Consider the following 57,671-nt stretch of genomic DNA (forward strand, 5'->3'; position numbering starts at 1 on the left):
GAGCAGAAATCATTCATTTTAGAGAGGATGAAAGCTATCGAATGAAGCATCGTTCTTCCATTTTTGAGGAAAAAAGTGTTCAAAATTAATTAGCGAAAAGTGTTCATTTTCACTTGACGGTTACAGTAGTGCCATTTCGTTTACCATGCGCGCAATATGCATCAAATAATGATATCCCTTCATGGCATTCCAATCATAAGAAAAAATATGTTCATACTGATATCCTTGATGTTTCTCTTTTAAAATATTATTCTCATGCAGCCAACGATTTCGCGCATATAAATTACAGCGCTCGTGTACATTTTTTCGGTTTATAGGCGCACATGAGATCCAGGCAAACCGTGAGGTTTTTACCTCGAATTGCCCTTTCTTATTAACCTCCTCCCAACTTTCCTCGCAAATGACAACGTGCATGGTCTGCACTTTGGCGTTATTTGGTCCATAATTATATTCGATGTCATTGACTGGAATCGTTGATCCCGACCTTTCCATGTCTTTTCATACGTATGTTTCTGGCTTGTATCAAGAGATAATAAAATGTTCACTTCCTTCCATACCGCTAGAAGTGATTTATCTTTAAGCACTACCATAAACTGCCATTTGTTTCTACGGCATACCTCTAAAACGGGACCGTTAGCGTACAGCCCATCCAGTAACAGTGTCGTCGGCAGCTTAGGGAAGTGCTTTTTTAATTGCTTCGTCAGACGGTGAAATGCTTTCGTTTCACAATCCTGCTTCCAATCCTCATACGATTGAATGGATTCCAATTCCTTACTGTTTTCCAAAAATACGCTTTCAAGTGGTATAACCATGCCATTGGAAAAAACGAGAACAGCCTCCAACACATATGCGTAATACTGGTATTCATCGTCACTTCCCGTGATTTTCCGACGAAGAAATCGCTCATCCCATTGTTCCTCCATCGTATACTTTTGTGTCCCATCAATCGCGACAAGATAGCGCTTGTTATACAATAAGTTTTGAAAGATCTTGTTACGTATCAACTTCTTAAGTAACGCAATGTATGTCATTTTTATATATTCTACATCGATTTTTTCCAGAAGGCGGCATAACGTATCTTGATGTGGCATGTCAACAAGTTTCGGAAAGGTGGCCTGTAAGTTTTTCAGTAACTGCGGCCCTGTCATATCTCGATTTGTTTCTCGACGTGATGTCATTTGAAACACAAACATGAAAATACCATAAATCATTAGCACCGTTATTTTGTGCTTTGTTTTCTTTGGACTCCTGGGATCAGGGATTTTTCCCAGTTTTTTAAGCAGTCCCGGCAGGAACCGCCCGTATACCTTGAGCTTTTCTTCCGTTGTCTGTTGAATCATCTGTTGTTCTTCTTCCGGTGTTTTGGAGGAGGACTTACGATTAGGCAGGGTCTGAGTTGGTGGATAGTCTTTTCCTTGTTTTTTCTTCTGATCACGCAGTTCCTGTTGTTTTCTTTTTCGTGCAGCGCGGTTAAGAGCGATGTCTGCGTTATTGATGCTCATTGGCTAACACCGCCTTTTGCGCACAAAATATCTTTGAAGTCTTTGTGCAGTGGATACATATAAATACGCTTTGGGCTGGATAGATACTGGGAATACCGATCCATTCTTCCCCGTCCAGCTGTCTGGCCAACTTCAACCCAGTTGGCAGCCCGGTAACACGTACCTTTATAAAGTGCTGTGTCCACAAAGGTTTCAAGCAGAACTGGAGCGTAACCATAACGATGCTGCCAATCCGCAGGAATTTGCTTGGCTGCCAAAGCCAAAACATGGCTCGCTAAATTTTTCACTTTAACCCATGGGAAAATAAGAAATCTTGTATTATTAACGATTAAATTTAGTCGCTGACTTCGGTCAGCCTCCTTCCACCCGATCCATTGATCCCGATCAGTCAGGGCCCACGCAGAGGCAGAAAATAACATCTCGCCCAGATAGCGGGGACCTTCCTGTGTTGCCCCAACAATAAAATAACGCTGGTAAGCACCAAATTGGCGTTTATAGCCTAATGGGTGATAACGCTCCATATATTCATTCCATAATTGTCTGCTTTCCTTTGTCGCTGCACTTTTCAGTTGAATCGGGGCAACGTCAGACACACCCCCGCATAACTCCTCGCCAGGTTCCGTTTGAGGTCCCGGATGGACCTCTTCTGAACGGCGTTCCGGGGGAGATTGTCTCTTTGGCAGAACAATCTGTCCTTCAGTTTCTAATTTCTTTAAAAGCGTTCGACAGGAAGCGATCTTATATTCTCCATTTGCCGTGAACCATTCCAGCCCTTCGCAAATAGTAAAAGCCAATTCTGTATAACTAAGGTGTGGAAAGAGCTCAACTGTTTCTCTTACATCATCAAGTTCACCTTCCGTAAATATACGTCCGGATATTACTCTGGCATCATTATCAGCATTCGTCGACATCGTGTAGCCCCCTTTTAGAGTAACCCACTATATTGTCTCATATCTGATAAATGGAGTCCAGTCTTCATTTGCGAAAAAATAATTTTTTATTGGTTGCTTAACCCTTGCCCCTCATAGAAAAGAAATTTCATGCGTCAGCTCTGATTGTAGTCTGTTAAAAGTATTGTTCGAATTATTCTGACATATTCATAACTCTTTTTGCATCAATCTAATACAGTCATACTTTAGTTAACAGTAAAAAAACAGGAATTGGATATTCATTCCAAATCCCGTTTCTTTCATTGAATTTTTTGCAGATGTATCGCTATTATTTACTAGTTTGAGATCTTATAGATTTTAATCGGCTCATAACCTCATTTTGACCTCGTCCAAAATTGTCGTGTAATCTAGTGTATTCTTTAAAAAGTTCTTCGTATACTTTAACGTTTTCAGGAATTGGTTTAATGGTTTTGTCCTTTATACGCGCCATATTTTCTGCGGCATCAACAATACTATCATATCCTCCATTTGCTTCTCCAGCCGCTACTGCACCAAACATTGAAGCTCCTAAAGCTGGTGTTTGTGCAGAATCTGCTATTTTTATAATACGATTAGTCACATCTGCATAAATTTGCATTAATAACTCATTCTTTTGTGGTAAACCACCACATACATACAGCTCATCCACTTCTACGCCATTCTCATGAAACGCATCAATGATCTTGCGTGTCCCAAATGCCGTTGCTTCTAGTAGTGTACGGTATATTTCCTCTGGTTTTGTTTGAAGAGTGACACCTAATATTAGGCCACTTAACTCAGTATTAACTAAAACAGAACGATTTCCATTCCACCAATCAAGAGCAATGAGCCCTGTTTCACCAGGTCCATATAGGGATGCTTTGCGTTCCAACCATTGGTGTACATCTATCCCCTCTGACTCTGCCATTTTTTCAACATATGAGGGAGCTGCCTGTTTAACATACCACGCAAATATATCCCCCACTGCAGATTGACCAGCCTCATATCCATAATATCCAGGTATGATACCATCTTCTACAACACCACACATACCTTCAACTTCTACTTCTTTTTCACCCAATAACATATGACAAATGGAGGTCCCCATTGCCATAACCATTTTTCCAGGTGTGACAACACCAACTCCTGGGACAGAAGCATGGGCATCAACATTTCCAACCGATACGAATGTTTGGGAATGCAGCCCCAATAATTCTGCCATTTCCTGTGTGATTTGTCCTGCCGATGTACCTAATGGGACGACATCACCACGCAGTTTGGTTTCAGCTAAATCCTCTAACCTTGGATCTAAAGATTTAAAAAAATCGTTACTCGGGTAACCTTCTTCTTTATGCCATACTGCCTTATAACCAGCTGTGCAACTATTACGTAACAAGTTACCAGTTAATTGATAAGTTACCCAGTCAGTTGCCTCTACAAATTGATCTGTTTGAGCATATATCTCGGGCGCTTCATCCAAAATCTGCCAAATCTTAGCCAACATCCACTCTGATGATAGCTTGCCTCCATATCTGACAAGAAACTTTTCTCCTCGTTCTTCGGCAATCTCATTTATCAGATTAGCATGATGTTGTGCAGCATGGTGCTTCCATAATTTCACCCAGCTGTGTGGGTTGTTTTTCCACTTGTTATCAAAACAAAGAGGAGATCCATTTTCGTTAATTGGAAGGATAGTGCAGGCGGTAAAATCAATTCCAAGTCCAATAATATATTCAGAGGGAACTCCAGATTTTTTAATCACTTCTGGGATTGACTTTTTCAATACATCTAAATAATCATTAGGATGTTGCAGAGCCCATTCAAATTCAAGTTCTTGGCCCATTTCCGGTAATGATTCGTCTATAACACCGTGTGAATACTTGGTTACATGGTCAGCAATTTCTTGCCCATCATCCAACGATACCAGAACAGCACGCCCCGATTCTGTACCAAAATCAATTCCAATTGCATACCTGTTTCCCATGACTGAACCTCCATTCTAATTTTGACCATAATATGAATATTTGCCATGTTTTCTAAAATAATGTTTGTCAAGTAACGCTCGATCGATAGATAGAACATCACCTTTTAACTGTTCGGTCCACATCCCCATCTTAGCCACTTCTTCTAAAACAATTGTATGATTAATAGCCTCTTTTGCACTAGAACCCCAGCTAAAGGAAGCATGACCATGTACTAAAACTCCAGGGGTTTCTTTGTAGTGTCTATTTTTAAATGCTTCAACAATTACATGACCGGTTTTCAATTCATAGTTATCTTTTATCTCTGTTTCAGTCATCGGTCTAGTACAAGGAATGCTCCCATAAAAGTAATCGGCATGTGTAGTGCCCAGCACAGGAATATCTCTTCCAGCTTGAGCCCAACTTGTTGCATACGGGGAATGCGTATGTACAATCCCACCTATTTCAGGAAATCGTTTATATAATAATAAATGCGTAGGTGTATCAGATGACGGCTTTTTACCTTCTACCAATTCTCCATCTAAATTTACAACAGATAAGTTTTCCATTGTCAGCTCCTCATAAGGAACTCCACTTGGCTTAATAATGACCAACTCAGACTGTTTATCGATTCCACTTACGTTTCCCCATGTGAGGGTGACCAGACCATTTTCTGACAAACTCTTATTTGCCAAAAGCACTTCTTTTTTTAATTCATCCAACAATTTTCCCCCTCCTTAATAAAGCTTGTTTATAACTTTTCAATTTTATAACTTAAGTAACTCTTCCTCTCTTTCCTTAAAATAAGAAACTGTTTGTTTGACCAAATGATCCAGTCTATTTTTATCAGGTTTGGCATTCATAGCGGGGTATGGATCTCCACCTGGACCCAATGGTTCTGGCGTCAAAAATTTATTACCCTGATTATATTTTATTATATACAGCGCCATTATAATTGTATCAATGTCCATAAACCCTTCCCCTAATGCTCCTCTATTACTATCGGCAAGATGAAGATTAACCAATTGATCTCCGGCATCAATTATTGCTTTCCCAATGTGAGATTCTTCAGATTGCATGTGATAAATATCTCCATTAATATGTTTGATTGCTTGATGGTTGACTGCCTCTATATAATTCTTAACGTCTGAAATTGTATGATTAAAGCTAACCTCAGCTGCACGTACCGGCTCAATAGCTGCTTTAATATCGTATTTCTTAAAAAAATCACCTAGACTTCTTAACGTTTGAGCACTGCGGTCAAATTCTGTTTCATCGTAAGGTTCCGGACGCCCAACAGCTCCCGGAACGACCAGTAAATATTCCCCTCCTACCGCATTTGTGAATTCAAGTTCTCTTTTTATATAATTAATAGCTTCTTGCCGTTTTTGTGGTATATTGCTGGAAAGATCATTTTCACTTGAATACATACCACATACCCCTGATACTCTCATATCATATTTGTTTAATAAATAAAGTGTCTGCTCAATGTTATAACCGAGATCTTTCCCATAATGGTTTCCATGAAGTTCAATATATTGTAATCCTGCTTCCTTTAATCTAAAAATAGAATCTTCTAATGTTTCAAGTCCAAAACCCCAGTTACTCCATGACAGTTTTAATCTTTCCTGAAAATTCTCTGGAGAACTTTCTTTTAACTTCATAAATTGTTCCCGAATTTTTTCATTATATATTTGAAAGTTTTGTTTTTTCATCATAGTCCTCCTCGAAACAATTATGCTTTTATCTGCAATCTGCGGAATCACTGCGAAGGAAAAAGTAGAAAGTTGCCCCAGGCGATAGTCACGGGGCAACAATTTTTTTAGAAATCAAAATCACCTGCGTTTTCTTTTGTATAATCTTGTGGTGGTCCCATAATAACTGTCTTACCATCATCCTTAACGGAAATTTGACCAATGCCCTCGATTTCTTGACCGTCTTCAGGCATCTTTCCTTCAGCTAACATTTTTCCAAGTGCAACAGTCAAATATCCAAGATCCTCTGGGTTCCATAATACCGCAGTGTCAAGAGAACCATCTTCAAGGTATGGTTGAGAATCAGTTGGTAAAGCAGACCCTACAACCGAGACTTCTTCTTGTAATCCTTCTTCCTGCACAGCTTGAGCAGCTCCTAGTGGGGCAGGAGTAGAAACAGCTAAGACACCATCCAAGTCAGGATACGACTTGATTAAATCAAGCGTTTTTTGATAAGCAACCTGCTGTTTTTCATCTGTCGGTATTTTTTCCGTCACAATTTCAACATCAGGATAATTCTCATCAAGTTCCGCCTTCGCAGCGTCAATCCAAGCATTTAGGTTCGCTGCGGCTAATCCTCCTGTCAAAATGGCAATGTTTCCTTCTTCAGTACCCATTGCTTCTACTAGTTTCTTGGCCATATGACGGCCAAATTCTTCATCATCTACCTGTTTGACGGACAAATCAACTTCATTGGCTGGAGTGTCCCAGTCCATAACATGTATACCTTGATCTTTTGCCTTTTTCAAAACGGGATCTACAGATGCAGGATCATTTGGAGCCACTGCAATCGTATCTACTCCCTGAGAAATCAGGTTTTCAATCTTCTGTACCTGTTGAGAAGCATCTGCCTCGGTAGGACCAGTATACTGTACATTAACACCTAATTCTTCTCCTGCCTTCTCAGCTCCAGTTTCAGATGCATTGAAATAAGGAATACCTACAAGTTTCGGTACAACAGCGATGGATAATTCCTCATCACTGGAAGTTTCACTGCTTGCTTCGCCTTCATTATCAGAATTCCCATCGCTCCCACTATCTTCGTTTGAACTACCACCATCTTCGGAAACACATCCTGCTAGAATACCGAGAATCACTATAATCAACAGCAAACTTAAAGTAAATCTTTTCATAAAAATCCCCCTCATCAGCTTAGCGTAAATTTGTTTAACCTGGATAATATTCAAGGTCAAACTTTAGATTGTCCTAAAGAATATGAATTTCACCCCACACTTCATTCTTTAATCAACCACCCCCTTATAATGATAAACAACACGTTACTTAACTATTTTCTATGCGGTAGAAGCTTGTGTTTCCTTTTTCCTTTTAAATTTATCTGAGAAAAAGTTAAATGTTAGAACGAGAATCAAAACTCCCCCTATAAACACATCTGCTATAGCACTATGGGCACCCAGTAAATTTAATCCATTCGAAATCGTTTGGAAAATGATTACGGCGTAAACCGTTCCCATGACTTTTCCATATCCTCCATGTATATTTGCTCCCCCAAGAACGGCGGCAGCAACACTTTGCAACAAATAAGCGGAGCCAAGATCCACTTTTACAGAATTATACCGTGACGTCATGATAATAGCAGAGATAGCTGCCAATAAACCAACATATAAATAAACTTTCATAAGTACTCGGCTGTTTTTTATTCCCGAGAAATGTGTGGCAACGTCATTATTACCAAACATGTAAACACTTCGTCCCCAGCTGGTTTTATTTAATAGAATAGCAGTCAAAACGATAAAAAAGATAAATATTAAAATGGGTAATGGAATTATCCCCATATAGTACCCATTTCCAATCAAACTATAAGTATCACCAAACCCGGAAATAGAATTTCCTTTCGTTATAGCTAAAATCACACCTTCAAACAGCACCATGGTTCCCAGCGTAACAAGAATTGCCGGAACTCCTATCTTAGATATTACAAAACCGTTGAATGCACCGCATGCAACACCAAATAGAATGGCCACTAATATTGCCGGTATAATTGAAAAACCACTGGTTAACATCAGTGCAGCTCCCACACCGGACAAAGCCGCAACATAAGTAATGGAAAGGTCAATCCCACCCGTAAGAATTACTACCATCATGGCAAGTGCCAGTAATCCAAATTCCGGAAGTTGAAATAAAAAGTTAGTTAAATTGTTTGACCCAAGAAAACCTGGAGCGATTAAGCTCATCAACAAAAATGTACCAAGTGCAATCAGACCTAAAATATTTTCCTTTGAAAGCTTCATTTAATTACCTCCTATGCGACTTCAATTTTAGCAAGTTTTTCTTGTTGTCTCTTATAGCTGATGTGGTCATAAGATACCGCAAATACTATAATCGCACCTGTAACTACGTTCTGCCAAAATGTATCAATTCGAGCTAAAATCATTCCATTTTGTATCAAGGCAAGAAGCAATACACCTAAAAGTGTTCCATGAATCGTTCCACGGCCACCATGAATGTTTGTACCACCAAGAACCACAGCAGCAATGACCGTCAACTCCAGACCCAATAAGCCGTTTGGATCAACCGCTTTTGTGTATGCTGTTTGGGCAATTGCAGCTATTCCACATAAAAATCCCATATAAGCAAATACGAACAATTTCACTTTTTGGTAGTTAATGCCCACACGTATTGAAGATTGTTGATTACCTCCAATTGCCATGACTGAACGACCAATGAATGTGTGTTTTAAAATATACCAAGTGAGTATTGCCACAAAGACCAGTATAAAAATTAAAATTGGTATACCGAATATTTCGACATTTGAAAAACTAAGAAATGACTTTGGAAAGTTTGTGCTGTTTAAATATCGACCGTTTGTAAAATAAAGCACTAAACCATTAATAATATTTAAAGTTCCTAATGTTACAACAATTGCTGGGATCTGGATTTTCGAAACCAAAAGACCATTGACTGAACCTATAAGTAAACCTATAACAGGAGCGATTAGGAAAATGATCGCCAATGAAATCCAACTATCTGGGAGATAACTGAATAGAGCTCCAACTGAAACAGCAACGGCGGTTGTTATGGCCGCAACCGAAACATCAATATCACTAGTAATGATTATTAAGGTCATTCCGATAGCCAATATACCCATTACAACATTACCTTCAACCACATCCAACAAATTACCGATTGTAAGAAATGCAGGACTTACAATTGATAATATAATACTAATCACAACAATGATTGCGAAAATACTGAATTCTTTTTGTCTTAAAAGCGATTTCATACTAAACCTCCTGGGTGACCTCATCTGAGTGATTTGCAACTTGATTCGTTTTTACATTCCCCGATCCTTCCAATGAATAATTCATAATTTTTTCTTGCGTCGCCTCTTGAACCCCCAGATCGCCTGAAATGCGCCCTTTGCGCATAACGAGTATTCGATCGCTGACTGCTAATATCTCAGGTAATTCTGAAGAGATTACGATAACTCCTATTCCATCATTAGCTAGTCTTCGTATAAGTTTATGAATCTCTGTTTTGGCGCCAATGTCTATACCATTCGTAGGTTCGTCAAAAATAACAACGCTAGGGTCTGCTGATAACCACTTGGCAATGACAACTTTTTGCTGATTTCCCCCAGAAAATTTTTCAGCATTTAATTCAGGTAAAGGGGGACGTACATCCAGTGTTTTAACATATTCATCTGCTATTTCAACTTCTTTTTTTCTGTTAATAAGTTTAAATTTATTTCGTAACTTCTTAATGACTGGTAATGAAATATTATTAACAATCGATTGTTCCAAAACCAGTCCTTGGGTTTGTCTCGCTTCTGGTATATAAGCGATACCATGTTTGACAGCCTGTTCAGAGTTTTTAATCGATATTTCCTTATCAAAAAGCTTTACAGATCCGGTATCTGGAGAACTTACTCCGAATATGGCTTGGGCCAATTCCGTGCGCCCTGAACCAACTAGTCCAGTAAGTCCCAAAATTTCTCCTTTTCTTAAGTCAAAAGATATATCTTTAAAATTTCCTTTTTTAGAGAAATTGCTCACATTAAGGATTGTTTCACCAACCTCAGTCTTCGATTGATTTTTTTCATAAGTAACACTGCGGCCTACCATCATTTTGATCAATTCCTGCTCAGTCGTTTGATTGGCGACATAGGAACCCACAAACTTACCGTCACGCAATACTGTAAAACGATTTGAAACCTCAAATAGTTCCCTAAGCTTATGACTTATGAAAATGATTGATATACCGCGCTTTTTTAACTTGTTGATCACTTTATAAAGCTTTTCCACTTCATCAGATGATAATGAGGAGGTTGGTTCATCCATTACAATTAATTTGGAATCAAATGCCAGTGCTCGAGCTATTTCAACTAATTGCTGCTGCGCAATACTCAGCTGTTCAACAACAGAATTTGGATTAATATCCGATTCCAATTCATTTAATGCATCCTCAGCTTTGTTTTTTATTTTCTTCCAATTCATTTTGTTCCACGAGCGTTTATGACTGTCCTGCCCGATATAAATATTTTCTGCTACGGATAAATTCGGGAACAGACTCAAGTCCTGATAAATGATAGAAATCCCTTTCATAGTCGCATCATTAGGCTTATTGATTTCAATTTCATTTCCTTCAAAGAAGAACTGCGCCCCTGCGTCCGGTTTGTGTATACCTGCTAATATTTTAATAAGTGTAGACTTACCTGCTCCATTCTCACCAACTAAAGCATGAACCTCCCCATGCTTAACCTCTAATTCAACATCATCCAATGCTTTAACACCAGGAAAAGTTTTACTGATATTTTTCATTTGCAAAATAAATTCACTCAAAATGATCGCCCCCTTATTTACACTGAGCTTTCTTTTAAATAGCAATGTGTTAACCCTTTTTTCTTGCAAAAATCATTCACTTCATCAATTGTCGGAATTCCCATTTGCGCGCCCAGCTTTGTTACTTTCAATGCCCCAACGGCCGTTGCAAAGTGAGCTGCCGATACAAGATCGCATCCATTTGTTATTGCACAGGCTAAGGCACCTGCAAACGCGTCTCCTGCCCCAACGCTATCAACAGCTTCAACAGAGATGGATGGGATGTATTCCCATTCTCCGCTTTGATACACTACAGAACCCTTATCACCCATTTTAATGATGGAATTTTTTATACCCATATTTTCAAAAGTTTCAGCTGCCATTAAAGCGTTATCAATATCAACCACATCAATTCCAAGCATATAATAAGTTTCCTGGCGGTTGGGAGTGACAATGTCTGCATAATCCAGGGCTTTGATTGTAATACCTTCAGCAGGAGCAGGATCCAAAATAACATACATACCTTTTTCCTTTGCTAATTGCATCGCTCTGATAACAGTGTCTTGTGGCACTTCCATTTGTACCAGAAGAACTTCACTATCATGGATTTTATTGAAAGCATTTTCAACATCATTTATATTTAAATCTTCATTAGCACCCTTTAATACCAACATCGTATTTTCAGCCGTTTGGTCAATTGTAATAATCGCTGTTCCCGTAGCCAGTGAATCAGAACGTTTAATAAAATACGTATTCACATTTGATTCTTTTAAACTATCAACTAGTTTATCTCCATATATATCATTACCGATAGCACCAATCATGTTTGCCGACTTCCCTAAACGGGCAACAGCTGTAGCTTGATTTGCGCCTTTGCCACCGGGTAAATACTCAATTTTGTTCCCAAATATGGTTTGACCTCTTTTTGGGTATTTGTCTGTTACTGCAACGGTATCTATGTTGATGCTCCCTACCACTGTTACATTCATTTGTTACCGCCCTTTACTTGAATTTAGGATTCAGCCGTGCTGCAGCGGCTGTTCATAAAATTGTTCAGTTCATCCATTGCTTGTTCCAAAGATTTATCCTTTTTAAATAAAGAGGAAGTTCCACACACCAACATATCCGCACCTTTTTCCAACACCTTTGGAATAGTTTCATAACTTATATTTCCGTCCACTTGGATATCAATCGATAAATTGTTTTCCGCTATTAATTGATTTAAACGCTCAATTTTATTATAAATTAGTGGGATAAACTTTTGACCTGCAAACCCAGGGTTAACAGTCATTAAAACCACATAATCAATCATATCCCATATATAATCCAAATTATAAAGTGGTGTGGAGGGATTTAATGCAACCCCCGCTTTTAGGCCTCGATTACGTATAAGTTGAAGGGTTCTCTGTAAATGAATAGTTGCTTCGGCATGAACCGAAATCATATCTGCGCCTGCCTCAATGAACACGTCTATATATTTTTCCGGCTCTTCAATCATAAGATGTATATCAAATGATGCTTTTGTTAATTGTCGCAACGATTTAACAATTTCAGGCCCCAAAGTAAAATTCGGTACAAAGCGGCCGTCCATGACATCAAAATGAAAAAAATCCACTCTTTTATGATCTAACCTTACAATAGTCTCCTGTAAATTTCCCATATCCGCACACATTAAAGACGGTCCCAATTTCACCATTTAACTCCCCCCTAGACTCGATCAACCAATCAAATTCACATGATTGGCTATGAAATCGTTAACATTAGATTCAAAAAATAAAGATTTAAATAATCACAATCTTCATCTTGTATTATACTATAGCATTTGTATTTTTGTTTTTCAACAAAAAATATTGTTTTATCAGGAGATAATAAACATTTAATTATGTGTTTACCCAACATACAACTTTGAAATAAAATATATTCGCAAATTCATCCCAAAAAAACAGTGATCTAAAATTCTGTCTAAATGAAAAGAATGAGCTATTATAATATAAATATGAATTTCAAAAAGCGTTACTGAATTATCCATCATCACCAAAATGGGATTTAATTCCAAGGTTGTTTAATTCCTTAATCTTCTCAATGGATACTTTATTATCTGATATTAAATAATCTACATCCTCCAATTCGCACAATCCAATCAAAGACTTTACCCCGAACTTACTGTAATCAACTAAAAGGAATAGTGTTTCCGATATATGCAACAGTTGTTTTTTTACAAGTGCTTGCGCTTCATGTATTTCACTTACCCCTCTATTGATATCAATCCCCATACAGGAAAAGAAGAATTTATCAACATGATAATCCTGGATCACCCTTTCTGCGAAATTACCTACAAGTGACATAGATTCCTCCGATGCATATCCGCCAATTAATATAATTTCAATCCCTTCTTCTTTAACTAATTCTAATGTAACTGGGATCGAATTAGTAATAACTGTCAGACTTTTATCTTTCAAATATTTAGTCATTTGTAAGCTTGTTGTACTAGCGTCAATAGCAATGATATCTCCATCTTCAACAAATGAAGCAGCTTTTTTCGCAATCATCTCTTTCTCCTCAATATGAGATTCCTGTCTTTTTAGAACAGGAATCTCCACTCCGTCATCAAGATAATGTTTAACTGCACCTCCATGTATACGATTTATAAATCCATCCCTTTCAAGTCTCTCTAAATCCCTCCTTATCGTTTCCTCACTTACCTCAAACGTTTTACTTAATTCAGAGACCCTTGCTGATCCGTTTTTCTCTACTATATCCGTAATTCTCTGTTGGCGTTCATTTAAGAATATAAATGGGTTTTTATTTGTTACATTCCTCATTTGTCATACCCCTTTTTTATAATAATAATTTATCAAACAGTACAGTATTATCTTATCAGCGGAACTTCAATTTGTATATCAGACAAAAGTATGTGGTTTTTTCTTTTGTTTACTATGGTTAATCGTTTTGTTTTGTGTGCATTCAAGTTAATCAACAATCTTATCATCTGGTGTACTTTAAACATAGTCCAAACCTGAATAAAGGATTACTTTGTAAAATAGTACTGATTTTTCTTTCTATTTGTATAAAAGAAGAAACAGGAACCGGAAATAAACTTTCCGATTACTGTTCCTTTTAGGCATACATTAACGTTTATTTCAATATCTGTACTAATGCTAAGTTCTTTTATGAAACTGCCACATGAAACAAACTAATTGGCTGAATCTTTGTTCGCTTTTTGAATTTTTGATGCATGGGTCAGTTGCCTTACTTGAACTTTTGAGGATATAACAATATAACTTTTGTGCAACGGACAAATAAATGATATAAACTTGGTTATCAGCATGTTTGCGCTTCAAAATGATCCACTTATACAACCGTCAATTCAAATATTTCAACCGAACATTTGCCGACCTCTGTTGGGTAGATTTCGCATATACAGGGGAAAAATAAGGAACCTTTCACTAAATTACCATTCCCATTTATAAAATCATATCATTAATTGACAGTCTCAAGGGCTTTATCTAAACCTTAATTAAATGAAGTGACTTGTCTTTCAGCTGTTTTATAAAGCGACCGTCTACTTTACCATCAGCAATAATATGATTAATCATACCCAAGTTGCTAATATGAGAAAATGTTTGGATACCAAATTTACTGTGATCAATCATTAAATACACATTATCAGCGCTCTGAATCATCTTTTTTTTCATTCGTGCTTGCTGTTCGTTCGATTCGCTTATGCCATGATCTAAATGAAGTCCCTTGCATGAAATAAATGCTTTTTTAACGTGATAATTATCTAATGAGTCTTCAGCTAACGGGCCGACGAATGATAATGACTCGGATAGTAATATGCCACCAGTAGATATAACTGTGATTTGATGTTTTGAGCTCAACTCCATGGCTACCTTAATAGAATTGGTTAATATCGTTAATGAAATATTCGGAAGCGATTTTGCCATATACCAAGCGGTAGTACTCGCATCTAAGATTAACTTATCTCCTTCTGCCACTTGTTTAACTGCTTCGACCGCAATCTCTCTTTTCTCATTAACGTTCATTATCTCTCGTTCGAAATAAGGGACTTCCAATGAATCAGGCGAGGTCACACTGATCGCTCCCCCATGACTGCGTGACAGCTTCCCCTCTTTTTCTAACTTTTCTAAATCCCTTCGTATAGTTTCCTCGGTTACTGAAAAAATTCGACTTAATTCTGTCACACGTATACTTTTTCGTTCATTTACCATTTCCACAATATTTTGCTGTCTCTCAGCTACAAGCATTGACTTAACCTTCCTTTACTACCAGATATCTGTGTTTTGATTAAATATTCAACTCCCTACAAAGACACAGAGAATTTGTGATGTTCACTTACCTAGTGAATGCCGCTGCTACACCACCATCAACAGTTATCATACAGCCTGTTGTTTTAGCCGCTTTAGAAGAAGATAAAAACGCTATCGATTCTGCAATGTCTTCCGGGAGAATATTAACATTTAGAATCGTACGTTTTCTGTAATGCTCTTCTAGCTCATCCGCTTCAATCCCATATGAGGACGCTCGTTCCTCTTTCCAATTTGAGTCCCAAATTTTCGAACCACGGATGACAGCATCAGGCAAAACAGAGTTAACACGGATACCATGTTGGCCGCCATCTGCAGCAACTGTTCTGGCAAGATGTACTTCAGAAGCTTTAGCTGTACTATAAGCGGCTGCGTTTTTACCAGCATAGATGGAGTTTTTCGAACCAACAAAAACCATGCTGCCGCCGATTTCCTGTTCTTTCATAAGCTTAAACGCTTCTCTTGCAACGAGGAAATATCCAGTTACCAGAACATTGATATTCAAATTCCATTTTTCCATGGTCGTGTCTTCAAACTTACTGGAACTTGCCAATCCAGCATTGTTGACAATTATATCTAATCCGCCATATCTCAGAACAGAACTCTTGAAAGCTGCTTCTACCTCTTCCTCTTTCGTAACATCCATTTTCACCGCAAATGCACGGTTTTGACCGTAGCGTTCATTGATTTCGTTCGCCAGGTTTTGAGCCCCTTCTAAATCGATATCAGCAACTACGACATGAGCCCCTTCTGATAGTAGACGTTTACAAGTTGCGCTTCCGATACCACCAGCACCGCCGGTTACAAATGCAACTTGACGGGAAAACTCAGCTTCCGGTGGTGCTAAGCTTAATTTATAAAGCTCCAGCTGCCAATATTCGATAGCGTAGGACTCGGCCTCATTAAGGGATATAAAATTCCCAAGCAGTGTAGCACCACGCATCACGGCTACCGCTCGATGGTACAACGATTCACTTACATTAGCAGCCGACCAGCTCTTGCCTGTATTCACCATACCAATGCCGGGAATTAACATGACACGTGGAGCTGTCTCAGTGATTTTGTCTCCTTCTGATTTATTCCGTTCAAAGTAAGCAATATATTCTTCCTTAAATGCTGCGACACCTGATTTAATAGCTTCAATTAAACTATCAATATCCTTACCTGCCGGTTCCCACTCTACATACAACGGAGCCCGTTTTGTATGAACAAGGTGATCCGGACAAGCAGCACCAATTTGTGACAGCTCTTTAGCATGTTCACTGTTTACAAACTCGAGAACCGCTTTACTATCATCATTTGTAACAATCATTTTTTTATCGGAGCTAACCTGTCCGCGAATAACTGGCAGTACTTGTGCAAGGATAGTTTCTCGCTCTTCTTTGCTCAATGAATTGTATTTTTGTCCACCAAAAAGTGTTTTGCCTTTTGCTTTGGCTTCAAAGTAATTCTCAGCCTCCTGAATAACAGAAATGGTTTTGTCATAGCTTTCTTTAGAAGCTGCCCCCCATGTTACAAGTCCATGCTTTTCCATGATTACCAAGTCAGCGTTTGGATTGTTTTGAACACCTTCAGCAATCATTTTAGAGAGCTTAAATCCCGGACGAATATATGGTATCCAAACAAAACGGTCACCATAAATTTCTTTTGCTATTTCCTCTCCATTATCAGCACACGCAATACTAACGATGGCATCAGGATGGGTATGATCAACATGTTTAAATGGCAAAAATGCATGAAGCAATGTTTCAATGGAAGAGCGCGGATGTTTTGAATCAATCATGCAATGTGACAAATACTCCACCATGTCTTCATCGGACATATCATCTTTTTTCATTAACGGTCTAATATCTTCCATTTTTAAACCGGTGAAGTTTTTTGCCCCCATTGTTGCAAGATCAGAACCACTTCCTTTTACCCACATTACTTCGATTTCATCGCCTTTAAAGTCTGTTTCTGTTGTTTTTGCAGATGTATTTCCGCCGCCCCAGTTAGCGACTGATCGGTCTTGACCTAACAAATTTGAGCGGTATACAAGTTCATCTAATCCTGTTTCAAAATTAGTTTTATTGTTATCCCAACGATTTTGTACCAATAGAACAACCTCCTGTATATAATTCTTACGTAAGTGTATCATTATTTTGTTTATTTTTTAATATTTTTATTTACTTTTGATTTTGCACTAAATCTATTGTTTTCTTTGAGACAAAACAGATTTCTCATATTTATTAACCTCATCCAGCCACGCCTCTTTTACCGGCACACCCATTTGCTCACAATAATAATCCCATATAGCACCAAATGGATATGTTTTTAACTCTTCCATCAATGCCAATCTCTCGGTAAAGTTCCCTTCTTCTTGTAATTGTTTCAAATGTTCATTTGGCGTCAACAAAGCATATAACAATGCCTTTATCATATTCCGCGTTCCGATTGTCCATGCTGCAACACGATTAATGCTAGCGTCAAAGAAATCCAGACCAATCGACACTTTATCCAATGCATCATTGCGGACAAGTTCCAAGCCAATTTCACGCAGTTCGTCATCTAAGATAATAACATGATCACTGTCCCAGCGAACCGGCCGTGACACATGCAATGCAAGTTGATCACTATATAAGAGCATAGCCGAAATTTTATTGGAAACGACCTCGGTCGGATGATAGTGTCCTGTATCCAGCAAGCATAACTTATTGTTCTTCAGGGCGTAACCCATGTAAAACTCATGTGACCCGACAACATAAGCCTCTGAGCCAATACCAAACAGTTTGCTTTCCATCGCGTCAACATTGTATTTTTCATCAGTCTCTACTGAAAATACTTCATCTAAAGAATCTTTTAATCTTTTTCTTGGTGTCAAACGATCACTTGGGATATCCTTATAGCCATCCGGAATCCAAATGTTCGTTAACGCTGGTGTACCCAGCTCCCTGCCGAAATATTCACCAATTCTGCGGCTCGCAATCGCATGACGAATCCAAAAATCTCTAATTTTTTTATCGGGATGTGCCAATGTTAAACCGTCATCTGCTTTTGAATGTGAGAAAAACGTTGGGTTGAAATCCAGTCCTAATTCATGTTTTTTCGCCCAATCAACCCAATTCTTAAAGTGTTCGGGCTTAATTTCATCCCGATCAACTACTTTACCATTTGTTTCGCCATAGATGGCATGCAAATTAATGCGATGCTTGCCGGGAATAAGCGAAAGCGCTTTTTCCAAATCACTTCTTAATTCTTCAGGCGTAGCTGCTTTTCCGGGATAATTCCCGGTTACGTCAATTCCACCCGATAATTCTTGTTGATCGGCTTCAAATCCGCCGATATCATCACCCTGCCAGCAATGAATTGAAATGGGTACCTGCTTTAACTGCTCTAACGCTGCGTCAACATCGATTCCCCATTTTTCATAGTGTTTTTTAGCTTCCTGATAATTTTCTTGAATGGTCATTTTAATCCCTCCGTTTTGTGTTTACTCCTAAATACCTTCATTTCAAAAGAGTTCTTAACGATTTGTCTGGCTTTATTTAAATTTTCTATTTCTCCCAAACCAATCAATTGGGAAACCAGATTACCTATGGCAGTAGCTTCAGATGGTCCTGCAAATACTTCTTTTTCAGTGGTATCGGCTATTAATTGGTTTAACATTTCGTTTTGCGACCCACCACCAATTACATTAATCGTTTTGAATTCCTTTTCATAAATTTCTTCAATTTGATTAATTGCTGTTTGATAACTTTTAGCTAAACTATCAAACACACATTTTGTTACTTGGCCTGGAGTCTTCGGAATAACTTGGTTCGTTTCACTGCAATACTTTTGAACCTCTTCTATCATGTTTTTTGGTTTAAGGAATCTATCGTCATCAACATTAACCGTTGAATGAAAATCGCCCGTCTCTTCAGCCATTTTTGCAAAATCAGCGAAACTATAGCGATCATTATAATTTCTTTTTATTTCCTGGATCATCCAAAGCCCCATAGTATTTTTCAAGAAGCGGAAGCGATAATTAATGCCGCCTTCATTTGTGAAATTATAGTCCAGCGCTTTCGTGACACAAATCGGGAAATTATTTTCCACACCAATTAAAGACCAAGTGCCTGAACTAATAAAAATCGTATCATCCGATTCGAGAACAGATACTACTGCTGAGCCAGTATCATGTGTGGCAGGCAGCAGCACCTGCATATCAAAGCCAAATTCGCTGGATAATTCCGGCTTGAGTTTCCCTAATTCTGATTTAGGCGGGAAAATTTCCATAAACATTTCCTTATTAATTCCTAATTGACCAAGTAATTCTTTATCCCACTTCTTCGTAAATGCATTAACCAATTGTGTAGAAGTTGCATTGGTATATTCATTTGCTTTCTTCCCAGTCAACAGATAATTTAAATAATCCGGTATCATTAAAAATGACTTTGCTTTATTAAGTATTTCCGGATGATGCTTTTTAAGATAATACAATTGATAGATCGTATTAAACTTTTGAAACTGAATTCCTGTTTCCAGGTATAATCGCTCTTTGCTAATAAGCTGAAAGACTTCCTCCATCATACCGTCTGTTCTCGGATCACGATAAGATACAGCATCTGTGAGCAACTCATCTTTTTCATCCAATAGAACAAAATCAACGGCCCAAGTATCAATCCCTATACTTTTTGGCGTGAATCCCTGATCTCGACTTACATGTGTGCCTGTCACAATTTCGGCATACAGTGCTTGTAAATCCCAGCAAAAATGCTCATCCTTTTTGATAATTTTATTTTCGAAACGATGAACTTCCTTTATATTTAATTTCCCATTTTCCATATAGCCTGCAAACATTTTACCACTTGAAGCTCCAATATCCATCGCCAAGCTGCATTTAACCATACTGACCCTCCACCATAGCAGTATTTGAAACTGCTTTTTAAAATTATCTCACCGTTCATGGAAACGTTGTCATATACAACAATAGATTTATTGGATGCAAAAGTCAACAATTATAAACAAAAGTAAACAAAATAGACTTAATCTTTTTTTACTTTCTCTATAACAGGCAGAATCATTTCATAAATATCAGCCGATTTTACTTTTTTACTATAGGATCACAATACCTGTTTTATATAAATCACAATTAAATCTTCCTCGATAGTTAGCTTCATTAATATTCAATTAATAAAATTTTTCCTCAAACGATGCCACTTTTTCACTGCTTCTTTCGATTATAGGGGTGAAAGCAATCTACCCAAATTGCAAAGGAGCTATCATATGGACAATCAATTGACTTTTGACGACGTTTTCGAGCAAAACAAGCGGCGAATTCACTATCAGATTCACAAAATGCACATTCAAGATCCGCATCAGGAATTTTTCCAGGAAGGGTTGATCGCGCTCTGGAATGCCCATGAATCGTACCAGCCGGATAAAGGGCCCATGGCAACGTATTTCAATTATATCATCCGGAACCGCCTGATTGACCGCATGCGCCGCGAGACCCGTTGGGAAGACGTGACCAGGAAAGCTATTCACGAACAAACAACACAGTACACCGATGGCAACTATCACCGGTCTGCGGAAGGTTCGCATGCCATTGCCGCCTATTACTCTCTTCCACTGGACGACACCAGTCACTGGGAAGTGCTCCGTTCTCAATTGACTGACAAACAATGGACATGGGTGGAATGCTTTATCATTCACGACATGTCCTGCAAACAAATCGCTGAACAAGAACATACGACAGTTGAAGCGGTTAAAAACTGGGGGCGGCAAGTGAAGAAAAAATTAAACGATCCGCATAGTTGCGAAGTACTGCTGCACGGTGATACTGAGTTGTAACACCCCCACTCTCATATAAAATATTTAGCAAGGAGAATCGACATGAACTATTTAAAAAAATTGAACGCTTTCTATCAACAGATCATTTTCAATCCCCTGTCAGGATCGGCTGTTGCGCTTTGGAATACTTTGATGCATTTCAACAATCTGTCAGGATGGCAAAAGACATTCGCTGTTCCTGCTTCCCTCATTGAATTGAAATCCGGCATCAAAGGGACTTCCTTCAAACGCGCACGCGATGAGCTCCAGGAAAAAGGATACATCCGCGTCACATCGCGCAGTGGCAATCAAGCAGCCGTCTATCAAATGATTTCACAAATCAGAGCAACGTACCAAGTCAGCAGCTTTACAGAAATAGAGGAGATTCAGCCACATGCGGCAGCTGCCGGCGCGCCATTACAGATACACCCGGCAAACGATACAGAGCCGCCAACTCAAACAGGCCATCCGGATCCACCCATCGATATCATTAACGAGTCCACTAACGAACCCACCGAAAACCAAACAGTCGACCGGGAGTCGGACGGCAATACGGAAAACAACGCGGACCACTGTGCGGACCACAAGGCGGGCGACATTATGGACCACAGTGCGGACCCATTAGTTAAACCATACATAACCGAAAATAAAACAAAAGAGAAACCAAACCCAACCACAACAACCAACGATGCTATCCGATTCTACCAGGATAATTTTGGCGTGGCCGGTTCCTATGTTGCCGAGGATATTTGCCATTGGATCAACGACCTGGGGGAAACGCTGGTACTCGATGCCATGAAGCGTGCTCTGGAACAGCAAAAAACCACATGGCGCTATGTGAAGGGCATTCTGAAAGCCTGGGCCAAAAAAGGTATTACCACCGTCGAACAGGCGGCTGCTGATGAAATGGCCTTCCGAAACCGGCACAATCATCAACAACCGCCCCGGACGCAAAGTGACATCATACCCGCTTGGTTCCATGAACATAAGCGGAAGCAGGAATTAGAGAAACAACAGAAAAGTAAATCGGATGCTCTTGATTCAGCAGAGTGGCAGGAATGCGAGCGGTTATTGGCTAAGTACTCAAGCAAGCGGAATGAGAAACGTAAGCCTGGTTCATGTTAGCACATGATCTAAAAAACTCTCAAAATGCCGTATTACCATCAGAATTCCGCTGCGTAGCCACCCTGCCCAGACCCGCATTTCCAAGAAGCAAACGAGAGAGGATCCACTGAAGCTGGAGGTTTCGAACAGAACGGATCCTCATTCCGCTAAATGGACAAAAATCGCCCTAATGACTGTTGCAATGAATCCTCATTCCGCTATTCGGGTAAAAACAGGGCCAAACTATGGTAAAAAGGGCGAATAGCGGAATCAGGAACCGGCAACGTGCTTGAAAAGCTTGAATTAACACAAATAGCGGAATGGGGAACCGCCAACCTGCCTGACAAGCTTGAATCAACGCGAATAGCGCAAGAAAGGATCCGCCGATAAATACGGCATTCGTCACGTTTTACAGCGAATGTCGAACCTCTTTGTAAGGTCGCCCATCATGTACACTTTCTGACGTTATTAGAAAAACTCGGCATTCGCCTCGTCTTATAGCGAATGCCGTAGCTTATAAGGTCAACCATTTTACACTTTCTGACGTTGTAAAAAAATCGTCCAGCCCTATTCCCGGCTGGACGCGTATTTAAATCTTTACACGGGTAAACCCATGATCGCTCTTGGTTCAAGATATTCATCAATGCCATAGTCGCCCCACTCGCGGCCATTTCCTGATTGTTTAAAGCCGCCAAATGGTGCGGAGAAGTCCGTGTCGCCATCGTTCACGGTAATCTGACCTGCCCGTATACTTGTAGCAACTTTACGAAGAGCATCCTTATCCTCACCAACGACGTATCCGGCTAACCCATATACGGTGTCATTGGCAATGTCGATCGCTTCATCAATATCATCATAGGTGATCACAGACATCACTGGCCCAAAAATTTCGTCCTGGGCAATAACCATGTCGTTCGTGACATTGGTGAATACAGTCAGCTTGACGTAATAGCCTGCTTCCAGTCCATCGGGTTTGCCTTGACCGCCGGTAACAAGTGTTGCTCCTTCTTCTATTCCTTTTTCAATATACGATTGGACACGATCCCACTGTTTTTGAGCAACAAGAGGCCCCATGAAGTTTCCTTCACCATAAGGATCACCCACAGGGAACTGCGGAAGGACTTCTTTTACCGCTTCGATAAAGTCATCATGCATGGATTTTGGAACAAGCGTACGTGTTGCCGCTGTACAAACCTGACCAGTATTCATGACAACGTTCGCCACCGCAGTTTTAGCCGCTTTTTTCACATCGGCATCATCCAGGATAACAAGTGGCGACTTTCCACCAAGTTCCAGCGACACCTTCTTAATGTCTTTTGCTGCATTCTCTGTGATTTTCTGTCCGACACCACCGGATCCGGTAAACGAAACAAAATCAATATCCGGATGGGAGCTAATGCTATTTCCAATGGTTTCCCCTGTTCCGTTGATCAGATTAAAAACGCCTTTAGGCACGCCGGCTTCTTCAAAAATTTCCGCCAGAAGCACTGCTGCATAAGGTGTTAGCTCTGCGGGTTTTAGAACAACTGTACTGCCAGCTGCAAACGCGCTTGCTAATTTTGTTGACGTCTGGTTGGTTGGAAAGTTCCATGGTGTAATGAGACCAGCAACCCCAACCGGCAATTTCTGAATGAGGGTATCCCCACGCTGCTCGGTAAATTCAAAATCCCGCAGTTGCTGTGCCGCTTGTTTAAAGTGCTGCAGCCCCATGTTATAGTGAACGTTTTCAGTAAGAGCAACCGGCGAGCCAAGTTCTTCTGTCATCACCTCGATAAGGTCATCTTTCCGTTTTTCATATTCTTTGGCAATATTTTCAAGCAGTTCAACCCGGTATGCCACTGATGTTGAAGAGAATGAAGGAAAGGCTTCACGTGCAGCCTGAACCGCCTTATTCAGATCCTCTTTGGTTCCGGCACTGATACGACCGGTGACCTCTTCTGTAGCAGGGTTAATCACATCCATTGTTTCGGATCCTGTCGATTCCACCCATTCGCCATTAATATAATGTTTCGTATAGTTACGCATCGTTATTAACTCCTTTGTATGAACTCATATTTGTTATGTACCCATGCAGCAAGTGAGTGAAACATCGAAAAGATTGTGAAAAATGACCACCAACCATTAGCCAAATACCGAAAACAACACGGGATGGAACCGCCTATAAACTCCGGTTCAACACCCCGTCGTGTTAAGATTCATAGATTGATAGTCACTTTTACCCGCGTTACGGAAGCGAAGTCTCACTGCTTGTACGTATGATAAATAGGGCGCAAAGCCGGATACATTTCCATGTAGCACTGATAGATTTCCTGATACTGTTCATAACGGCTCTGGTCGGGTTCGTAGACCGCTGCAGCTGCAGGCATGATAATGTTACGGGCAAAATCCCGGTAATCACTTGCCCAGCCTGACGCAATAAATGCAGCGGCCGCAGCGCCTATAGCCGGCATGTACTCACTATCAGCAGGAACACGTACCGGCCTTCCGATGCAATCAGCCAGCATTTGACACCAAGAAGCACTCCGGGTTCCGCCGCCTATCAGGGTAATGGTCCCTGCTGCACCGGCAGTTAAGGCGTCTATGATTTGCTTAAAAGAGAACGACAGGCCTTCCATCACCGCCCGAGCAAAATCATGTTTCGCGACAGTTGGTCCAATTCCCCAAAAGGCTCCCTTTGCGTCCCTATCATGAACCGGACATCTTTCCCCGTATACATACGGCAAAAAGATCAGACCGTTGCTACCGGGCAGGGAGGTCTGTACCATGTTTTCAAAAGCTTCGTAATGGGCTGCTTCAGCCGTGCCCACAAACGTTTGAACCGCCCAGCGATGGACATTTCCCGCATTTAATAGCGGCGCGATAGCAATAACAGTATTTTCCGGCAAATGTGCCAGATGAAACATACCGTCGAGAGATTCCTTCGACTGCACGTTGTCCCGGACAACAGCTGCCCATCCGGTCGTTCCGATATAGACATAACTGTCACCCTGATGGACAGCGCCCGCTCCGATGGTTGAAGCACCCGCATCACCGCTCCCGCACACAACCGGCGTATGCGCTAAAAAATCGGTTTGCTCAGCAGCTGCTTTTGTGACATAACCCGCTGTTTCCTCTGATGGCACAAGTGCCGGTAGTTTAGCCGGATCAACCCCTGCTATACAGATACTGTCTTTTTCCCATTGACGCGTATCCAAATTCATCATACCGGTTGTGGCACCTGTTGTCGGATCAGTTACCACAGCACCGGTCAGTTTGTAAATGATATAATCTTTCGCGCTGAAAACGAATTGCGACGCATGCTGATACACATCCGGGTGATGGGTTTGCATCCAGCGCAATTTTGCCAGCGGTGTTGATGCACGAATCGAATTCCCAATGGCATCCTGAAGGCTCGGGCATGTTTGCCGGATCCAGTCGGCTTCAGCCCCGGCCCGTGTATCCGAATACAAAATCGCCCGCTCACGTCTATTCCCTATCGGAATCACGTCCTCCATTTGACCGGAAAACGTCATGCTGATTATCTGGTCCGGGTCCATGCCGTATACATTCCACCACTTATCGGCAATTTCTTTGATTCCTTCCCACCAGTCATCAGGATTCTGTTCTATTTCACCATTTTCGCCCCAATGGGTGTCCAATAGTACGGAACTGACACCATGTGAAGCTCCCTGCTGATCGAGCAATACCCCTTTGATCGACGTCGTTCCTATATCAAAAACGGCAATGTATGGCATGACGCATCTACCTTTCTCTGTTAAACCTCAGGCCGCACCGTCAGTCGGTCTGTCAGCGCGTTCCTTTAACACCAGTTCAGTCGGTGCTTTTGTAAAACAGTACCATGCGCCGACAGTGAAATACAAATTTTTTTAATGATGTTTCAATTATCATGAGCCGCTCACGCAACTGGAAAAGCACTCATCCGTCAGTACATTTCGACAGCAGTGCTGGTGGAAATTTTATCCAATATTGTGAACTTCGGCAAAAGCACCAAAAATCGCCAACCTGGGTACCCGGTTCACTATACAGGAATGATGAATCTGCACCTACTCCTGCAATATCTCTCGCGTTTTCTTCAGAATCTCCTCGTCCTTCAGCCGGAATTTAAACTCCACTCTTCTGGAGGCTTTGGCACTGTAATTGCCGGCTTCGTCCGTTCGGAAGTCGGAATAGGATTTGCCGTTTACGGTCAGCTTTTCCTGAAGATGCTGCTGGATATTTTTATATGGAAAATCGTCGCTTAAAATGTACTCCGCGACACTGTAGGCGCGTTCCTGTGAGAGCTTCATGTTGTACATATAGCTGCCATCCCGATCTGTATGCCCTTCGATAATGATCTCCGCAATATAGTCTTCATAGCCGCTCTGCAGCAAAATGTCCAGGTATTTAGGAACGAATTCGTCCAAAAATTGGAACGAATCGGGCTTTAATTTGGACTTATCGTAGGCAAATAAAATTTCCGTATCAAACATGATGGCACCTGTCTCTTCATCCACTTCAATGCCCGTGGCTGAATCACTGAATTCCGCCTTCAGGTCATCAACCAGCTCAGAACGGACTCCCATAATCTGATCAATCGTCTGTTTCATCTCTTCAATCTGCAGTGATTTGATAATCATCATCGCAATAAAAATCAGGATGAAACATAACAAAATAATGGTCAGGAGGTCGGTGAACGATGGCCAGAAATGCCCCTCATCCTGCTCCTTTTTAAACAGCCGCTGGTATTTAGTATCCATTTTGCTTCAACCTAACACTGTTGTTTTCAGGCTGCTGACCTATCCGCTGCAAATGCTGATTCAGCCCTTGTATCTCACGGCTGAGCTCCTGAAGCGTCTGTTGAATATGGCGGGCATTGCTTTCTTGGATATCTTCTGACAGACGACGCAATTCCTGAAATTCCCGTTTGATGCCATCATTAGTCACGTCAACCGAATCATGAATGTTCCGGGTTACCTTATCCAATTTATCGCCGAGTTTTCCTTCCAGATTGGCCACATAATCGGTGAGTGTGTTCTTTAAAATACCCACACTTGCCTCAACTAGGTTTTCGCGCTGGTCGAACGATTGGTTCATCTGGGATATGGTATTGTTTATCTCTTGAATCAACTGGTTATTCTGCATGCCGAGTTTCTCATACGTCTGGGCGGTTTCCTGCATGTGCCGTTCAAATGTTTTCGATTCCTCGGAATGAGCTTTTAAATGCTGGTTAAATGTCCGGTTAAACTCTTTCAATTCGTCAAACCGATCGGACAAAAGATGCTTATATTCTGCTTGTGTCTGATTAATCACTTCCAGCGCCTCAGGCAATTGGCTGATCGAGCCTCCCATTTTATCAAAATCCTTGGACAACGCACCCAAATTCGTGATGATTCCACTGAGTTTAGCACTGAGGTCATGTCCGAATACCTGTTTAAACGCCTGATTATGTGCCGCCATTTTTTCAGCCAGGTTGCTGCTCTCCTGCATGATTTTTTCAAATGCCGTATGCATGGAAGCCTGCTCTTCTGCCATTGAACCTGTAAAGGATTTCAGTTCCTCAACCGACTCCTCAAAACTGTTCAGGGCAGCAGTCTGCGCTTCCGATACGTCTTTGACACGTTCGTATGTATGCTCAAAAGCTTTAGCCATCCGTTCATTTTTACTGTCCATCTTTTTAAAATAGGAAAACAGCGATGCAAAATTGTTGTTCAATTTGGTGGTAGATTCACCAAATCCATCGGTTACGTCTTTCATATGGTGAAACAGTTCCTGGAAGTCTTCCAGATTGCTCGATAACCCGTCGTTAAATGCCGCCAGATCTTTCGCCGATTGTTGCAGCCCGCTCGTATATTCCTGAAATCCCGCAAATGCTTGTTCAATTCCTGTCAATGACTGCTGATTCGTTTCCTGCAGATGCTGAATGGATTGATTAATTCCTTCCGACACGTCAATCAGCCGGTTGATCCCGTCCTGTTCATCCCCTTCCAGGCGAGATTCGACTTTTAACATGATATCTGTCAGCATATGCTCCGTATTCAACACTTTGATCAGGACAGTCATGATTAGTGACAGTCCCATACCCGCAATACTTGTATAAAACGCCACATCAATGCCCGACAGAACAGCAGCGATATTTTCCACCAATTGACTGCCTGTAGCATTGATACTGCCAAGCGCGATGGTCAGACCGATAAACGTTCCCAGCACGCCAATCAGTATAAAGACAGAAACGGTCATCTGCACCATTTTGATCAGATTGATAACCGGCACGTTAAACACGCGCCAGCCGGAAAACTTCTCCTGGACAAAGGTCTCCGGTTTCACCGATTCTTCAGCCCGAATCCGGTCATACTGGGCTTTAAAGGTGTTCAGTGGTTCCATATCCAAACCATTCGTTGCCGTGATATGATTCCGTAAATTTTTGAGTTTCGTAAATAGACTGATATGAACTAAAACGGCGAGGAAAAAGATGATGAACAGAATCATAAAGATAAACTCTGTCGTTGGATTTGCTAAAATATCGTCGGCGATTTCCCCGCTCGTGAACAACTCTAGAATGAATTGCAGCATAATGACTCCCCCTGCTGAGCATCTCTTTCTTTATAGCTATTCAGAGCATGGACAAATCATGTATGCTTTTAGGGACAGACCGTGCTAGGAGTAAATTAAACTCCCCACCTTTATGGCGGAGAGTCGTTTAAGAATATTAATGTCTTTCTATTAAGTGATGGAAATCCAGTTTCTTGTTCAGTGCATACATAACCGGGATCCCGATTGCCATAATACCGAATTCACCTGCAGCCGTCGTCAGCCATGTCAACAGGAATGGCAGATCCGCCGCGAGATAAAGTTCGAACGCAATAATAAACATATTAAAGGTAAAAACAATCGTGTTTATGACAAGTAAGGTCATCTTATGCTTGATGAACATGGCCAGTAATAGGACAATACCGAGTGAAAGGGCACTATGAGCGACACCAAACACCAGATCGTAGACGCCGGTCGGCGAGAATAAATTGGTGAGCAAGACGCCCAGTACAATACCGAAAAAATATTTTCTATTGAAGACAACAAGGTGGTTAAACATTTCGGGGATGCGGAACTGAATGCTTGAGAATGCAATTGGTGCAGCAACCAATGACACCGCGACATAAGCAGCAGCAACCAGTGCATTGGCTACCAGTGTTTTCGTATTCAATCATATCACTCCTTAGTTTTTTAGCGTGGGATGGTCTCGAACCACGGTTTGGAGGCACGCCCCAAACGATTCTATTATACCTGGAAACAGGGAAAAGGCAAAGTGATTTTTCATAACGTCAGAAAGTATAAATTATGGATGACCGCATAAGAAAAAATTCGGCACTCACTATAAGACGAGGCGAATGCCGCACCGGTGCGCCTGATTATAATTTGGAAGCGCGTAACCGGCACTTTCCCTTTTACGACTCGCGCGCCCATGGTTGCGCTCTCGGGAACATGTTTCGGCTCTCGGGAACATGTTTCGGCTCTCGGGAACACGTTTTGGCTCTCGGGAACATGTTTCGGCTCTCGGGAACATGTTTCGGCCCTCCGGAACATGTTTGCGCTCTCGGGAACATGTTTCGGCTCTCGGGAACATGTTTCGGCCCTCCGGAACATGTTTGCGCTCTCGGGAACATGTTTTGTCTCGCGCGCCCATGGTTACTCCCCCAGCAATAAAAAAATGCAGCCCCGCTGGACTGCGTTTCATTTATTGCTGACCGATCGCCTTTTTGACTCTATAAATCTCAGTTTCATTTTCAAAATTTTTTCTGGCAATAATATCCATACCTGCCTGCAACTTGTTCATTTTTTCATCCATGGCGTCAAATCGCTTATCAACCTCTTCAAATTTTCTGTCGACCTCTTCAAATCGTTTATCTATCTTCTCAAATCGTTTGTCGACCTCTTCAAACCGCTTATCGATTTTCGCAAAACCGACATTCATCTGATCGTGCAATTCTTTAATAGCCTGCAAAATCTGGTCGTTTTGTTCGCTCGTCACGGTTACACCCTCCCTTTGTCCAGTGTCCAACGAGAACGTCATTGATGAACCCTATTATAAACTACCATACTCATAAAATCTACAGTGAAACGCGGGACGGTATAAATTATTCGGGACGACAAGTCATAGCACCTCACCCAGCACTTCGAACAACGTTTCAGACTTCTTATTTCCCCCGTCCCTTTTGTTTGTCTTTTGCAGAATATGTCTTAACAGCGGGTGGCTGATAAGTATTGAACTTTTCCAGCAGGGATTCCGGATCATGATCTACGAGAATCGTCGAACGGTGGTTTTCAGGTAAAAATTGCTGATCTGCCATATGATTAAATAGATTAATCAGCGGATCATAATAGTGATGAAGATTCAACAACCCACAAGGCTTCTGATGCGCCCCCAACTGCGCCTGGGTAAACATCTCCATGAATTCCTCCAATGTTCCGGGGCCGCCGGGCAAAGCAATAAACCCCTCTCCCAATTCAGACATCTTAGCTTTGCGTTCATGCATCGTTTCAACAACCAATAAATCAGATAAATTAGGGTGTGATATTTCCCGTTCTTCTAACATTTTCGGCATCACCCCAATAACCTCGCCGCTGTTTTCCAGTACTGCATTTGCCAAAACCCCCATCATTCCGACGCTTGCGCCGCCATATACGAGTGTCATGTTTCGCTTTGCCAACGCTTTTCCCAACTGACGCGCACCTTCTTGATAGCCAGCGTGTGCCCCGGTGCTCGAACCACAAAAAACGGTTAGTCGTTTCATAACGCTCCCCCTCTTCCGCCAATTTATTTTTTAAATGTACAATCTTCCCGGCAAAAATACCGCAAGCATTATGTAACGTCGACAACCTGTCCGTTTGTCATGTCCACTAACGCATCAGGGGTCAACCGGACGACTGCTTTCGGGTGACCGGCAGCAGCCCATATATCTTTGAAACGGAACAAAGCCTCATCGATAAACGTCATGATGGGTTCGGTATGTCCTACTGGCGGAACTCCACCAATTACATAGCCGGTATGCTTACGGACAAAATCCGCATTGGCCTTTCCCAGCTTATCATCATCCAAGTACTTTTCGATTTGTTTTTCATTAATCCGGTTCTCACCGCTTGCTATGACCAGCAACGGCTTATCCGAATTCGCCAGTCGAAACACAATTGACTTGGCGATCTGTGCCACTTCACAGCCTATCGCATCGGCCGCCTCCTGTGCAGTACGGGTGCTGTCGGGCAATTCTTCCACCTTATTCGTATATCCCAGGTCAATGAGCTTTTCCTGCACTACCTGCGCATTTTCACTTAAATTTTCCATAGCACATTCTCCCTTCAGTCACTTTGATATACAATGAAATCGTTGATGCAACTTATCCGATAGTGGTTTTTTCGATTTTATATATCCATTGATAATACAAGACGACGATAGCGAGTAAAAAGGGATTAACGGCCAGTGAATACCAAATACGCCACCATCCATGATGAAAATAACCCCATGGTTCAGGCAGCAGCGTCACCAGTTCATATAACGTGATGGCGATGACCCAAACAACCAGATAGACACATTGTTTCGAAAAAGCGTATCGGAAGGGGTACCAGTTCAGAAATATCATATTGACAGGCGGAATCAAGACGGTTAAAGTGAGCAAATCATTCCACCCTGTCGCCTCATCAAAGTACCAGTAGCCATGATACTTATCATCGATCATAAGATCTGTAAGCACCTGAAACGCTATCGTAAACATCCATATATGAACAATTTGACTTTGAGTTAGCCTTTGATTGGTTATAAAAGCAAAAAGATTAAAAATGGTAATAGCAATAAGAAGACCGATCACGATGACAGCATCCTTTTTACTCACTAGCTTCCTGACTTACGTTAACAATTATACAACCGGATATTCTAGGCCAATGAATTCCACGCTACTATATAGACAGCAAGTGACATAAAGCCACTAATCAACACCCCTGCTTTTCGTTGCAACGTTGGTATTATTCTTTCACTTGTCCGAAACTGGTTGCTTTGCCATAATCAAAGACACAATTGCAAAGCACATCAAAAAGAAAGCAAGGATGCCGTATGCTCCCCCTTCGAATCCCCTGATGTTGACGAAACCGATATAAAACAACACAACGGCCGCAATGATGGCTAAAATACCTGGTGTCATTCGTGCTAATAAGGGAAGGTTCCATTTTCTAAGCCACCAAATAAGCAGCAACACCACTATCCCCGGCAGAATTGATACGAGAAGCGGTCCGCCAACCATCAATTTACCCACTTCCTTTTTGATAATTATGAATCCTTATAAGAGGTTGTTCAAAAAGTCCGTTAAACATGACACTTCGGATTTCTTCGTTGGCTTGTTTCTCCGCCGCTCATGTATCTAAAGGCATACATTCCGCTGCTCGAAACTGCGCCGTCTCGAACTTCTTGGTCCTTTTTATCCTCCTTTTTGAACACGCACTATAAGTCATTTTAACAAAATGGTAATCAAAAATCTCTCATTTTATATTCGTATTCATATAATTCCCATTTTAACAGCAACAATAACCGGGAAGACAATGGCAGCTGCCGGCAAGCGGGGTGATTTTATGCTCAATTATGAACGGCAGTCATTAGACGTCTCACGCCTGTCCGAAAGCGGAGCTCATATCATGATTAAGCACAATTGGCTGGAACAACCACCAGGCATGGAAGACCGGGAAAAATTAGCGCAGAATAAACAAAAAGGCTGATCAAAATGGGCAGCCTTTTTATGAGAATCTGAATATGGGCGCGTAAACCAGAACATGTTCCCGTTGAACCGAAACTTGGGCGCGAAACCCGAAATATCAACCCGAACCCCGAGCGTTAACATACAATTACCCCTTTTCTAAACAAAAAAGGACAGCCGGCTATTCGGCCTACTGACTCTAACATGCTACTTCACGATAAAGACGGGGATAGATGAATATTGCACCACATGATGGCTGACACTTCCGAGAAGTTCTTTCACCCCGCTAAGCCCTCGACTCCCCATCACGATAAGATCGCAGCCGTGCTGTTCGGCGTGTTCCAAAATGACCTGGGAGGCTTGGCCTTCTGTTTTAAAAAAGCGGAACGTATTCTCAATAGACGATAACTTCGCTTTTGCTTCAGCAAGGATGTCGTCGCCATGCTGATGCATCGACGCCTGCATACTATTAAAAGCGTCCTCGACGATATACGGTGTGCGCGGAATATCTACCGTATACAAAATATCCATTTCAATCGCGGCATTCATCTGCGCGATTTCAATAGCTTTTTCCAATGACCTTTCAGATAAGTCTGATCCATCATAAGCCACTAATATTTTTGAACATAACATATGAGCTCCACCCTTTTTAGTGTTTATTGAATCGTAACGTGCTTTTGATTTTCCAGCCGGCTATGCGTCTTTCGATTGTTCAGCAAATATATGCCATAGATAGCAATGAATAGCACCATGCACAACGCAGAAAGACGATACATGGCAGCATAGCTTGTCAATGCAGCGACCGAACTCAGTAACAGGGAACCTAAAGCAACACCTAAATCCATCGCCGATAAAAATGTACCGTTAGCTACCCCTTTACGATCTGAAGCTGAACGATTGATAGCCCAGGCTTGCAGAGAAGGCTGAACAGCTCCAAAACCAAATCCATAGAATAATGACGCCACTATTAAGACAGGAATGGTTGTCGTATAGGATAAAATCAGTAACCCGGCCAACATCGCTACTGCGCCCGGCAGCACCACCGAGATGTGGCCTTTATGATCAAACAATTTCCCCATAAACGGCCGGCTGATCAGAATCATGAGACAATGGCCAATAAAATATACCCAAATATTTTCGATGCCAATTTCATTGCCGAATAACGCAATAAAGCTCATCAGCCCGCCAAAAGGAAATGCGAGCAACAAACATAGTACAGAAGGCAGAATAGCTCGTTTCTCAAACAAATCGCTCCAAATGGACTCTTCTCTCGTTTGCTTTTGCCTTGGTTTTGCTTGCTTTTCCAACTTTGGTATCGCTATTCCCTGCGTTAACAAGAAACCTATCAGCATAAAAACGGTCGTTACCATAAGGATAATTTTGAATGGATAATGATTCAAAATGGCAATACCAATAATAGGAGCGACTGACGTAGCGATAATCACCGATAAAGCATAGTATCCGGTCCCTTCACCGCGCCTTTCGTCAGGCACATTATCTGACATAATCGTTGCAATGGCTGTTGAGGTCATGCCCCAGCCCGCTCCCTGAAACAGTCGCAGGATCACTAAGATTCCCACCATTGAAAATGCGAAAAAAGACAGATTAAACAAAATGAGCACAATAAATCCGAGAACAAGCATCGGTTTTCGTCCAATGGTATCCGTCGCTTTTCCTGTAATGGAACGAAAGACCAACCCGGATAAGGCAAAAAGACTGACGACAAGACCAGCCTGAAGGTCACTTCCTCCGATATCTTTAATATATACCGGCAGCGTTGGAATCAGCATTTGGAATCCCTGATAGACAAACAAATTGGCAATGATGACCATTAAAAAGTTTTTATTCCATAATGTTGACTGTGATGGTGATGCATGCATCGTTACACTTCCTATTCTTCATAATCTTTTGTTGATAACGACATCGTCCTATCAACTTCCTCAGACTATTTTAGCCGGGTTTTTTGTATATGGAAAATATATATATTATAATAATGGTATATAATAAATGTATAGGATGGGTTTTTAAGTGGATATGAAGCAGTTGAAGTATTTTAAAACCATTGTAGATGCAGGAAGTATTTCCAGCGCCGCAAAAATGTTGTACATGGCACAGCCGCCGCTGAGCCAGCAATTGAAACATTTAGAAGAAGAATTGGAAGCAGTGCTGATTAATCGTGATGCCAAGAAGTGGTCGCTAACTGAAGCAGGTAACACACTCTATCAACATGCGGCTTTCATGCTGCAAAAATCATCTGATATAAAGAAAGAAATCCAGGAGATTAACCAGGGAATCCGCGGCCATTTATCCATCGGTGTATCAGCCACATGTATCTCTTATTTGCCAAGCATCATCCAAACCTACAGAGACTCACACCCCAATGTCTATATAGAAATTTGGAAAGGCGATTCATCTTACCTGGAGGCGTTATTACAAGACGGCACAATCGAGGTCGCATTAATGCTTCTTCCCGGCCAATTGCAGGAATACAGGTTTGTTAGATTGGAAGAAGAGCCGTTTGTCCTGGCTGCACCGAAATTATGGGAAGCAGATTTCACAAAAGGGGCCATTCACTTAGAGCAGCTTATTAATTATCCTTTCCTCATGCTGGCCCCGATGGAGGGATATTCTGTATTTGAAGACATCATCCATTATTTTCAGAAACATAATCTGTCTCCGAACGTCATTATGGAATGCAAGGATATTGAAACATTACTCGCTTTAGTCGCTTCAGGTGTTGGCATTTCAATCATCCCCCGTTCCGAAATACAAGAAGCGTATCACCACGATATCATAACAACCGAAATTGAAGGCTTTGAATTGTACGTTGAGCCAGCGGTTGTCTCCATGAAAAACCGTCATTTAACGAGGGCTGCCGAATGCTTTCGCAGCCAGTTCACCTTAAAAAATACGTAAGAGTATATAAACAGGAAGTAACAAAAGATACTTCCTGCCCCAAATCCACCGTTTAAAATACCATGTTCAGATTCTTCTCCATGCGGATATCAGACCACCATCTATCCTGCCAATAGGTAAAATTTTCGATACGGCCCACTTCCTTGTAACCAAGCCTCTGATACAGCTTCTGCGCCTGTGTATTAAATGCAAACACACCCAATTCAATACGTTGAAAACCTTGCGCCTTGATCTGTCCCTCTAAATATTGGATGGCTGCATAACCAATGCCCTTGCCCCGGCCTTCAGGCTCCCCAATCGTAATACTTATCCAGGCGGTCCCTGGCTCTTTTTTGTAGAGATGGCCCGGATCGACCATATAGTTCATCTCACCAATCAACTGTTCATCCAGATATATCAGGTAGATATGATGATTTTCCAGTCGTTGCATTAAATGATCAAGGGTAACGATGCTACGGTGTTCCAACGCTGACTTGTTTTTGTTGGGACGTGTCTTTGGAATCAACGTGGCGTCGTTTTCCCACCGATTAAACGCGTCTGCCACGCTTGAGGTGGGTTCGGTTAATTTGATAAAAGACGTATTCATGGGGCCCTCCTCCAATGACATTATCCTATAAATATAAACGATTTTCCCTTTCCAATGACTCACTAAACAGGCAATGCCTCGGCCCGTCTAGCCTAGGAGCAACCCTTCACCTTCAAGTAACGGAGGCGGCCAAATGATCCCCCTCCATATGCCCCTTTTTACCAAAAGTGTTCGATTATAGTTATAGGAAGGGGTCACACCTATAATCGAATGAGATCAGTTAAAAAGAGGCGTCAAACGTAAAAAACTTCTGACACCTTCACCATGCCCTCCTATGGAAAGAAAGCTGTTAGTTGTTCTCTGTCACCTTTCTCATTTTGCATAAATCTGTCGAATATGACCACAAGCGATCCACTTCCTGTCAATACGATATATTACATCCTATTAAATGAAAGGGGTATGATGATGAAACTATATTTGGATCCAGGGCATGGTGGATCAGACCCAGGTGCACAGGGGAATGGCATGGATGAAAAAACTGTCAACCTTGATATTGCTCGCCGCATCCGCAACATTTTAAACCAAGACTATAAAAATGTTCATGTACGCATGAGCCGGACGTATGACCGCACAAAAAGTCTGAGTGCGCGGACAACCGAGGCGAACAACTGGGGAGCGGACTATTATTTGTCGATTCACTGCAATTCGTTTAACGGATCCGCCCGCGGGTATGAGGACTTTATCCACAGCAGTCTATCCGATTCCTCGACAACAGCTGCCTATCAGGACACCATTCACCCGGAAATTATAAAGGTGAACCAGCTGCAGAATCGGGGGCAGAAAAAGGCGAACTTCCACGTCCTCAGAGAAACCACAATGTCAGCGCTCTTAACGGAAAATGGGTTTATTGATAACGCACAGGATGCCGCTTTAATAAAGGATGCTTCATGGCGGCAGACTGTGGCACAGGGTCATGTCAACGGGCTGGCACAAGCATTTAATCTGAAGAAACAAGAGGACCCCAAACAATTGTATGTGATCATTGCCGGTTCGTTTCAATCCAAGAAAAACTCAAAGGATCGAGTGAATTATCTGCAGTCAAAGGGGATTGAAGCTTTTGCCGATGCCGTCACCATTTCCGGTGAACAATGGTATCGCGTTCAGGCAGGTGCTTTTTCTAAAAAGGAAAATGCCGAAGCACAATTGAAGCGGGTCCGTGATGCAGGCATTAACGATGCCTATATCATACATGGATAGTGCCACGTGCAGCGGGACATGGTGTCAGACTCCCATGTCCCATTTCCGGTTTAAGATTCTCTTATAAGGTAAGACTAAGGAAAAAACGCGGAAGGATTTGTTTTATGGAACTGGAATTAACCTGGATGATGTTCATCATGCTGATACTTGCCAGCTACCGGCTGACACACGTAATCGTGTTTGATAAAATAACCGAATTTATCCGCAAACCCTTTTTAACAAAAAAGAAAATCTCCCAAAGTGAAACGAAGACAGTGCCCAAATCCAACATCGGTTATCTTCTGACCTGCTACTGGTGTGCAGGAATCTGGAGCGCGATTTTTCTTGGTCTGATATACCTATGGATTCCAACTATCGCCCAATATATCATCTTTATCCTGGCCATTGCCGGCGGTCAAGCAATCCTTGAGTCATTCGTCGGCGTTAATATTAAACGCACTGCATTGTATGATGAGGAAGCGAAAGAATTGAAATGAGGACTGTCATTCTTACGCGCCATGTCCATTATGGTACCATTCTTTGATTAGCGCAAACCTTTTGCAGTAATGGCTTTTTTAAAATTGCGGTTCCGCCACAGTATTGCTCGCTGCGTTGATTAAGGTGGAATATGGGAGCCTTGCATTGCCTTTATGCTAAGCCGATGTCGATTTGGCGGATCCTCATTCCGTTATTTGCTTCGATTCAAGCCTTTTAACACCGTTAGCGGTTCCTCATTCCGCTATTTGTCTTTTTTGCTCTGGTTTCCCCCTGTTTTTATACGATTAGCGGAATGAGGATTCATTTCAATACTAAACAGGGCAATTTTTATGCTTTTAGCGGAACGAGGATCCGTTAAATCCGGATAATCCAGTTTTTTATGAGGATGTACATGAACGAGAGTATAAATTATCGAATATTCTCTGAGTATGGAAAGAAAGAAAAGGACCGGGCCGTTTTTTGTTTGGTTTTCAGTTAACTTCCTTGCTTCTAACCTGCCGAGCAAATGATAGGTAGCCGTATTCCATGTTTCATACGGGATAAAGGCACTGGCCTTCATGGCATCAAGTGTTCGGGATTTGAAATGCGGCCGGGTGATGAAGTAATCGATTGTTGACTCGGTCAGCCTGGCAAACGTCGCGTCCTTTATTTCTTCCGGTTGTATGTCAAGTGATCCGTCTATCCATTTGGCCTGAAAAACCACCGGTAGAAAATTTTTGGACGCGTTATATAATATACCCCTGTAATGCCTAATGGTTCTACGGCTATCTCCGTCTCTTCCTGTACTTCACGGCACATGGCTATATCCAAAGCCTCGTCTTCTTCAACCTGACCACCCGGAGACTCCCATGTGTCCGAGCGCGCATATGTCTTCACCACCAATACTTCTCCCTTGTCATTCGTTATCTATCCGGACACTGCAATAATATGTTTCGGATGATTGTGCTCCATTTGAACCTCTCCCTTGTATGTTGGTTAAACCTGAACCTTCAGATGCAATTTCGAGCTGTTCTCTAGTTGTTTTAATAATTTCCATCATTCTTATCTGTTTCTTCCTCTGGAGCTACCAACTCAACTTTAATTCTGTCCGGGTCTTCGAAGTAAACTGCATAATGATTGTCTCCGCCGGCAAAGGGATGCAGATCTTCGTACAGAATTTGAACTTCCATGCTTTTTAATCTACTGGTCACCTCGTTCACATGCGTTCGGGAATGTGCATGAAATGCCATATGATTAATACCGACTCTGCAACGATGGTATGAAACATCCTGAAACCTTTCTTCTGCCTGGACAAGAACGATATATGTGTCATCAATTTTCCAACTCTGACCACTATCCCATTCCTGATACTTACTGTAACCTAATTCTTCAAGAAACCAGCCCCAGAATTTGGATGATTTTTTCAAGTCTGATACGTAAAGTTCTATATGATGTAATCCTGACAGCAATATTAAACCTCCCTAATGCTTGTATGCCTCTGTTTCGTTTCGCTATTCCGGGATCAAAAAGCCAAACAAAATTATTAATGTAGTTACAAAACTCCGGGCCTTGTATTAGTTCACATGCCCGGAGTTAAAGTAAGATGGCTATTTCAGTTAACGATTATCCTCTAACACAGGGTTTGCTAACGATTTTAGCAGATTGTGTTCTTTGTCATCATGACCAATTGTCCAAATCATGCCACCCCTGAGATTATGCTCATTAATATAATGTCCTTTTTTACTTATAGACTCTGGATTGTCGTAAGTTAAAAACATGTTTGTTCTTGAATTAAATAACCAAGGTACTTCGGCTGTTGAATGCCAATATTTTTTCCAATCGAGATCGGTCAGGTAATCTTTTTTAATATCTTCCCAGCTTGGAGAAGGTCCCGTTGATTTATATTCTTGATACAATCCATGATTGGCTGAATTTGAAACTTCAAAACTTCTTCCATAAAAAGCTGTGCCAAGTACAATTTTGTTACGTGGAACGCCTTTCTGTTGATAATACTTAATTGCGCCGCTTACATTATTCCACTTCTTGATGTTGTTCGGTGTCGGATCAGCATCAACAGGCTGCATTGGCGTATTAAAATTCGTGACCGGGCTGAACCCATTGGCCAAATCATACGTCATAACATAGATCCAATCAAGATACTTGGACAATTCCTCGAATTCATAACTATCAGCGGGATCATAAGGACCACCATTTTGATAGCGCCCCGCCGGTGTCGCTGCCGTTAGAAGATAGTCGCGATTCTTTTTCTTTTCCAATTGGTCAAGCTGATCGCGAAATTCCTTAACTAATAAAGTTAGATTCCGTTTGTCTTCCGGACTATAGTGCAGTTCATCTATCCCGCCTTTTACCGGGAATTCCCAATCTAAATCAATTCCATCAAATTGATTCTTTTTAATAAATTTATTGATAGTCGATCGGGCAAATGTTTCTCTCGATTTAGAGGTTGCTGCCACATCTGAGAAATATTTTGAATTTTTTCCCCAGCCACCAATGGAAATTAATGATTTTATATGTGGATGGTTTTCTTTATACGTGTTTAGTTCTTTTATATCTTTTTCTGCACCCGGATAAAGTTCACTCTTACCCTCTTTGTTGACATATGCAAAAGCATAATTAATATGTGTCAGCTTCTTCGCAGGAAAGTTCTCGAGCTTTTCGTCGCCCGTCCAATAACCCGCAACAATTGCATCGTCACCCTTATTCATCTCTTGTATCAAATACTCAGCATCCGATTTAAGTACATTGTATGCCTTCTCGGAAATTGAACCATTATCTTTTTGATAAGCTATAAGATTCTTGAAACCCTTTAGGTGTTTTACTGCCTTATTGTTGTTTCCGTCTTCGTTAAATTGCTCAATTGCGGCCAAATGCATCTGCATTTTGCGGGCGGCTTTATCATTTGTAATGTTGCCTTCTTCTTTAAAACGTTTCACAAGTGTTTTCATAGTTTGGACACTTGTAATAACTTGATCCCCCGGCTGTCCGTTCATCTCAGTGTTAATGCTTGGTGCTGATTCAGCTATGACTTGTTTCGTACCATTTAGAAGCGGAACGAATAATACGAAAAGAAGAAAGACCATCAGCACCTTCTTCAAATAAGCTGTACAATTCTTTTCCATATTGCTCCTCCTACGACATAAATTTGTTGATGTATAGTCAAAGTTTTACACTATCAACCCATTTCAAAATAAAAAAACATGGCAAAATCAAAAGGAACTTAGCCAAAAGCCCTTTATACTTTCACCATGCCTAATCTTATCAGTAACATGCGAACCTATTAGATTAACGATAAATAATAACCATTATAGCGGTGACTCAATGAAAACGGTCATTTGATGTCATATGAATTACCACTACTACTTTTTTAAATATACCAAATTTATCATAAAATTCCAATAGTTATTTAGAATCATTTTGTGTTTCACACAATAAGCGTGATCCTTCCACCCATGATATTGGAAGAACCACGCTTATGATAAGTCACTGATTTTGACCCAAATTCTTGTTATTTATTTTTTTCCTTATAAGCTTTTGCATATCGATCGGCTGCATAAATGGCATCGGCGACATCGTCTGCTGTGATATTGAAGGCCTGATGAATCGTTTCGCCTTCAGTGGTTGCTGCCTCGGCTACCTTCATGATGTCGTCTCGCGAGGCGTCTTTCAGCTTGATATCCTCGAGTGTTACCGGCAGACCAAGGCTTGTATACAGTGCAATATAACGCTCAATCTCTTTCTCATCATGTTGTTCGAGTGCGAGCTGAACAAGTGTGCCGAACGCGACTTTTTCACCATGTGTCATATTATGGATATCGCCATGTAACGCTGTGAAGCCATTGTGGATGGCGTGTGCTGCTCCGAGACCACCGCTTTCAAAGCCTAAACCGCTGAGAAGGGTGTTGGCTTCCACAACCGATTCAAGTGCCGGTGTTACGGATTTGGCTTGGACGGATTCATAAGCCAGATGGGCATATTTGAAAAGCGTTTCTTCACATTTTTCGGCAATCGCTTGTCCAGCAATCGTTGTGCTGCCACCTGCCATCGTGTCGCCCCCTGCCTGGATAACGCTCCGGGCTTCAACCCATGTTGCCAGAGCATCGGCAATCCCTGACGCCAGAAAGCGCGGTGGTGCACCTGCAACAATTTTTGTATCAATGACGACGAGGTTCGGATTTTTATTGTAGAATCGATACCCTTCAAAGACCCCGTCATCGGAATAAACGACGGACAGCGCACTTGTTGGTGCATCAGTTGAAGCGGTTGTTGGTACAATGACGGCATAGCCATTCAACTCATCTGATACAGCTTTAGCAGTATCGAGCGTTTTACCACCACCAACGCCGATAACAATAGTCGCATTCGCTTTGTTTGCGATCTCTGTAATCCGATCAATTTCTTGTTTGGAAGCTTCACCATTAAAAACTACTTCCTCGGCTTTTATATTTTCTTGTTTAACTTGCTTAACAACATCATTACCGGCAATCTCCCAAACCGTTTCATCCGCTATGACAACGGTTTGTTCACCAAGATCTTTTATATATCCTCCAATATTTTGAATGACGTTTTTTCCCTGAACATATTTGGCAGGGCTTATAAATATGCGTTCACTCATGACACAACACTCCTTTTATATGTGTGAAAATCATCCCATGCTTAACTGGCTTTAAACGCCCGCATCAAATATTGTAAGCGGGCGTTTAAAGCACCTTAACCTTAAACCGGGAGCTTCCTTCTTTGAGAAGGAGAAGCGTCCCGGAGAACGATGATTCTTTTTATATATTCCCAAGTTAAAGGAAAATAACACATTGGTCTTCATTATAAAAAAAGATGAAATAAACCATGTTCCAAAAAACGGCTTTTTAAAACATCCTTACAATCGAATCGGCAATCAGCAGCATGATTAATGCTACTCCCCAGCCAATCGTTGTTGGTACAGACCAGACCATAATTTGCTCTTTTACATTCTTGATTCCCAACATCCGATTGACTACCCAGAATAAACTATCGTTAAAATAAGAGAATACCATTGCACCTAATGCAGAGGCTTGTGCAGCTAATACAAGACTTACATCCAAACCACTGACGATTGGCGCTGAAATGGAAGCAGCTGTTATCATCGCAACAGTACCACTACCTTGAATAAGCCGAACAATGGTTGCTATAAAAAATGGTACGAGAATCGCCGGTAATGGCCATTCGGCAATCTGTTCTGCGATATAATCGCCTGCCCCGCTTGCTCGGAGAACGTTACCCAACGCTCCACCAGCACCGGTTACAAGTAGAATAATTCCAGCTGTTTTAATTCCTTCTTCCATACGATCCAGTGTTTCAATACGACCGATATTGCTTGTAAGTGTATAAATGGCCGCAATTAATCCAATTCCAACTGCAATAATAGGATTACCAAAGAATTTAATATAAGATAGCAGAGTGTCATTTACAGCAACTGCTCCAGATTCGCTGAGAGCACCTATCGTTGTATTAAGGAAAATAAGAATAATTGGCACCAGTATTGGCATGATCGATGCTGTCAGAGAAGGCAAACTCTTTTCCCGTTCCTCAGAGTCTGCCAAAAATTTCTGGTAAACCTGTCGCTTATCAGGTCTTACGAATTCATCACCTTCCTCTTCAGGAAGTTGATAGATTTTATTACCGATCCATCTGGCATACCATACACCAGCAATAATAATCGGTATAGAGAAGATAAGTCCGGTTAAAATCATCAATCCGATATCAGCCCCGAAAATACCTGCTACACCTAATGGTCCCGGAGTAGGTGGAACGGCATGGTGAGTAGCAGCAAGACCAATACCAAGAGCAACTCCCAAGGCAACAACCGATTTACCTGTTTTCCTGGAAAGAGCTTTTACCAATGGATTTAAAATGACAAATGCCGAGTCTACAAAAATCGGTATAGAAACGATGTAACCAGCTACAGCCATCGCCCATTCCTCTTTCTTTTGACCCAACTTTCTAATTAAAGTATAGGCAAGTTTTTCAGCTGCACCGGATACCTCCAGCAACCTTCCCATCATAACCCCGAAACCGATTACAATACCAATGGAACCAAGTGTGCTTCCAAATCCATTTGTTATTTCATTTACAACTTCGGAAGGGTTCATTCCACCAATAATACCTGTAACGGAAGCGGCAATAATCAACGCAATAAATGCGTGAATCTTGGTTTTTAATACAAGTAAAATTAATAATATAACTCCAATCACTAATCCTAAAATCATTTGTGAACCGGAAACATCCATGGTTTTTCCCCCTCATAATTTGAAATGGCTTACATTTATGTGAATATTATACTGGGGACATTAATTCCCCAGTATAATCATTTAATCCAATGTTTCCTGTGTGAATTGAGGCGCATATTGTGCAGCTAATTTGATGCATTCCTCCATACTGACACTTGAAGCAATATTTTGTCCCGCAATATCAAATGCTGTACCATGATCGACTGAAGTTCTTAAGAATGGAAGACTGTTTGTAATAGATATGGTTCTATGAAAATCAGTCATTTTCGCCGCAATATGACCTTGATCATGATAAAGTGACAATACGGCATCATATTTACCATTTAACGCTTGATGAAAGACGGAATCCGCGGGTACTGGTCCAACAACGTTAACACCGTCTTTTTTAGCTGCTTCTATACCAGGAGTAATTTCATCAACTTCTTCGCGTCCAAACAATCCACCTTCGCCGCTATGCGGATTTAACCCCGCAACCGCCATTTTTCGGTTTTCGATTCCAAGACGCTGTAATGCTTTGTCACAACGGAGTAAATAGTCATGAACTCTCTCTTTTGTCATTTGAGCAATTGCATCCTTTAATGAAAGGTGGCGTGTTAGGAAAAAGATTCGCATATCTCTGACTTCGAACATCGTTAGCGGGTCCTGGATATTTGTCATTTCTTCCAGCATTTCTGTATGTCCAATATATGGAACGTTTGCGGCTTTTAGTGATTCTTTATTAATCGGTGTAGTTGCTAATGCTTTTACTAACCCATTCTTTGCAAGATCCACAGATGTTTTAACATAATCAAAAGCTGCCTTTCCGCATTGTTCCTGTACCTCGCCATAACGTAATTCATCCATATTAATATTGTCTAAATTAATTAAGTCAACAGTGCCAAATTCGAACTTACCTTCTTCAGGTGACTGGATCACATTGACTGTCAGATCTTTTTCAACAATTTGAATGGCCTTATGGAAAACCTCTTTATCGCCAACGACAATTGGTTTACACATATTGAATATTTCGTCGTTAGCCAAGGATTTTGCAGTAATTTCCGGACCGATACCAGCTGGATCTCCCATTGGAATTGCAATAATTGCTTTCTCGTTTGTCATAGCTTAGCGCTCCTTTTGGTGTATGTTGATTTTAAGTGTTTGACACTTGAATAAATTGCCTTTTTGTCGCCGACCAAACCACCCTTAGTTACAATAGGGTGGCCGGGAAAGTGCCCTCCGATCATTTTCCCATACGCAGCCAGCGGCAATACCTCGTCCTCAAGTTTTATACCTGATGCCATGCATACAGCACATAATGATGCTGTCACATCACCGCCACTGGTAAAACATCCCTGTATTGGATATTCCGTTTTTTCCATTACCAATCTCGTGATTTTCGCAAGCCCATCAGTTATTCGTTTAGCCAAGGTATCTTGTGACGTATTTTCCAGTTCCGCTTTCCATTTAAAGTCTACTATTCTTGAATTTTCCTCATATGTCGTGATGATTAATACATCATTTGTATGCATTCGTTCCAAAGCTTCTGCAATGGCTCGTTGCACTTCTTCCTCCCATGATGTCGACAACGTTGCAAGTCTTTCAGCAGAAACATAAACTGGATTTGATTCGGTCTTATCGATAAGATATCTAAGCTGCCGACCTGTTAAAGTTGTAACACTTCCTACGGTGACAATAGTCTTATTTGACTCAACAAATTGATGCAGAAAAGCTCTGGAATAAGCGGCCGTTAATGGACCAGGATCAACTGGAATTATTTTTACTGACTGAATCCCGGCAATTGTTTCAGCAATTGTATCAATCTCCTCATCTGTTACGGCATCTACCACAACAATTTTGTTATTTTTTTCGATTTGCTCATTCAATGCTTTCTTTAGAAAGCTGTGCCCGGCAAGCACTTTATCCAACCCAATATGTCCCACAGTTTGTTTACTTTGATTCTGAATAATCCCGGGAATAAAAGATTCTTTTATCGGCATTACCGGATCTTTTGCAACACCGGTCTCCTGAACAGGTACACCATCTACCAGTAGATAACCTCCAGAGGAAATACGTCCTGAATCAGGAAAAGAAGCAACGACGACAGCCATGCTATTTTCTTCAATTTCATCAAGCATTGTATCGATTTCAAGTCCGATATTTCCACGGATAGTACTGTCGATTCGTTTACAAACAACTTTTGCATCCCACTCCCGAAAACTTTGCATTGCCTTTTTCATTCGTTTCATGATTGTTTCCTGGTTCGCATATCGGGTATCGGTATCGATACATACTGCATCTAATTGCTGAGAAACGGGAATTTTATCACGGTACACAACGGTTGCTGAGGAGAATCCTTGTTTGCTTAGTCGCACTCCTGTTGCATTTGCTCCGGTTAAATCGTCAGCAATAACTCCTATCTTCATCGTGATTTCACCTGCTTTATTATATGATGTTTATATAATGGAATAGCTGTTCTTTTACTTCATCTGAAACGTTCTCATCTGTTATAAAACCGGACAAATGGTCAAAATCACAGACTTTCGAGAAGGCTTTTTGTTCAAACTTACTTGAATCAGCAACAAGCCAGGTTGCCTCTGCTGCCTCGATCATCAGCTGTTTCATCAATGATTTCTCAAAAGTAGGGGACGTTATCCCAGCTTTCAAATCTAGAGCATGTGCACCGAGAAAAAACATGTCGACATGAATATTTTTTAGAAACTGATGTGTTTGTGGTCCGTATAGGGCACCGATATTATTTTGCAATTCGCCCCCCGTGACAAAAACTTTCAACTGGCTGTCACTTAATTCAGCAGCAATTTTGATGTCATTAGTGATGACAGTAATATCATCACGTGTTACGAGCAATCTCGCCAATTCCAGGGTGGTTGTTCCAGAATCTAAAATGATGGTATGTCCAGCTTTTATCAAAGGCAGTGTTTTCTTGGCAATCAACTTTTTTTGTTCAGTTTGTCTACTTTGTTTTGTAGAAAATGGCGTTTCCGTTATAAGAGGTTTAGGTAAGACAGCCCCTCCATGCGTACGAATCAGCTTGCCATCCTCCTCAAGCTGCACAAGATCTCTCCGTATGGTCATCGCTGAGACCTTTAATTCATCCGACATTTCATTTATTTCTACTTTTCCTTCTTCTTGTACCGCTTTCAAAATGATATCTCGACGTTTTGTTGGATGCATCGTTATCACCGTTTATATTGTTATTTTACAACATTATTATGTTAGTTTTTCACACAAATGTCAAGTTAAAATGTTAAATATTATCACATTCTATCCGTAATGTTTTATTTTTACAGCCATATCGGGTTTCGGTCGTTATGTTGATGCATGAGTGCGGCTGTGGTTTGTCTGGCAATATAGGACGTTCGTTGCCTTTTTTTGCGCTACAGCTTCAATGTCATGCTTCATGGACAAAAAAATTATTTCAATTCGTCATCCGGCAATCTGGGGACATTGTTCCAGCTGTTCTATCTTCAATCATGGCAACGTATTTCAGAAAGTTTCAGGCGCATTAAAATTGACAGTTTGACCCCTCTCCTTTACGATAGAAGTAAACTAGCCCTTATGTTTTATCGATATGATGCATATACTGTTAACACCTTTCGATATAGGCGGTGTTTGGTGTGTGCAATAAGGAGGATAAAAAAGTGACAATAACTCACAAGCAACTCCCTATTGATAATGCAAAAACGTCCGTGAAGAAAACCCGAATCGGTCTTATCGCCTCTTCAATCGATCCTAATAAGTTACCTGTGAAAGAGACACTTCCTGTTGATAAATCCGGACGTGTTAATATAGATTCGACACATCCTAATTATCGATATTGGATTGAAGATGATGATGAATGATCCAAGGCGGATTATATGAATTGGAGTTCCCCTACCAGGAGAGGCAGGGCTTTAAAAAACGCCCTGTCCTTATTATTGTCGTTAGGACAGATTATGGAGCAGCTTTAGGTCTAAAAGTAACCAAATCGAAACCAACCGAAAGGCACCCCCATCGAATTGAAATTAAAAGAAGCCCAAAAGCAAATTTACCACATACTTCCTATGTACAAATTGATCGATACGATTACTTTGAGGATGTTGATATAAAACCAAAAGGTCAATTAAGTAATTACGATTTTAGACGCATTATTCAAGCATTTAAGAACTATTATCATGTTTAAAGAGACAGCCGTTTTTCTCCCTCTCCCTCAATAAATTTCTATTTTCCGTCATTTCATGATAAATTTATTTTTCCTGGAATCAGCTTATCCTTTACATTAAATCCTTATTATTCCTTCATTACTTCATTTAAATTCTTTCTCTCAAAGGTTCTTATCCTTCCAGGTCATGTTTTCCGCAAATCTCAATCAAGAGGACAACAGCACGAGATTAGCATTTCATTAAAAAGAGGCAAATGCCCAGTACTTGTACCGGGACATTTGCCTCTTTTGTTATAACGTCAGAAAGTATAAATGATGGATGACCTTATAAGAAACGCTTCGGCATTCACTATAAGACGAGGCGAATGCCGAGTTTTTCTAACAACCTAATCAACTCATCCATCCATGAACGCAATATCTACAGTAAACGGATACCGTTCATAAACCTCTTCTGTCTGTTCATCTTCCAGCACCAGATAATACGTTTCACGCCTGTTATAAGCCATATCTTTAAATACAAATTTTTCCCGAAACGTCCGTTCACTGGGCTGGACGGCAGTACTGTCGGCGATGATGATATTTTCATTGGTTACGCGCTCACCGGCTATATCGGCGAAATAGAGTTTCAACCGCCTCGGCAGTTGTTTCTCTTCAACTCGAACCATTTGCAGAAAAGCTAAATACATAACCGGACTTGTGACTTTCCTTGCCGGCGTGGTCAATCTGACGTCAACTTTCGACGCCTGGTTCCTTGACGACCTGCTTCGGTCGTTTTTAAACTCAATAACAGGCAAAACGACTTCCTGCGGCATCGCACCTCCATGTACAAAGTTAGCGCCGGGGCCGGGAATAGCAAACCGGTTTACCCCTTGAGGAACCGTCACAAACCAGCCAATTTCCTCATCAAAAAGATAATCTAATGGAAATGAGAGCGTTCCTTCCATTTCCGTCGGCGTTTCAGTGATCAGAAATCTGCGCTTGGCCAGTATCGATTCATCAATGCTTTGCGGCGTTTTTTGGCTCCTTTCAAGTGCATCCCGTTGATAAAGAAACCCATGATCTGCTGTGATTAATATATTAGCTGCCGTGAGATCCACAACCAAACGGTTTACGAGCGAGCGAATATCCTTGATGGCATCTTCTGCCGCTTCAAACACTTCCTTCTCGGTTGTTGCATTATCCCCCTGGGCATCAATCGTGTTGTGATAGATATAAATCACTTTCTTGCCCTGGAATGTTTCCCGGAAAGCTTGTCTGTTCAAACCGATGACTTCATCAAATTGAACTGCCACAGACGCCGGAACATTCTGTTTCAATATATCATCGCGATGCGGCGTCCCTTTAGTATTGAGGCCATCCGCCGTAACCGCTCCATCCCTCGCAAAAGAGATGATCCGATGGGGCAAGAGAGCCGCCATTCCGACTGCTGTATAAGACGGCAAAACACCTTGGATAGCTGAAATGTTCGCCGAAGCTTTCCGTTCATTATTCAAACGCTCGGACAATTCGCAGGCCACTTCATACCGCAACGCATCCGAAACGATGACAAAGACGCGTTCATCACGTTCTCGGTGGGGTTTGACCCAATCCCGGTAAAAATCGTGTTGCTGGGGAAGTCCTGAGACAGCCCATTCTTTATTATCAGACTTCTCAAGACTTCCCGCCCATTTCACAGCCAGCTCGTCCATAAACCTGTTTGCATAAACATTTTCGATCATATCCCGTACTTGGTGCAAGCGCTCTTTATGTTCAATCCGATCATAAGCGGTATAAAACTTTCTGTATGCCGTATCGGCCTGATAGTAGTCACCGGCATAAGCATGAAACATGTCAAAAACTGATTGTTCCGGAATCAAAGGCTCCCGTTCATGAATAAGACGTAACAATTTAATGGCGTGATGAAGGGCTTCATACTCATATTTATATTCCGGATACCAATGACGGATCCGTCTTGCGGCAATCATGTCATCATATGTATCAAAGTCTGTCACCTGATTGATCAGCTGCGTGGCCAAATAATCAATGATGCTCTCATCAAAAAGGCGGAATCCATCCATTTGCACAATGTCCGTGATATCCCACTCTTTAGCATAATGACGGACATTCAAGACATCTTCCATCTGATCAACGAGCGAATTGAAGACAGGCCGATCATCAACATGATTCATCCATTGATCCATAAAGACGATTGTGTTCGCCGGTCTTGGGCTGATATAAGCTTGCCATGACTCCGGTATATTGCTATTCATTTGATATTGTGTGGCATATGTCAGGATAAAAAATATGAGCAGCGATTGCAGCGATTTTTCCCTTAATGTATAGCCATAATATTTCTCTGCTAATTCCCAGAATCTATCAGTGTCGCCATATTTACGGATGGCCTCCCACACACTCTCATCACCTTCATGCCACTTCCGCATAAGCGTTCTGATAATGTCGTCCATTGTGTTTGTTCTGCTCTTTGTCAAAGCAGCCAGAACGGTTAAATCGATTGTCTCCTGGGTGTACATATCAACCGGGTATTTCCGGAACACCAGCAAACGGTTCTTATTGTTGAAGAAAGCTTTATACCGTTTGAGCGTTTCCCGCAGTGAATCGTCTGTTACCCCCAGTTCCCGCATGATGACGGTGATTTTATCAGTCGCAAACTCAAAACCTGTCTTATAAATATCCAGCAGCCAGTCGTCATGCGGATTAGGTCTGGGCATATTGGCATAAAGCAGAAAGTGGGATGCCGGATCATTCTTTTCCAGTTCGTATTTAGTAGCGAATAAATTATTCGGCGTCACTTGCCATACCCGAACACCAGGCAAATCAATGCTTTCGATTTCCTCTTTAAAGTCGTCTTCCTCATCGTACCAGAACACGACATGACGCTGTTTCCCGTTAGTCAGTTCTTTCTGGAAATAGTCATTCAAGACACGGTGTACTTCGTTCAGGTTCATTTACTCCCCTCCCTTCAAGAACCTTTTATTTTACTAGCACTGACTTTAACAGGTTCTTGATTCAGAAACATATTGAATTTGCATATAATATACACTATACTGTTAAATAACAAAAAGGGGTAATGGCAACCGACTAAGTTCGGTTAGGCGTTAGCTCTTTTTGTTTACCATTAAGTCTGCAGTCAATTTTAAATTTTTGCCAGCACATTTGCCTTAAACGGGCTCTTACCTTCACCTTGCGGAACCTCCACATTTTGGAATTTAGTATAATTGACTTTGACGCCATCATCCAGGTCAAGATCAACTTGCTGATTGGCAACGTGAGCAATCACCTGATCATAGTGCTGACACTCCAGCAGTTGTTTCTGCAGTTTTTCTTTCGCTTTTTTTGCTTTTGTTTTCTCCTGTTGCGGCACGTCAGATTCCAGCAACATGTCCATCCGGCCAATCTCTTCTTCATATTTGCGCTGCTGGGGATGCAAATACTGTGTTCTCACTCGTGAAACCAGCCCTGGCTCATAACGGTGCAGATAAACTAACGCTTTGAATCCATTTTCCTTTCCGCTGTCAAACAGCCAGTAAATCGGCCGCTTTTGATAAGTTTTGACATGGTCTGTGTAAAACTCTTTCAGGAAATAACGGCGGATACGCTCGTGGGATGTTTCATTCGTTTTACGCGTTAAAGCATCGGCAATGAAATCCAGGTTTTCCTCAAGTGACTCCTCGCCGAAAACTGTCTTCAAAATGGTGATAAACCTGCCGACAATATCATCTTCAAAATAAACGTCGTCCGCAATCGGGATGACGTTATCCGGATCAGGCTGAAATGACTGATATTTGCTTGAATCAAATTCACCACCTGCAAACGCCAGACCTTCTTCATCGAGCGAATAACGCCCAAGCATCAGGCCGACCGTATACGAGATGAACGATTTCACATCCCGCTCCAAATCAGCACGGCTGACAGTTACTTCATCCTCTTCCACCTCAGGGTTAAGTTCTTCCTGCAACCCATACAAGTCGATAAAAATTCGGTTCAGCTCTTCTTCGTTGGCTTTAAGGGTTTGGAAGCGATGTTCAGCTTCCTGTTCCCAGTTTTTATAAGCGTCTGATAGCTTTGCTGCGTTTTGTTGGAACTCGATGAATGGGTGCGTTTTGAAATCCCAGGATGTTTCAAAAGAGTCCCAGTCGGATTTGGATAGTAGAATATTTTTCATTACTATATCATTGACATAATTCTTACTGCTCTTTTTTATTGGTAACCTACTGATATGTCCTACTTCATAATTAACAGTTGGGCTCAAAAAGTCTAGAATTCTCGTTGCAATTTTACTGTTGGTAAAGCCCAATATATATATTAAATCCTCTTTATCAGCAAAGATTGAACACCCTGCAACATCAAAGATAAAGCCATTTGGAATAAATCTAGTTGAAAACCCTCCAATTGTTACTTTTGACCAAGATACTGCTTCTTTAAAATAATAATTCATATTTTGAGGTCGTGATTTTAATTTTCCATTTATATTCTTGAAATTCCTAATTTCCTCTCCATCGTTAATCCAATTGACAATATAGTAATTGTTACCATAATATTTCCTGTAGTTACCACCTTTGTTATATGGAAACCATTTTTCCGATGACTTCTCTGTTAATTTTCTGTCCTGGTAATTAAAGCCTATTTTTAAACAATTAACTTCGTACCAATATCTTACAAATCTATTATTACTACCAGTTGCTAGTCCTTGTCGTGGCTTTGCTATTTCTCCAAGTTTATTTTCATTTTTATATATTTTAATAATAGAATCCGTAGCACTGTAGGCAATCGGACATCCCTGGATAGCAAAAAAATGATCCTGTTTATTATAATAGACATTATGCCTTTTATGAAATAAAGCTTGTTTGACCTTATTACTTTCAACATGACTTTTCTTCTCAAACAACTTTAAATAAACTCCTATAAAATTTTTAATTAATCTTTTTTTAAACACGAAGCTAACTGTACCGAAATCAGAACCAAAAATTCCACGGCCCAAATGAACCATATTTATTAGCGTTTCGTTAGAAATTATTCTTTTTCGATATTCTTCATAAGAAGACAAATTCATCCAAGTGGGTATATTTATAAGTGTATAATATCCACTATCTTTCGTGTAAACTGAACATTTTTCCATAAAGATAGTACTTAGATCATTTTTGGTTAAAGGAAAATTTTCGCTGGCATAGTTTAGTAACTCTTTCTCCATACCTCCACGCCCCATATACGGCGGATTCGTCACCACAACATCATATTCCTCTGACAGGATTTCCCCTTGCTCAATCAAACTTTCAATCATCGGCAGTGCATGTTCTTTAAAGTCCAACTCAAACATGTCATTCCGTTCACTTTCTTTTAAGACATCCGCTCGTTCCTTCAGAGCTTCCAGGTCAATCCCAGGAATCTCGATAATCGAACCATACAGTTTGGCGTCCATGAACGTATCCATCAAAGCTTGTACGTCATTTCTCAACTCTGTATCCCCGACAAAAATCTCCAGATCCTGCTCGGTTAAATGATTGCTTTCCTCGATCCAGCGCAAGTTCATCACAATTTGTTTATCAAATAAGCGGTAGTTATAACTCCTTGCCTTCATCATGACAGCAAAATACGCCATTTGCGCTGCCCGCGGGTCAATATCCAGTCCGTACAGGTTATTCTCAATGATTAGATGCGGAATATCCTGCTCGCGGTATCCTTGTGATTTGTACAATTCGTAAAACACTTCAAACGCATACACCAGAATATGCCCGGAGCCCATGCACGGGTCAAAAAACGTGATTGTCTCAGGTTTCAAACCCGGATCTTTCAATGCCTCCAGCTGCTCCACAACGTTTTCAGGCTGCTCGGCGCTTTCCAGATAATACGGAAGCTTTTCCTGTAATCCCTTATCAGGATGGGACTCAAGCCACAGGCGGCCAAGTGAGTTGTCGACCATATATTGCACAATCCAGCGTGGCGTAAACAGTTCCGTTGCAGCCGGTATATTTTCTTTCGTTATCTTTTTGTTTTTCTTCAGATCGGCAAATACAGCATCCTTCTTTTCCGATATATAGTACTGGTAGAGCCAGCCGATAATCTCGACTTCCCGCTGCCAATCTGCTTCATCAATCATCATCACCATATCGCGGACAACTGAATTTTCAACGAGCAGATGTTCCGGCAGAAGCAGTTCGGTATAATCCTCAATCTCCTCAAACATCATTGGCATGATTTCGCCAAGCTTATTGCACTGCTTGATCAATATGTATTTGAATAAATCCTCATCATCATTGGCATCCTGCAGTTCATAAACTTTTTGTTCATTAAGGTCCAGATCGTCAGCGAGCATAAGCACTTCGGTCAGAGCATCAGGGTCTCTCTTACCTGCCTCAATTGAGGAGAAAATACGTATCCCAGTTGGCAGATAGTCATTCACTTCCATAAACCGCAGTGCGATGAAACGGTTGAACCACGTATAGGCCACTTCCTCGATTACCTGATCATAGCCCTTTTGGTTCACTTCCTGAATCAACTTTTCCCGCTGTTTGATCTGATATTGTTTATAGTACTTCTGGTTTATCATGAAACCGTCCTGATAGATGTCCGCTTCTTTAATCGCATCTTTCGTGACACCCAGCTCAAACGCCTTTTGCGCTACGGCTTCCAACAGCTTGTTACGTGCACTTACTGCAAATTTTCGGATAGCACCCTTATCCATCGTCGCACCCTCCAGTACTGTTTCCCCGTTCTACTCATAACTTCTTATGAATCTCGGGAATTCATTCTCACGTCTTATATAGTCAGTCGTGTCCTGCAATGAATCCCTTGGCCGGATACCTCTTTTCAGAGCAGATTCGTATTCGCGCAGCCAATCATCGACGCGTTCATAGCGCATGATATTTTTTAAGAGGACATATAATTTCACTTCCCCGGCAGTAGCCATATAATGTTTTTTAAAAAACGCATTGGCCGCCTTGTATTCCCCAAGCGCACTTTGTATCATCAAAATCATCTCTACCAAATCATTGATATATTCCTTGTCCCAATACTTGATGAATTTCCTGTTTATATGCCCTTCTTTACTGACCTCGGCTTCTTTTTCCTGTACCAGATGTTGTGCTATACTGACCGCTCTTTCCTTGAGCGGGGCATTATGAAGATTCGCCAATAAAACCTCCGAAAGGGATATGGTCAATATATCGTGATCATGGTCATGTTCCAGAATCAGCAGCATTGATTCTCGAATCCAAGTGTCCGGTTCTTCCACTTGCTTTTTAAGTGAGACAACGCGATTATAAAAATCCGGTTGCGGCAGCCTGATTGTGTGGAATGGTTCCTGGCTTGCGAAAACGTAATGACCGGATGCATAACAAAATAATTTATAAATCTCTTCCAAATAGTACGCACATGCTTTGACATGTTCCGACTGCCCGGACAGGACTGTCAGCTGGTCAACAAGTCTTTTGGCGGTAAAACGCCAATTGGAACGCTCCTTTTTTGGTATAACACGGTTAGGAGCAATATAATTCTGAGCCCGTGCATTTTCCAAAAAGCGTTTCACCTTATATTCCACACTGAGAAGGTCCGGCATTTGGACAGCCTTTTTCGAGTTTTGCTTCCTCGTTTTAAACAAATCGGGATTGTCAATCAGATTATCGATTTCCTTTGTCTCCCGCACCTTTTTGGGAAATTGCTTATACATTTCCACAATTAATTTCTGAAGCTCATCTTTTTTTCTGCTTTTCAGCTTTTCACGCACTTCCGCTACTTTCATATCCAACACTCCCCGTAGCATTCTATACCAAATTGATTGTTGTATCCTCGTCCAATTCATTCATCAATTTTGCTCGCAGATCTTCCACGAAATCGTCAACCTCTTCTTTGGACTTTAATGTTTTCGTCCCTTTAATCATCATATTTTTACTGAGTGTCTTTGTCTTACGCTGTGTTGCAACAGGGGGTGTGTCTTCGCCTCTTCTATCCGTATCGGGAACCGCCTGTTCTGCAGCCATTTTTTGCCGTTCGCGTTCAATTTCATCCATGCAGCGGACTTTTAACCGGTCACTCTCTGTCTCCATCGCAATAGCTTCGTACAGGTTATGGACACGATCCAGCCGCTCTTCCAGGTCACGGAACCTTTGACGGAATGTGGCGGAAAGCTTTGTTTTTAACGCGTCGACCTTGTTCAACGCTTGCTGAATCTCATCAGCATCCCGTTGAATTGTCTCTTTAACGGGTTTACACTCTTCTTCCAGCAAGGTAACAAAATGGTCATCAAACGTTTGATACAGGCCGGGCAATTCCTGTATCCGGGCATATGGTTCAACATGCCGAACGATTTTTTCCATCTTGTCAACCGTTGCGTTAATTGTTTCATCGGTCACATAAGTCCGGTTGTATTCAAAGATATTCAGCCGCTTCATCGCTTCGTCAAATTTATCCTGCTGATTATCAAAGAAACTTTTGACTTCTTTGGAATCCCTGGCGTATGCTTTTAATTCATTGCGCAATTGCCGAGCTTTATTGAAATATGTCGCCGTGTCATTAATCTCCAATAACGTTTCAATTGTTTTCTTGCCTTCTTTCAGGACAGACTCGCCTGGATAGTATTGATTGCGGTAGTTTCCCAGAAGGTCTTTGATTTTTTCATGCTCTTGTTTCAACAGCTCATTAAATCTGCTTTTTAACCCGTCTTCATCTGTCGGCAGTGCCGAGATACCAAACAGTTCCTGACTTAAATCCCGCACATTTTTCAGCATTACAGGTGAAATGCGCTCGCGTTTTTTGACAATGACTCGGTCTATATAATCACGTTTTGTAAGGTAATTGACCAGATTCGGATCATCCAGCTGCAGCTCACTGTTGTTTAATTGGAACTTGATCTCCTGGGCTTTAAACAGTTCCAGCATTAGTGCGGTCGTGTCCAATTCCAGCCAGCCATAGGGGGGATTCGCAAAAAAGTTCCGTATCCCTTTGATGGTCATTTGCTGATTCCGATCAGTCAGACGGCCGATATGGCTGTCCACTTCATTGCGGGCATTGTTATTCGGATCATTGCCGTCTGCCGTCAGTTGGCTTGACGCGGTAATTAAATCCTGCAGTTCTTTCGTTGAATCAATAAATGCCTTCAAATCATCCAGCTTGTTGTAGTGTGTTTTGACCAGCAGCCGGAATGCATCGTTTATACGGTCAGCCGGGTTTTTCTTTTTAATGTCGATTTGCTGCGAATTGACATAGACGTCAGCTGACTTCAAGGCTTCTGTCAGATAAGTGGTTACCCGTTCCCGCCGGTTGGTTAC

General features: G+C 41.3%; 48 protein-coding genes, 1 pseudogene and 1 riboswitch (1 of these 50 running past the window's edge). Of the genes and pseudogenes, 8 read left to right on the forward strand and 41 right to left on the reverse strand.

Annotated elements, in window-relative coordinates:
- Positions 1 to 350 precede the first annotated feature (350 nt).
- From IEW67_RS06205 to rhaB, 16 genes are all read right to left on the reverse strand, one after another.
- Positions 351 to 1,502, reverse strand: coding sequence for a transposase family protein (locus IEW67_RS06205; protein ID WP_188632193.1), 1,152 nt, complete (start codon positions 1,500 to 1,502; stop codon positions 351 to 353).
- Positions 1,499 to 2,413, reverse strand: a complete 915-nt coding sequence (locus IEW67_RS06210) for a DUF4338 domain-containing protein (protein WP_188632194.1) — start codon at positions 2,411 to 2,413, stop codon at positions 1,499 to 1,501. Before IEW67_RS06210 ends, IEW67_RS06205 begins: the two co-directional genes overlap by 4 nt.
- A gap of 307 nt (positions 2,414 to 2,720) precedes the next feature.
- Positions 2,721 to 4,394, reverse strand: a complete 1,674-nt coding sequence (locus IEW67_RS06215) for a ribulokinase (protein ID WP_188632195.1) — start codon at positions 4,392 to 4,394, stop codon at positions 2,721 to 2,723.
- 15 nt (positions 4,395 to 4,409) lie between these two features.
- A complete protein-coding gene (locus tag IEW67_RS06220) occupies positions 4,410 to 5,096 on the reverse strand; it encodes an L-ribulose-5-phosphate 4-epimerase (RefSeq protein WP_308430713.1) in 687 nt (228 codons plus the stop codon).
- 42 nt (positions 5,097 to 5,138) lie between these two features.
- Complete coding sequence (locus IEW67_RS06225; RefSeq protein WP_188632197.1) at positions 5,139 to 6,089, reverse strand: sugar phosphate isomerase/epimerase family protein; 951 nt, start codon at positions 6,087 to 6,089, stop codon at positions 5,139 to 5,141.
- A gap of 104 nt (positions 6,090 to 6,193) precedes the next feature.
- Positions 6,194 to 7,258 (reverse strand): autoinducer 2 ABC transporter substrate-binding protein, encoded by a 1,065-nt coding sequence (locus tag IEW67_RS06230; protein ID WP_188632198.1) that lies wholly within the window; start codon positions 7,256 to 7,258, stop codon positions 6,194 to 6,196.
- A 159-nt stretch (positions 7,259 to 7,417) separates the two neighbouring features.
- Positions 7,418 to 8,374, reverse strand: coding sequence for an ABC transporter permease (locus IEW67_RS06235; protein ID WP_188632199.1), 957 nt, complete (start codon positions 8,372 to 8,374; stop codon positions 7,418 to 7,420).
- A gap of 11 nt (positions 8,375 to 8,385) precedes the next feature.
- Positions 8,386 to 9,366 carry an ABC transporter permease gene (locus IEW67_RS06240; RefSeq protein WP_188632200.1) on the reverse strand — a complete coding sequence of 327 codons (981 nt, stop codon included), beginning with the start codon at positions 9,364 to 9,366 and terminating at the stop codon, positions 8,386 to 8,388.
- Between the two features lies 1 nt (position 9,367).
- A complete protein-coding gene (locus IEW67_RS06245) occupies positions 9,368 to 10,924 on the reverse strand; it encodes a sugar ABC transporter ATP-binding protein (protein ID WP_229671685.1) in 1,557 nt (518 codons plus the stop codon).
- Between the two features lie 17 nt (positions 10,925 to 10,941).
- Positions 10,942 to 11,892 (reverse strand): ribokinase, encoded by a 951-nt coding sequence (gene rbsK, locus IEW67_RS06250; RefSeq protein ID WP_188632201.1) that lies wholly within the window; start codon positions 11,890 to 11,892, stop codon positions 10,942 to 10,944.
- Between the two features lie 23 nt (positions 11,893 to 11,915).
- The gene (gene rpe, locus IEW67_RS06255) at positions 11,916 to 12,599 is read right to left on the reverse strand and encodes a ribulose-phosphate 3-epimerase (RefSeq protein WP_188632202.1); all 684 of its coding nucleotides are present in this window, start codon (positions 12,597 to 12,599) and stop codon (positions 11,916 to 11,918) included.
- A gap of 325 nt (positions 12,600 to 12,924) precedes the next feature.
- Positions 12,925 to 13,725: a DeoR/GlpR family DNA-binding transcription regulator gene (locus IEW67_RS06260; RefSeq protein ID WP_188632203.1), complete on the reverse strand. Its 801-nt coding sequence runs from the start codon at positions 13,723 to 13,725 to the stop codon at positions 12,925 to 12,927.
- Between the two features lie 684 nt (positions 13,726 to 14,409).
- Entirely contained in the window at positions 14,410 to 15,171 is a 762-nt protein-coding gene (locus tag IEW67_RS06265; protein WP_188632204.1) for a DeoR/GlpR family DNA-binding transcription regulator, read from the reverse strand.
- An 88-nt stretch (positions 15,172 to 15,259) separates the two neighbouring features.
- On the reverse strand, positions 15,260 to 17,326 hold the full coding sequence (locus tag IEW67_RS06270) for a bifunctional aldolase/short-chain dehydrogenase (RefSeq protein ID WP_229671686.1): 2,067 nt from the start codon (positions 17,324 to 17,326) through the stop codon (positions 15,260 to 15,262).
- A gap of 93 nt (positions 17,327 to 17,419) precedes the next feature.
- Entirely contained in the window at positions 17,420 to 18,679 is a 1,260-nt protein-coding gene (gene rhaA, locus IEW67_RS06275) for an L-rhamnose isomerase (protein ID WP_188632206.1), read from the reverse strand.
- Positions 18,676 to 20,100 (reverse strand): rhamnulokinase, encoded by a 1,425-nt coding sequence (rhaB, locus tag IEW67_RS06280; RefSeq protein ID WP_188632207.1) that lies wholly within the window; start codon positions 20,098 to 20,100, stop codon positions 18,676 to 18,678. Before rhaB ends, rhaA begins: the two co-directional genes overlap by 4 nt.
- A 378-nt stretch (positions 20,101 to 20,478) precedes the next feature.
- On the opposite strand from rhaB, the gene IEW67_RS06285 reads away from it, so the two are divergent.
- Together IEW67_RS06285 and IEW67_RS06290 are read left to right on the forward strand one after the other, a co-directional pair.
- Positions 20,479 to 21,045 carry a sigma-70 family RNA polymerase sigma factor gene (locus IEW67_RS06285; RefSeq protein WP_188632208.1) on the forward strand — a complete coding sequence of 189 codons (567 nt, stop codon included), beginning with the start codon at positions 20,479 to 20,481 and terminating at the stop codon, positions 21,043 to 21,045.
- Positions 21,046 to 21,087: 42 nt separating this feature from the next.
- Positions 21,088 to 22,149: a DnaD domain-containing protein gene (locus IEW67_RS06290; RefSeq protein WP_188632209.1), complete on the forward strand. Its 1,062-nt coding sequence runs from the start codon at positions 21,088 to 21,090 to the stop codon at positions 22,147 to 22,149.
- Between the two features lie 576 nt (positions 22,150 to 22,725).
- Here IEW67_RS06290 and IEW67_RS06295 read toward each other — a convergent pair.
- From IEW67_RS06295 to IEW67_RS06340, 10 genes are all read right to left on the reverse strand, one after another.
- Entirely contained in the window at positions 22,726 to 24,153 is a 1,428-nt protein-coding gene (locus IEW67_RS06295) for an aldehyde dehydrogenase family protein (RefSeq protein WP_188632210.1), read from the reverse strand.
- 215 nt (positions 24,154 to 24,368) lie between these two features.
- Positions 24,369 to 25,862, reverse strand: a complete 1,494-nt coding sequence (locus IEW67_RS06300; protein WP_188632211.1) for a xylulokinase — start codon at positions 25,860 to 25,862, stop codon at positions 24,369 to 24,371.
- A 309-nt stretch (positions 25,863 to 26,171) separates the two neighbouring features.
- Positions 26,172 to 26,864: an OmpA family protein gene (locus IEW67_RS06305; protein ID WP_188632212.1), complete on the reverse strand. Its 693-nt coding sequence runs from the start codon at positions 26,862 to 26,864 to the stop codon at positions 26,172 to 26,174.
- The gene (locus IEW67_RS06310) at positions 26,854 to 28,677 is read right to left on the reverse strand and encodes a MotA/TolQ/ExbB proton channel family protein (protein ID WP_188632213.1); all 1,824 of its coding nucleotides are present in this window, start codon (positions 28,675 to 28,677) and stop codon (positions 26,854 to 26,856) included. Before IEW67_RS06310 ends, IEW67_RS06305 begins: the two co-directional genes overlap by 11 nt.
- Before the next feature lie 136 nt (positions 28,678 to 28,813).
- A complete protein-coding gene (locus IEW67_RS06315) occupies positions 28,814 to 29,305 on the reverse strand; it encodes a QueT transporter family protein (protein WP_188632214.1) in 492 nt (163 codons plus the stop codon).
- Between the two features lie 6 nt (positions 29,306 to 29,311).
- Positions 29,312 to 29,356: riboswitch (PreQ1 riboswitch) on the reverse strand.
- A 480-nt stretch (positions 29,357 to 29,836) separates the two neighbouring features.
- The gene (locus IEW67_RS06320) at positions 29,837 to 30,130 is read right to left on the reverse strand and encodes a hypothetical protein (protein WP_188632215.1); all 294 of its coding nucleotides are present in this window, start codon (positions 30,128 to 30,130) and stop codon (positions 29,837 to 29,839) included.
- 166 nt (positions 30,131 to 30,296) lie between these two features.
- On the reverse strand, positions 30,297 to 30,893 hold the full coding sequence (locus IEW67_RS06325; protein WP_188632216.1) for an LOG family protein: 597 nt from the start codon (positions 30,891 to 30,893) through the stop codon (positions 30,297 to 30,299).
- Positions 30,894 to 30,961: 68 nt separating this feature from the next.
- On the reverse strand, positions 30,962 to 31,441 hold the full coding sequence (locus IEW67_RS06330) for a YbaK/EbsC family protein (RefSeq protein ID WP_188632217.1): 480 nt from the start codon (positions 31,439 to 31,441) through the stop codon (positions 30,962 to 30,964).
- A gap of 52 nt (positions 31,442 to 31,493) precedes the next feature.
- Positions 31,494 to 31,985 carry a hypothetical protein gene (locus tag IEW67_RS06335; protein ID WP_308430714.1) on the reverse strand — a complete coding sequence of 164 codons (492 nt, stop codon included), beginning with the start codon at positions 31,983 to 31,985 and terminating at the stop codon, positions 31,494 to 31,496.
- 138 nt (positions 31,986 to 32,123) lie between these two features.
- Entirely contained in the window at positions 32,124 to 32,390 is a 267-nt protein-coding gene (locus IEW67_RS06340; RefSeq protein WP_308430715.1) for a YesK family protein, read from the reverse strand.
- Between the two features lie 217 nt (positions 32,391 to 32,607).
- Here IEW67_RS06340 and IEW67_RS06345 point away from each other — a divergent pair, with 217 nt between their 5' ends.
- Positions 32,608 to 32,859: a DUF3231 family protein gene (locus tag IEW67_RS06345; protein WP_188632219.1), complete on the forward strand. Its 252-nt coding sequence runs from the start codon at positions 32,608 to 32,610 to the stop codon at positions 32,857 to 32,859.
- 185 nt (positions 32,860 to 33,044) lie between these two features.
- On the opposite strand, the gene IEW67_RS06350 is transcribed toward IEW67_RS06345, so the two are convergent.
- Positions 33,045 to 33,470 carry a universal stress protein gene (locus tag IEW67_RS06350; RefSeq protein ID WP_188632220.1) on the reverse strand — a complete coding sequence of 142 codons (426 nt, stop codon included), beginning with the start codon at positions 33,468 to 33,470 and terminating at the stop codon, positions 33,045 to 33,047.
- Between the two features lie 23 nt (positions 33,471 to 33,493).
- On the reverse strand, positions 33,494 to 34,717 hold the full coding sequence (locus tag IEW67_RS06355) for an MFS transporter (protein WP_188632221.1): 1,224 nt from the start codon (positions 34,715 to 34,717) through the stop codon (positions 33,494 to 33,496).
- Positions 34,718 to 34,871: 154 nt separating this feature from the next.
- Between IEW67_RS06355 and IEW67_RS06360 the strand changes: the two genes are divergently transcribed.
- Positions 34,872 to 35,753, forward strand: a complete 882-nt coding sequence (locus IEW67_RS06360; RefSeq protein ID WP_229671688.1) for a LysR family transcriptional regulator — start codon at positions 34,872 to 34,874, stop codon at positions 35,751 to 35,753.
- A gap of 52 nt (positions 35,754 to 35,805) precedes the next feature.
- Here IEW67_RS06360 and IEW67_RS06365 read toward each other — a convergent pair whose 3' ends face one another.
- Positions 35,806 to 36,339 (reverse strand): GNAT family N-acetyltransferase, encoded by a 534-nt coding sequence (locus IEW67_RS06365; protein ID WP_188632223.1) that lies wholly within the window; start codon positions 36,337 to 36,339, stop codon positions 35,806 to 35,808.
- 402 nt (positions 36,340 to 36,741) lie between these two features.
- On the opposite strand from IEW67_RS06365, the gene IEW67_RS06370 reads away from it, so the two are divergent.
- Positions 36,742 to 37,536 (forward strand): N-acetylmuramoyl-L-alanine amidase, encoded by a 795-nt coding sequence (locus tag IEW67_RS06370; RefSeq protein WP_229671689.1) that lies wholly within the window; start codon positions 36,742 to 36,744, stop codon positions 37,534 to 37,536.
- Positions 37,537 to 37,640: 104 nt separating this feature from the next.
- Complete coding sequence (locus tag IEW67_RS06375) at positions 37,641 to 38,012, forward strand: DUF1360 domain-containing protein (RefSeq protein ID WP_188632224.1); 372 nt, start codon at positions 37,641 to 37,643, stop codon at positions 38,010 to 38,012.
- A 491-nt stretch (positions 38,013 to 38,503) separates the two neighbouring features.
- Here IEW67_RS06375 and IEW67_RS18110 read toward each other — a convergent pair.
- The 8 genes and pseudogenes from IEW67_RS18110 to IEW67_RS06415 form a co-directional block, all read right to left on the reverse strand.
- Positions 38,504 to 38,919 (reverse strand): annotated as a pseudogene (locus tag IEW67_RS18110) (NUDIX domain-containing protein); the annotation flags it as partial.
- Between the two features lie 116 nt (positions 38,920 to 39,035).
- Positions 39,036 to 39,461: a VOC family protein gene (locus tag IEW67_RS06385; RefSeq protein ID WP_188632225.1), complete on the reverse strand. Its 426-nt coding sequence runs from the start codon at positions 39,459 to 39,461 to the stop codon at positions 39,036 to 39,038.
- A gap of 147 nt (positions 39,462 to 39,608) precedes the next feature.
- Positions 39,609 to 41,132, reverse strand: a complete 1,524-nt coding sequence (locus IEW67_RS06390; RefSeq protein ID WP_188632226.1) for a glycoside hydrolase family 18 protein — start codon at positions 41,130 to 41,132, stop codon at positions 39,609 to 39,611.
- A gap of 386 nt (positions 41,133 to 41,518) precedes the next feature.
- Positions 41,519 to 42,625, reverse strand: coding sequence for a glycerol dehydrogenase (locus tag IEW67_RS06395; RefSeq protein WP_188632227.1), 1,107 nt, complete (start codon positions 42,623 to 42,625; stop codon positions 41,519 to 41,521).
- A gap of 247 nt (positions 42,626 to 42,872) precedes the next feature.
- Complete coding sequence (locus IEW67_RS06400) at positions 42,873 to 44,273, reverse strand: GntP family permease (protein WP_188632228.1); 1,401 nt, start codon at positions 44,271 to 44,273, stop codon at positions 42,873 to 42,875.
- Positions 44,274 to 44,354: 81 nt separating this feature from the next.
- On the reverse strand, positions 44,355 to 45,371 hold the full coding sequence (pdxA, locus tag IEW67_RS06405; RefSeq protein WP_188632229.1) for a 4-hydroxythreonine-4-phosphate dehydrogenase PdxA: 1,017 nt from the start codon (positions 45,369 to 45,371) through the stop codon (positions 44,355 to 44,357).
- Positions 45,368 to 46,675: a four-carbon acid sugar kinase family protein gene (locus IEW67_RS06410; protein ID WP_188632230.1), complete on the reverse strand. Its 1,308-nt coding sequence runs from the start codon at positions 46,673 to 46,675 to the stop codon at positions 45,368 to 45,370. The genes pdxA and IEW67_RS06410 overlap by 4 nt, the downstream gene beginning before the upstream one ends.
- A gap of 19 nt (positions 46,676 to 46,694) precedes the next feature.
- Positions 46,695 to 47,444, reverse strand: coding sequence for a DeoR/GlpR family DNA-binding transcription regulator (locus IEW67_RS06415; RefSeq protein WP_188632231.1), 750 nt, complete (start codon positions 47,442 to 47,444; stop codon positions 46,695 to 46,697).
- Between the two features lie 467 nt (positions 47,445 to 47,911).
- Here IEW67_RS06415 and IEW67_RS06420 point away from each other — a divergent pair, with 467 nt between their 5' ends.
- Both IEW67_RS06420 and IEW67_RS06425 read left to right on the forward strand, forming a co-directional pair.
- Positions 47,912 to 48,112 (forward strand): hypothetical protein, encoded by a 201-nt coding sequence (locus IEW67_RS06420; protein WP_188632232.1) that lies wholly within the window; start codon positions 47,912 to 47,914, stop codon positions 48,110 to 48,112.
- Positions 48,109 to 48,432: a type II toxin-antitoxin system PemK/MazF family toxin gene (locus tag IEW67_RS06425; protein ID WP_188632233.1), complete on the forward strand. Its 324-nt coding sequence runs from the start codon at positions 48,109 to 48,111 to the stop codon at positions 48,430 to 48,432. Before IEW67_RS06420 ends, IEW67_RS06425 begins: the two co-directional genes overlap by 4 nt.
- Positions 48,433 to 48,806: 374 nt before the next feature.
- Here IEW67_RS06425 and pglZ read toward each other — a convergent pair whose 3' ends face one another.
- From pglZ to brxC, 4 genes are all read right to left on the reverse strand, one after another.
- Positions 48,807 to 51,356, reverse strand: a complete 2,550-nt coding sequence (pglZ, locus tag IEW67_RS06430) for a BREX-1 system phosphatase PglZ type A (protein WP_188632234.1) — start codon at positions 51,354 to 51,356, stop codon at positions 48,807 to 48,809.
- Between the two features lie 188 nt (positions 51,357 to 51,544).
- Positions 51,545 to 55,090, reverse strand: a complete 3,546-nt coding sequence (gene pglX, locus IEW67_RS06435; protein WP_188632235.1) for a BREX-1 system adenine-specific DNA-methyltransferase PglX — start codon at positions 55,088 to 55,090, stop codon at positions 51,545 to 51,547.
- A 30-nt stretch (positions 55,091 to 55,120) separates the two neighbouring features.
- Positions 55,121 to 56,146 (reverse strand): hypothetical protein, encoded by a 1,026-nt coding sequence (locus IEW67_RS06440; protein WP_188632236.1) that lies wholly within the window; start codon positions 56,144 to 56,146, stop codon positions 55,121 to 55,123.
- 22 nt (positions 56,147 to 56,168) lie between these two features.
- On the reverse strand, positions 56,169 to 57,671 hold the 3' end of the coding sequence (gene brxC / locus IEW67_RS06445) for a BREX system P-loop protein BrxC (protein WP_188632237.1). 2,043 nt of this gene lie beyond the right edge of the window; the window shows 1,503 of its 3,546 coding nt (coding positions 2,044–3,546); its start codon lies beyond the right edge, outside the window; its stop codon occupies positions 56,169 to 56,171.

Source organism: Lentibacillus kapialis (genome assembly GCF_014646635.1).
Taxonomy (GTDB): domain Bacteria; phylum Bacillota; class Bacilli; order Bacillales; family Amphibacillaceae; genus Lentibacillus; species Lentibacillus kapialis.

Bases quoted from the DNA above. Each gene is read 5' to 3' on its own strand.
- IEW67_RS06205 (WP_188632193.1), bottom strand. From the start codon at position 1,502: ATGAGCATCAATAACGCAGACATCGCTCTTAACCGCGCTGCACGAAAA.
- IEW67_RS06210 (WP_188632194.1), bottom strand. From the start codon at position 2,413: ATGTCGACGAATGCTGATAATGATGCCAGAGTAATATCCGGACGTATA.
- IEW67_RS06215 (WP_188632195.1), bottom strand. From the start codon at position 4,394: ATGGGAAACAGGTATGCAATTGGAATTGATTTTGGTACAGAATCGGGG.
- IEW67_RS06225 (WP_188632197.1), bottom strand. From the start codon at position 6,089: ATGATGAAAAAACAAAACTTTCAAATATATAATGAAAAAATTCGGGAA.
- IEW67_RS06230 (WP_188632198.1), bottom strand. From the start codon at position 7,258: ATGAAAAGATTTACTTTAAGTTTGCTGTTGATTATAGTGATTCTCGGT.
- IEW67_RS06235 (WP_188632199.1), bottom strand. From the start codon at position 8,374: ATGAAGCTTTCAAAGGAAAATATTTTAGGTCTGATTGCACTTGGTACA.
- IEW67_RS06240 (WP_188632200.1), bottom strand. From the start codon at position 9,366: ATGAAATCGCTTTTAAGACAAAAAGAATTCAGTATTTTCGCAATCATT.
- rbsK (WP_188632201.1), bottom strand. From the start codon at position 11,892: ATGAATGTAACAGTGGTAGGGAGCATCAACATAGATACCGTTGCAGTA.
- rpe (WP_188632202.1), bottom strand. From the start codon at position 12,599: ATGGTGAAATTGGGACCGTCTTTAATGTGTGCGGATATGGGAAATTTA.
- IEW67_RS06260 (WP_188632203.1), bottom strand. From the start codon at position 13,725: ATGAGGAATGTAACAAATAAAAACCCATTTATATTCTTAAATGAACGC.
- IEW67_RS06265 (WP_188632204.1), bottom strand. From the start codon at position 15,171: ATGCTTGTAGCTGAGAGACAGCAAAATATTGTGGAAATGGTAAATGAA.
- rhaA (WP_188632206.1), bottom strand. From the start codon at position 18,679: ATGACCATTCAAGAAAATTATCAGGAAGCTAAAAAACACTATGAAAAA.
- rhaB (WP_188632207.1), bottom strand. From the start codon at position 20,100: ATGGTTAAATGCAGCTTGGCGATGGATATTGGAGCTTCAAGTGGTAAA.
- IEW67_RS06285 (WP_188632208.1), top strand. From the start codon at position 20,479: ATGGACAATCAATTGACTTTTGACGACGTTTTCGAGCAAAACAAGCGG.
- IEW67_RS06290 (WP_188632209.1), top strand. From the start codon at position 21,088: ATGAACTATTTAAAAAAATTGAACGCTTTCTATCAACAGATCATTTTC.
- IEW67_RS06295 (WP_188632210.1), bottom strand. From the start codon at position 24,153: ATGCGTAACTATACGAAACATTATATTAATGGCGAATGGGTGGAATCG.
- IEW67_RS06300 (WP_188632211.1), bottom strand. From the start codon at position 25,862: ATGCCATACATTGCCGTTTTTGATATAGGAACGACGTCGATCAAAGGG.
- IEW67_RS06305 (WP_188632212.1), bottom strand. From the start codon at position 26,864: ATGGATACTAAATACCAGCGGCTGTTTAAAAAGGAGCAGGATGAGGGG.
- IEW67_RS06310 (WP_188632213.1), bottom strand. From the start codon at position 28,677: ATGCTGCAATTCATTCTAGAGTTGTTCACGAGCGGGGAAATCGCCGAC.
- IEW67_RS06325 (WP_188632216.1), bottom strand. From the start codon at position 30,893: ATGAAACGACTAACCGTTTTTTGTGGTTCGAGCACCGGGGCACACGCT.
- IEW67_RS06330 (WP_188632217.1), bottom strand. From the start codon at position 31,441: ATGGAAAATTTAAGTGAAAATGCGCAGGTAGTGCAGGAAAAGCTCATT.
- IEW67_RS06340 (WP_308430715.1), bottom strand. From the start codon at position 32,390: ATGGTTGGCGGACCGCTTCTCGTATCAATTCTGCCGGGGATAGTGGTG.
- IEW67_RS06345 (WP_188632219.1), top strand. From the start codon at position 32,608: ATGGTAATCAAAAATCTCTCATTTTATATTCGTATTCATATAATTCCC.
- IEW67_RS06350 (WP_188632220.1), bottom strand. From the start codon at position 33,470: ATGTTATGTTCAAAAATATTAGTGGCTTATGATGGATCAGACTTATCT.
- IEW67_RS06355 (WP_188632221.1), bottom strand. From the start codon at position 34,717: ATGCATGCATCACCATCACAGTCAACATTATGGAATAAAAACTTTTTA.
- IEW67_RS06360 (WP_229671688.1), top strand. From the start codon at position 34,872: ATGAAGCAGTTGAAGTATTTTAAAACCATTGTAGATGCAGGAAGTATT.
- IEW67_RS06365 (WP_188632223.1), bottom strand. From the start codon at position 36,339: ATGAATACGTCTTTTATCAAATTAACCGAACCCACCTCAAGCGTGGCA.
- IEW67_RS06370 (WP_229671689.1), top strand. From the start codon at position 36,742: ATGATGAAACTATATTTGGATCCAGGGCATGGTGGATCAGACCCAGGT.
- IEW67_RS06375 (WP_188632224.1), top strand. From the start codon at position 37,641: ATGGAACTGGAATTAACCTGGATGATGTTCATCATGCTGATACTTGCC.
- IEW67_RS06390 (WP_188632226.1), bottom strand. From the start codon at position 41,132: ATGGAAAAGAATTGTACAGCTTATTTGAAGAAGGTGCTGATGGTCTTT.
- IEW67_RS06395 (WP_188632227.1), bottom strand. From the start codon at position 42,625: ATGAGTGAACGCATATTTATAAGCCCTGCCAAATATGTTCAGGGAAAA.
- IEW67_RS06400 (WP_188632228.1), bottom strand. From the start codon at position 44,273: ATGGATGTTTCCGGTTCACAAATGATTTTAGGATTAGTGATTGGAGTT.
- pdxA (WP_188632229.1), bottom strand. From the start codon at position 45,371: ATGACAAACGAGAAAGCAATTATTGCAATTCCAATGGGAGATCCAGCT.
- IEW67_RS06410 (WP_188632230.1), bottom strand. From the start codon at position 46,675: ATGAAGATAGGAGTTATTGCTGACGATTTAACCGGAGCAAATGCAACA.
- IEW67_RS06415 (WP_188632231.1), bottom strand. From the start codon at position 47,444: ATGCATCCAACAAAACGTCGAGATATCATTTTGAAAGCGGTACAAGAA.
- IEW67_RS06425 (WP_188632233.1), top strand. From the start codon at position 48,109: ATGATCCAAGGCGGATTATATGAATTGGAGTTCCCCTACCAGGAGAGG.
- pglZ (WP_188632234.1), bottom strand. From the start codon at position 51,356: ATGAACCTGAACGAAGTACACCGTGTCTTGAATGACTATTTCCAGAAA.
- pglX (WP_188632235.1), bottom strand. From the start codon at position 55,090: ATGGATAAGGGTGCTATCCGAAAATTTGCAGTAAGTGCACGTAACAAG.
- IEW67_RS06440 (WP_188632236.1), bottom strand. From the start codon at position 56,146: ATGAAAGTAGCGGAAGTGCGTGAAAAGCTGAAAAGCAGAAAAAAAGAT.